The organism is Streptomyces sp. NPDC043952 (assembly GCF_056435325.1).
Map to the genome: position 1 here is coordinate 1 of NZ_JBWKES010000008.1, position 57,671 is coordinate 57,671.

At 70.5% G+C, this 57,671-nt stretch carries 40 protein-coding genes and 3 pseudogenes; 19 read left to right on the forward strand and 24 right to left on the reverse strand.

All coding sequences use genetic code 11. The annotated features are described in order from the left end of the window. The 3 genes from AC069R_RS11590 to AC069R_RS11600 form a co-directional block, all read right to left on the reverse strand. The coding region (locus tag AC069R_RS11590) for a DUF397 domain-containing protein (protein WP_478766574.1) at positions 1-215 on the reverse strand (215 nt) is incomplete at its 3' end. A 198-nt stretch (positions 216-413) separates the two neighbouring features. Then, a complete protein-coding gene (locus tag AC069R_RS11595) occupies positions 414-671 on the reverse strand; it encodes a DUF397 domain-containing protein (RefSeq protein WP_478766576.1) in 258 nt (85 codons plus the stop codon). Then, positions 668-1,507: a helix-turn-helix domain-containing protein gene (locus AC069R_RS11600; protein WP_478766870.1), complete on the reverse strand. Its 840-nt coding sequence runs from the start codon at positions 1,505-1,507 to the stop codon at positions 668-670. The genes AC069R_RS11595 and AC069R_RS11600 overlap by 4 nt, the downstream gene beginning before the upstream one ends. Before the next feature lie 169 nt (positions 1,508-1,676). Between AC069R_RS11600 and AC069R_RS11605 the strand changes: the two are divergent. After that, positions 1,677-1,931: pseudogene (locus tag AC069R_RS11605) on the forward strand (ATP-binding protein); the annotation flags it as partial. Between the two features lie 153 nt (positions 1,932-2,084). Here the strand turns inward: AC069R_RS11605 and ispG are convergent. The 3 genes from ispG to dxr all read right to left on the reverse strand — a co-directional run bounded on the left by ispG (position 2,085) and on the right by dxr (position 6,010). After that, entirely contained in the window at positions 2,085-3,242 is a 1,158-nt protein-coding gene (gene ispG / locus AC069R_RS11610; protein WP_478766577.1) for a flavodoxin-dependent (E)-4-hydroxy-3-methylbut-2-enyl-diphosphate synthase, read from the reverse strand. A gap of 195 nt (positions 3,243-3,437) precedes the next feature. Beyond that, positions 3,438-4,742, reverse strand: a complete 1,305-nt coding sequence (locus AC069R_RS11615; protein ID WP_397983749.1) for a M50 family metallopeptidase — start codon at positions 4,740-4,742, stop codon at positions 3,438-3,440. Next, positions 4,739-6,010, reverse strand: a complete 1,272-nt coding sequence (gene dxr, locus AC069R_RS11620) for a 1-deoxy-D-xylulose-5-phosphate reductoisomerase (protein ID WP_478766579.1) — start codon at positions 6,008-6,010, stop codon at positions 4,739-4,741. Before dxr ends, AC069R_RS11615 begins: the two co-directional genes overlap by 4 nt. Before the next feature lie 158 nt (positions 6,011-6,168). Between dxr and AC069R_RS11625 the strand changes: the two genes are divergently transcribed. Beyond that, entirely contained in the window at positions 6,169-6,627 is a 459-nt protein-coding gene (locus AC069R_RS11625; protein ID WP_478766581.1) for a lamin tail domain-containing protein, read from the forward strand. Positions 6,628-6,655: 28 nt separating this feature from the next. Here AC069R_RS11625 and AC069R_RS11630 read toward each other — a convergent pair whose 3' ends face one another. From AC069R_RS11630 to AC069R_RS11640, 3 genes are all read right to left on the reverse strand, one after another. Continuing rightward, positions 6,656-8,593, reverse strand: a complete 1,938-nt coding sequence (locus tag AC069R_RS11630; RefSeq protein ID WP_478766583.1) for an acyl-CoA dehydrogenase family protein — start codon at positions 8,591-8,593, stop codon at positions 6,656-6,658. Positions 8,594-8,764: 171 nt separating this feature from the next. Beyond that, on the reverse strand, positions 8,765-8,962 hold the full coding sequence (locus AC069R_RS11635; protein WP_478766585.1) for a hypothetical protein: 198 nt from the start codon (positions 8,960-8,962) through the stop codon (positions 8,765-8,767). A gap of 131 nt (positions 8,963-9,093) precedes the next feature. Next, positions 9,094-15,600, reverse strand: coding sequence for an RHS repeat domain-containing protein (locus tag AC069R_RS11640; RefSeq protein ID WP_478766587.1), 6,507 nt, complete (start codon positions 15,598-15,600; stop codon positions 9,094-9,096). Positions 15,601-16,295: 695 nt separating this feature from the next. On the opposite strand from AC069R_RS11640, the gene AC069R_RS11645 reads away from it, so the two are divergent. Together AC069R_RS11645 and AC069R_RS11650 are read left to right on the forward strand one after the other, a co-directional pair. Next, positions 16,296-22,448 carry a LamG-like jellyroll fold domain-containing protein gene (locus AC069R_RS11645; protein ID WP_478766589.1) on the forward strand — a complete coding sequence of 2,051 codons (6,153 nt, stop codon included), beginning with the start codon at positions 16,296-16,298 and terminating at the stop codon, positions 22,446-22,448. Positions 22,449-22,695: 247 nt separating this feature from the next. Beyond that, a complete protein-coding gene (locus AC069R_RS11650; RefSeq protein WP_478766591.1) occupies positions 22,696-22,953 on the forward strand; it encodes a hypothetical protein in 258 nt (85 codons plus the stop codon). A 100-nt stretch (positions 22,954-23,053) separates the two neighbouring features. Here the strand turns inward: AC069R_RS11650 and AC069R_RS11655 are convergent, their stop codons facing one another. The 3 genes from AC069R_RS11655 to AC069R_RS11665 form a co-directional block, all read right to left on the reverse strand. After that, on the reverse strand, positions 23,054-24,499 hold the full coding sequence (locus tag AC069R_RS11655) for an aldehyde dehydrogenase family protein (RefSeq protein WP_478766593.1): 1,446 nt from the start codon (positions 24,497-24,499) through the stop codon (positions 23,054-23,056). Positions 24,500-24,628: 129 nt separating this feature from the next. Further along, entirely contained in the window at positions 24,629-26,218 is a 1,590-nt protein-coding gene (locus AC069R_RS11660) for a PucR family transcriptional regulator (RefSeq protein WP_478766595.1), read from the reverse strand. 118 nt (positions 26,219-26,336) lie between these two features. After that, the gene (locus AC069R_RS11665; protein WP_478766871.1) at positions 26,337-28,379 is read right to left on the reverse strand and encodes an ATP-binding protein; all 2,043 of its coding nucleotides are present in this window, start codon (positions 28,377-28,379) and stop codon (positions 26,337-26,339) included. A 331-nt stretch (positions 28,380-28,710) separates the two neighbouring features. Here AC069R_RS11665 and gabT point away from each other — a divergent pair, with 331 nt between their 5' ends. The 3 genes and pseudogenes from gabT to AC069R_RS11680 all read left to right on the forward strand — a co-directional run bounded on the left by gabT (position 28,711) and on the right by AC069R_RS11680 (position 31,174). Beyond that, complete coding sequence (gene gabT, locus AC069R_RS11670) at positions 28,711-30,045, forward strand: 4-aminobutyrate--2-oxoglutarate transaminase (RefSeq protein WP_478766597.1); 1,335 nt, start codon at positions 28,711-28,713, stop codon at positions 30,043-30,045. A gap of 109 nt (positions 30,046-30,154) precedes the next feature. Next, positions 30,155-30,368, forward strand: a pseudogene (locus AC069R_RS11675) (phosphatase PAP2 family protein); the annotation flags it as partial. A gap of 122 nt (positions 30,369-30,490) precedes the next feature. Further along, positions 30,491-31,174 (forward strand): phosphatase PAP2 family protein, encoded by a 684-nt coding sequence (locus tag AC069R_RS11680; protein ID WP_478766598.1) that lies wholly within the window; start codon positions 30,491-30,493, stop codon positions 31,172-31,174. On the opposite strand, the gene AC069R_RS11685 is transcribed toward AC069R_RS11680, so the two are convergent. From AC069R_RS11685 to AC069R_RS11720, 8 genes are all read right to left on the reverse strand, one after another. Then, on the reverse strand, positions 31,113-32,927 hold the full coding sequence (locus tag AC069R_RS11685; RefSeq protein ID WP_478766600.1) for a chitinase: 1,815 nt from the start codon (positions 32,925-32,927) through the stop codon (positions 31,113-31,115). The genes AC069R_RS11680 and AC069R_RS11685 overlap by 62 nt on opposite strands. A gap of 85 nt (positions 32,928-33,012) precedes the next feature. Continuing rightward, positions 33,013-33,471, reverse strand: coding sequence for a hypothetical protein (locus AC069R_RS11690; protein WP_397983758.1), 459 nt, complete (start codon positions 33,469-33,471; stop codon positions 33,013-33,015). A 125-nt stretch (positions 33,472-33,596) separates the two neighbouring features. Further along, positions 33,597-35,027 carry an NAD(P)/FAD-dependent oxidoreductase gene (locus AC069R_RS11695; protein ID WP_478766602.1) on the reverse strand — a complete coding sequence of 477 codons (1,431 nt, stop codon included), beginning with the start codon at positions 35,025-35,027 and terminating at the stop codon, positions 33,597-33,599. 55 nt (positions 35,028-35,082) lie between these two features. Next, positions 35,083-35,883 carry an ABC transporter permease gene (locus tag AC069R_RS11700; protein ID WP_478766604.1) on the reverse strand — a complete coding sequence of 267 codons (801 nt, stop codon included), beginning with the start codon at positions 35,881-35,883 and terminating at the stop codon, positions 35,083-35,085. Beyond that, a complete protein-coding gene (locus AC069R_RS11705) occupies positions 35,884-36,813 on the reverse strand; it encodes an ABC transporter permease (protein WP_397983761.1) in 930 nt (309 codons plus the stop codon). It abuts the gene before it with no gap. After that, positions 36,813-37,958 carry an ABC transporter ATP-binding protein gene (locus AC069R_RS11710; RefSeq protein WP_478766872.1) on the reverse strand — a complete coding sequence of 382 codons (1,146 nt, stop codon included), beginning with the start codon at positions 37,956-37,958 and terminating at the stop codon, positions 36,813-36,815. The genes AC069R_RS11705 and AC069R_RS11710 overlap by 1 nt, the downstream gene beginning before the upstream one ends. A gap of 8 nt (positions 37,959-37,966) precedes the next feature. Beyond that, complete coding sequence (locus tag AC069R_RS11715; RefSeq protein WP_478766606.1) at positions 37,967-39,214, reverse strand: ABC transporter substrate-binding protein; 1,248 nt, start codon at positions 39,212-39,214, stop codon at positions 37,967-37,969. A gap of 106 nt (positions 39,215-39,320) precedes the next feature. Further along, positions 39,321-40,856 carry a gamma-aminobutyraldehyde dehydrogenase gene (locus AC069R_RS11720; RefSeq protein WP_478766608.1) on the reverse strand — a complete coding sequence of 512 codons (1,536 nt, stop codon included), beginning with the start codon at positions 40,854-40,856 and terminating at the stop codon, positions 39,321-39,323. A gap of 209 nt (positions 40,857-41,065) precedes the next feature. On the opposite strand from AC069R_RS11720, the gene AC069R_RS11725 reads away from it, so the two are divergent. Next, positions 41,066-41,623: an NADAR family protein gene (locus tag AC069R_RS11725; protein WP_478766610.1), complete on the forward strand. Its 558-nt coding sequence runs from the start codon at positions 41,066-41,068 to the stop codon at positions 41,621-41,623. A gap of 346 nt (positions 41,624-41,969) precedes the next feature. Here the strand turns inward: AC069R_RS11725 and AC069R_RS11730 are convergent, their stop codons facing one another. After that, entirely contained in the window at positions 41,970-42,701 is a 732-nt protein-coding gene (locus AC069R_RS11730) for a DUF4190 domain-containing protein (protein WP_478766611.1), read from the reverse strand. 323 nt (positions 42,702-43,024) lie between these two features. Here AC069R_RS11730 and AC069R_RS11735 point away from each other — a divergent pair. Both AC069R_RS11735 and AC069R_RS11740 read left to right on the forward strand, forming a co-directional pair. After that, positions 43,025-44,169: pseudogene (locus AC069R_RS11735) on the forward strand (adenosine deaminase). A gap of 20 nt (positions 44,170-44,189) precedes the next feature. After that, positions 44,190-44,873, forward strand: coding sequence for a glycerophosphodiester phosphodiesterase (locus AC069R_RS11740; protein ID WP_478766612.1), 684 nt, complete (start codon positions 44,190-44,192; stop codon positions 44,871-44,873). Between the two features lie 52 nt (positions 44,874-44,925). Here the strand turns inward: AC069R_RS11740 and AC069R_RS11745 are convergent, their stop codons facing one another. Then, the gene (locus AC069R_RS11745) at positions 44,926-45,450 is read right to left on the reverse strand and encodes a hypothetical protein (protein ID WP_478766614.1); all 525 of its coding nucleotides are present in this window, start codon (positions 45,448-45,450) and stop codon (positions 44,926-44,928) included. Between the two features lie 321 nt (positions 45,451-45,771). Here AC069R_RS11745 and AC069R_RS11750 point away from each other — a divergent pair, with 321 nt between their 5' ends. From AC069R_RS11750 to AC069R_RS11770, 5 genes are read left to right on the forward strand one after another with little or no spacing between them, the layout of a single operon-like run. Continuing rightward, a complete protein-coding gene (locus AC069R_RS11750; protein ID WP_478766873.1) occupies positions 45,772-46,095 on the forward strand; it encodes a hypothetical protein in 324 nt (107 codons plus the stop codon). A 30-nt stretch (positions 46,096-46,125) separates the two neighbouring features. Continuing rightward, positions 46,126-47,103 carry a GNAT family N-acetyltransferase gene (locus AC069R_RS11755; RefSeq protein WP_478766616.1) on the forward strand — a complete coding sequence of 326 codons (978 nt, stop codon included), beginning with the start codon at positions 46,126-46,128 and terminating at the stop codon, positions 47,101-47,103. Beyond that, complete coding sequence (locus AC069R_RS11760) at positions 47,100-48,416, forward strand: ABC transporter substrate-binding protein (protein ID WP_478766618.1); 1,317 nt, start codon at positions 47,100-47,102, stop codon at positions 48,414-48,416. The genes AC069R_RS11755 and AC069R_RS11760 overlap by 4 nt, the downstream gene beginning before the upstream one ends. Further along, complete coding sequence (locus tag AC069R_RS11765; protein ID WP_478766619.1) at positions 48,413-49,366, forward strand: carbohydrate ABC transporter permease; 954 nt, start codon at positions 48,413-48,415, stop codon at positions 49,364-49,366. Before AC069R_RS11760 ends, AC069R_RS11765 begins: the two co-directional genes overlap by 4 nt. A 38-nt stretch (positions 49,367-49,404) precedes the next feature. Continuing rightward, positions 49,405-50,232, forward strand: a complete 828-nt coding sequence (locus AC069R_RS11770; RefSeq protein ID WP_478766620.1) for a carbohydrate ABC transporter permease — start codon at positions 49,405-49,407, stop codon at positions 50,230-50,232. Positions 50,233-50,442: 210 nt separating this feature from the next. Here AC069R_RS11770 and AC069R_RS11775 read toward each other — a convergent pair whose 3' ends face one another. Then, complete coding sequence (locus AC069R_RS11775) at positions 50,443-51,630, reverse strand: polyamine ABC transporter substrate-binding protein (RefSeq protein ID WP_478766621.1); 1,188 nt, start codon at positions 51,628-51,630, stop codon at positions 50,443-50,445. 162 nt (positions 51,631-51,792) lie between these two features. Beyond that, positions 51,793-53,229 carry a gamma-aminobutyraldehyde dehydrogenase gene (locus AC069R_RS11780; RefSeq protein ID WP_478766622.1) on the reverse strand — a complete coding sequence of 479 codons (1,437 nt, stop codon included), beginning with the start codon at positions 53,227-53,229 and terminating at the stop codon, positions 51,793-51,795. A gap of 205 nt (positions 53,230-53,434) precedes the next feature. Between AC069R_RS11780 and AC069R_RS11785 the strand changes: the two genes are divergently transcribed. From AC069R_RS11785 to AC069R_RS11800, 4 genes are all read left to right on the forward strand, one after another. Next, a complete protein-coding gene (locus AC069R_RS11785; protein WP_145485556.1) occupies positions 53,435-53,953 on the forward strand; it encodes an Lrp/AsnC family transcriptional regulator in 519 nt (172 codons plus the stop codon). After that, positions 53,938-55,320, forward strand: coding sequence for an aspartate aminotransferase family protein (locus tag AC069R_RS11790; RefSeq protein WP_478766625.1), 1,383 nt, complete (start codon positions 53,938-53,940; stop codon positions 55,318-55,320). Before AC069R_RS11785 ends, AC069R_RS11790 begins: the two co-directional genes overlap by 16 nt. A 192-nt stretch (positions 55,321-55,512) precedes the next feature. Then, the gene (locus AC069R_RS11795) at positions 55,513-56,253 is read left to right on the forward strand and encodes an ABC transporter ATP-binding protein (RefSeq protein WP_478766627.1); all 741 of its coding nucleotides are present in this window, start codon (positions 55,513-55,515) and stop codon (positions 56,251-56,253) included. Next, a complete protein-coding gene (locus AC069R_RS11800) occupies positions 56,235-57,557 on the forward strand; it encodes a hypothetical protein (protein ID WP_478766629.1) in 1,323 nt (440 codons plus the stop codon). The genes AC069R_RS11795 and AC069R_RS11800 overlap by 19 nt, the downstream gene beginning before the upstream one ends. Positions 57,558-57,671: the final 114 nt, after the last annotated feature.

The window sequence follows — 57,671 nt, forward strand, 5'->3', positions numbered from 1 at the left end:
GGGACGGAGAGGGTGGGGGCGGTGGTGGGGTTCTGCTTGGAGTCGCGGATGTGGATGGTGGTGGGGCAGGTGGCGATCTCGACGCACTCGCCGCCGTCGCCGCTGCTGTAGCTCGACTTGTGCCACGAGAGGGCGGCTTCGAGGCATTCCCCGCCACCGCCACTGCTGTAGCTGCTCTTGAACCACATCAGGTTCGACAGCTTTTCGACGTTCATGTCTCTCCCAGCAACTTGTCCACGAATGCCAGCGATTCGCGTGGGGGCAGGGCCTGGGCACGCAGGATCCCGTTGCACGGTATCCATCGCGGTTTCACCGTCCAGTTCTCCGGAACGAGTGGTGCGGGCATCAGGTACGCGGCGAAGGCGATCTGGCACAGGACCTGCAACACCAGCGGCTGGGGATAATTCGCCGGCTCAGCCCTGAACCAAGCCCAGGAACGCCTGCCACGCGGTGGTCGGGACGGAGAGGGTGGGGGCGGTGGTGGGGGTCTGCTTGGAGTCGCGGATGTGGATGGTGGTGGGGCAGGTGGCGATCTCGACGCACTCGCCGCCCTGGCCAGTGCTGTAGCTCGACTTGTGCCAAGAGAGGGCGACTTCGAGGCATTCCCCGCCACCGCCACTGCTGTAGCTGCTCTTGAACCACGCCAGGTCTGACGGCTTTTCGACCTTCATGCCTCTCCCAACAACTTCTCTACGAGTGCCAGCGAATCTCGTGGCGCGAGGGCCTGGGCACGCAGGAGGCTGTACTGCTCCTCCGCCTTCCTGACTGCCGCGCGGTCGGTGAAGAGACGGCTGGCCCTGTCTGCCGGTACGTAAGCGATCCTGCGCCCTTTCGTCGTCTCGATCAAGTTGAACTGACCGTCGAGCGCGGCATGTTCCTCCCGGTCGTACGGCATGATCTGGATTTCCACGTTACGCCGCTGACTGACAAGCAGAATGTGCTCCAACTGGCCCCGCCAGACGGCCAGTCCACCCAGTTTTCTGCGCACCACAGCCTCCTCCATCACGAAGGTCAACGTGGGCGCTGGCTTGCGCGCGAAGATCTCCTGCCGAGCCATTCGCGCCGCCACCCGCTGTTCGATGGTGTCCTCGTCCAGCATCGGCCGCCACATCCTGAACACGGCCCGCGCGTACTCTTCCGTCTGTAACAGACCCGGCACCGCCTGGACGGCGAAGACGTGCAGCGCGACAGCCTGCCTCTCCAGCGCCGCCGCATCCTGGAAGAACGCTGGATACTGCGCCCTCTCCATGTCCTCGATGAAGTCGGTCAGCATCCCGTCCGCGCTCAACACCTCGTCCGCCTGCCGGATGAACTTCGCGTTCGGGATGCGCCTTCCCACCTCGTACGACGTGATCGTCGCGGCCGAGTAACCGGTGCGGCCTCCCAACTCCCCGCGGTCCATGCCCGCTCGGAGCCGCACCCGCTTCAGCACCCGTCCGAAGACGAGCGGAATGCCCGAGCCCGGTGCTTCCTGGCCATCCAGGTCTTCCTGTGCTTCCTCGCTCATGTACACCCCCAATGCCCTCGCGCCGCCCCCGGTCACGGTTGCGCGCGTGTACAGCGGCACCCCGCCCGTGTACAACGCCTGGTGGTCGGGGTGCGGCCGCTGTTCAACGCTACTGAGCGTGCGGGACCGTAACGGCGTGAAATCAGAAATCTCCACCCACGAATTCGCCATGCGCTTCACCTCGACCCCGCGCGGCGCGCGGCTCGCCCGGCGGCTGGTCTCGCTGCGGCTGGACGAGTGGGGGCATCCGTACGACGGCCGGGTCAACGAGGCCGTCACGCTGATCGCGGCGGAGTTCGCCGCCAACGCCGTACGGCACGGGCACGTACCCGGCCGGGACTTCCAGCTGCGGCTCGCGGCGCAGGACGGGGTCGTACGGCTGGAGGTCTCCGACACCCGGAGCGAGCGGCTGCCCGAGCCCCGGCAGCCGTGCGGGGAGTCCGGGCGGGGGCTGGTCCTGGTGGAGGCGCTCGCGGACAAGTGGGGGGGGCGCCGCGGCAGCCCGGCAAGACGGTCTGGGCGGAGGTACGGCCGAGTCCCGCCACCGGGCGGTGACGGGACTCGTGAGGTCGTACGGTCAGCCCGCGACCGAGACGGAGGGCTCGCCGGACTCGACGCCGTCGTCCTGCATCTTCTCGGCCAGCTTCATGGCCTCCTCGATCAGGGTCTCGACGATCTTGGACTCGGGGACGGTCTTGATGACCTCGCCCTTGACGAAGATCTGGCCCTTGCCGTTGCCGGAGGCGACACCGAGGTCGGCCTCGCGGGCCTCGCCGGGGCCGTTGACGACGCAGCCCATGACGGCGACGCGGAGCGGGACGTCCATACCGGTGAGGCCCGCGGTGACCTCTTCGGCGAGCTTGTAGACGTCGACCTGGGCGCGGCCGCAGGAGGGGCAGGAGACGATCTCCAGGCCGCGCCGGCGCAGGTTCAGGGACTCCAGGATCTGGATGCCGACCTTGATCTCCTCGACCGGCGGGGCCGAGAGGGAGACGCGGATCGTGTCGCCGATGCCCTCGGAGAGCAGCGCGCCGAAGGCGACGGCCGACTTGATGGTGCCCTGGAAGGCGGGACCGGCCTCGGTGACGCCGAGGTGGAGGGGGTAGTCGCACTGGGCGGCGAGCTGGCGGTACGCCTCGATCATCACGACCGGGTCGTTGTGCTTGACCGAGATCTTGATGTCGCGGAAGTCGTGCTCCTCGAAGAGGGAGGCTTCCCACAGGGCGCTCTCGACCAGCGCCTCCGGGGTGGCCTTGCCGTACTTCTGGAGCAGGCGGCGGTCCAGGGAGCCCGCGTTCACGCCGATGCGGATCGGGGTGCCGTGCTCCTTGGCGGCCTGGGCGATCTCCTTGACCTGGTCGTCGAACTTCTTGATGTTGCCGGGGTTCACCCGGACCGCGGCGCAGCCCGCCTCGATGGCGGCGAAGACGTACTTGGGCTGGAAGTGGATGTCCGCGATGACGGGGATCTGCGACTTCTTGGCGATGGTGGCCAGCGCGTCGGCGTCGTCCTGGGTGGGGCAGGCCACGCGGACGATCTGGCAGCCGGACGCGGTCAGCTCGGCGATCTGCTGGAGGGTGGCGCCGATGTCGGACGTGCGGGTGGTGGTCATGGACTGGACCGAGACGGGCGCGTCTCCGCCGACCGGCACGCTACCGACCTGGATCTGCCGGCTCTTGCGGCGCTCGGCGAGCTTGGTCGGAACGGACGGCATGCCGAGAGAAATCGCAGTCATCTGCTGTGCAACCCCAAGTCGTGGATCAAGATCCGGCCCCGTGCTACGGCGGGCTCCGGCATCCGAGATTACGGCACCGGCGTCTGCGCGGGCACATCCCACCCTGAGAAACCCCCTCTTTGGGGGGGGCGGCCGGGCGCGGCACGCAAGCGGCCCGGAACCCCAGGGTTCCGGGCCGCGGTGAACGCCGTACGGCTAGGAGATTTTGACCGGGTTGACGACGTCCGCGATGAGCACCAGGACGGTGAAGCAGACGAAGATCCCGGCCACCACGTAGGCCACCGGCATCAGCTTGGCCACGTCGAACGGGCCGGGGTCCGGGCGGCGCAGCACGCGGGCCAGGTTGCGCCGCAGCGCCTCCCACAGGGCGCCGGCGATGTGGCCGCCGTCGAGCGGGAGCAGCGGGAGCATGTTGAACAGGAAGAGCGAGAGGTTGAACCCGGCGAGCAGCATCACGAACATCGCCACCTGCTGGGAGGCGGGGATGTCCAGGGTGGCGATGTCGCCGGTGATGCGGGCCGCGCCGACGATGCCCATCGGGGAGTCCGGCTGGCGCGGGGCGTTGTCGAACGCGGCGTCCCACAGGGCCGGGATCTTGCCGGGCAGGGCGGCGAGGGAGTCGACGGCGTCGCCGACCCGGTCGGTCATCCAGGTCACGGAGTCGCCGAAGCCCTGCTTCTGGACGCCGGTGGCGGAGCTGAAGCCGAGGAAGCCGGCCTTCACGTACTTGCCCTGCTCGTAGGTGCCGCTGGAGTCCTTCTTGGCGACCAGGTTGGTGGCGATCTTCGCGTGCAGGGTGAGCTGCCGGCCGTCGCGCTCGACGACGATCGGCACCTGTTTGCCCGCGCTGTCGCGGATCAGGTCGGAGAGGGTGTTCCAGTCCTTGGTGGGCTTGCCGGCGAAGGAGACGATCTTGTCGCGCTTCTGGATGCCGGCGGCCGCGGCCGGGGAGGCGGGGTCGGACTTCTTGCAGGTGTCGCGGTTCTCGCTCTGCGCGATGACGCAGGGCGAGACGGAGGCGACGGTGGTGGTCTGCTGCTGGATGCCGAAGCCCATGAGCACCGTGAAGAACAGGGCGATCGCGAGGATCAGGTTCATGAACGGGCCCGCGAACATGACGATGACGCGCTTCCACGGCTTGCGCGTGTAGAACATCCGCGTCTCGTCGCCGGGCTGGAGCTCCTCGTAGGCCGCCGAGCGGGCGTCCTCGATCATGCCGCGCCAGGGCGAGGTGGAACGGGCGGAGATCCGGCCCGCGTTGTCCGGCGGGAACATGCCGATCATGCGGATGTAGCCGCCGAGCGGGATCGCCTTGATGCCGTACTCGGTGTCGCCCTTCTTGCGCGACCAGACGGTGGGGCCGAAGCCGACCATGTACTGCGGGACGCGGATGCCGAAGAGTTTGGCCGTCGACAGATGTCCCAGCTCGTGCCACGCGATCGAGACGAGCAGACCGAACGCGAAGACCAGTATGCCGAGGATGAACATCAAGGTCGTCATGCACGCGCCTCCGCGGTCGCCGTCTTGGCTGTGATCTCACGGGCCCGGGTCCGCGCCCAGGTCTCCGCTTCGAGGACGTCCGACACGGTGAGTGAAGTTCCCGTTCCCGGTGTGCCGTGTTCCTCGACCACGCGGGTGACGGTCTCCATGATCCCGTTGAAGGGCAGCACGCCGTCCAGGAAGGCCGCGACGCACTCCTCGTTGGCGGCATTGAACACCGCCGGAGCCGTCCCCGCGAGCCGTCCGACGTGCCGGGCGAGATCCACCGAGGGGAAGGCCTCGTTGTCCAGCGGGAAGAACTCCCAGGTGGAAGCCTTGCTCCAGTCGAAGGCGGGGGCGGCGTCCGGAACCCGTTCGGGCCAGCCGAGGCCGATGGCGATCGGGCCCCGCATGTCGGGTGGCGTGGCCTGGGCGAGGGTCGAGCCGTCGGTGAACTCGACCATCGAGTGGACGTACGACTGCGGGTGCACGACCACCTCGATGCGGTCGAACGGGATGTCGTACAGCAGGTGCGCCTCGATGACCTCCAGGCCCTTGTTGACCAGGGTCGCGGAGTTGACCGTGATCACCGGGCCCATCGCCCAGGTGGGGTGGGCGAGGGCGTCCTGGACGGTGACGTGTGCGAGGTCCGCCTTCGTACGGCCGCGGAAGGGGCCGCCGGAGGCGGTGACGACCAGCTTGCGCACATCGGCGCGGGTGCCGGCGGCGAGCGCCTGGAAGAGGGCGGCGTGCTCGGAGTCGACCGGGATGATCTGGCCGGGCTTGGCCAGCGCGGAGACCAGCGGGCCGCCGACGATCAGCGACTCCTTGTTGGCGAGCGCGAGGGTACGGCCCGCCTCCAGGGCGGCGAGGGTAGGCGCGAGGCCGATGGACCCGGTGATGCCGTTCAGCACGGTGTGGCAGTCGGAGGCGGCCACCTCGGTGGCCGCCCGCGGTCCGGCGAGGATCTCGGGCAGCGGCTCACCGGGTCCGTACGCGGCGGCCAGCGCCTCGCGCAGGGCCGGTACGGCGTCCTCGCGGGCGACCGCGACGGTGCGCACCCGCAGCCGGTGCGCCTGCTCGGCGAGAAGCGCGACCCGGCCGCCGTTGGCGGACAGCGCGGTGACGCGGAAGCGGCCGGGGTTGCGCAGCACGAGGTCGATGGCCTGGGTGCCGATGGATCCGGTGGAGCCGAGGACCACCACGTCCTTGGGGCCGTCGCCCGCGAGGGGGTCGTAGACGAGGTGGGGGTCGGCAAGGGGTGCCGGACGGGCAGGGCTGTCGGTCATCCCCCCATTGTGGCCGCACGCGGTGACGGTCTGGACAGGGTGTCCCCTCAGGGAGTACGTCCGAACGCGGGGCGAGGGTGAAGATCCTGTGATTATCTTCATCCCTGCGCTTCGGCGCTCACGCATTTCACGGACGACGTCCTTGGGGGGATCTCTCGATGCGGACCATACGGCTGCGCGCCGCCCTGCCCGCCCTCGCCGGTGCGGCCCTGCTCACCGGCACCCTGCTGAACACTCCGGCCCAGGCCGCCGGGGGCGTGAAGATCTACCACGTCTGGTTCGACAGCCCCGGCTCGGACAACCGCTCGAACACGAGCCTGAACGGCGAGTGGGTGCAGCTCAAGAACACCGGCGGCTCGGCGGTCTCGCTCAAGGGGTGGGTGCTCAAGGACGCCTCGAACCACCGGTACGTCTTCCCGAACGTCACGATCGGCGCCGGGAAGTACATGAAGATCCACACCGGGTCCGGCCGGGACACCACGACGGACAAGTACCAGAACCGCCGCGCCTACGTCTGGAACAACGACAAGGACACGGCCACGCTCACCAAGGCGAGCGGCGCCAAGGTCTGGTCGTGCTCCTGGACGACGCGGGACCCGAGCGACAAGTACTGCTGAGCGTGCTGCTGGTCGGGGGCGGTCGCCGCTAACCGCCGTACGGGCGGCGGGCGTTGGCCTGAGTGGAGGGTCCGGGGGTCGCGTCGGCGATCCACGGGCCGTCCTCCGAGGGGTCCACGATCCCCTCCTCCAGCCAGGTGTAGGCGCCGCCGAGGACGCCCTTGACGACCGTGCGGTCGAGGTCGTCGGTGTTGGTCCACAGCCGGCCGAACAGCTCCTCGACGCGGACGCGGGCCTGGCGGCAGAAGGCGTCGGCGAGCTGGTACGCCTCCCGGCCGTGCTCGTCGCGGGTGCGCAGCCGCTCGGCCCGTACGCAGGCCGCGCTCATCGCGAACAGCTCGGCGCCGATGTCCACGATCCGGCCGAGGAAGCCCTGCTTGGTCTCCATCCGGCCCTGCCAGCGGGACATGCCGTAGAAGGTGGCGCGGGCCAGCCTGCGGGCCGTGCGCTCGATGTAGCGCAGGTGGCAGGACAGGTCGACGCCGTGCCGGAACTCGCTGTACGAGGTGGGCAGTTGGCCGGGTCCCGCGACCAGCTTCGGCAGCCACCTGGCGTAGAAGACACCGGCCTGCGCGCCCGCTTTCGCCTTCTCCGGCAGGGACTTGGCCGGATCGATGAGGTCGCCGGCGACGGAGAGGTGCGCGTCCACGGCCTCGCGGGCGATCAGCAGGTGCATGATCTCCGTGGAGCCCTCGAAGATCCGGTTGATGCGCAGATCGCGCAGCATCTGCTCGGCCGGGACGGCCCGTTCGCCGCGCGCCTTGAGGGACTCGGCCGTCTCGTAGCCGCGCCCGCCGCGGATCTGGACCAGCTCGTCGGCCATCTTCCAGGCCATCTCGGAGCCGTAGAGCTTGGCGAGGGCGGCCTCGATGCGGATGTCGTTGCGGTCCTCGTCGGCCATCTGGGAGGAGAGGTCGAGCACCGCCTCCAGGGCGAAGGTGGTCGCCGCGATGAAGCTGATCTTGGCGCCGACGGCTTCGTGCAGCGCGACGGGCTTGCCCCACTGCTCGCGCTCCGCCGACCATTCACGGGCGATTTTCAGACACCATTTGCCAGCGCCCGCGCACATCGCGGGCAGCGAGAGACGGCCGGTGTTGAGGGTGGTGAGCGCGATCTTCAGACCGGCGCCCTCGGGGCCGATGCGGTGCGCGGCCGGCACCCGCACCCGGTGGAAGCGGGTCACGCCGTTCTCGATGCCGCGCAGCCCCATGAAGGCGTTGCGGTGCTCGACGGTGACGCCCTCGGAGGCGGCCTCCACGACGAACGCGGTGATGCCGCCCTTGTGCCCCTCGGACTTCGGCACCCGCGCCATGACGACGAGGAGATCGGCGACGACGCCGTTGGTGGTCCACAGCTTGACTCCGTCGAGGACGTACTCGTCCCCGTCCGGCACGGCGGTGGTCGCGAGCCGCGCCGGGTCCGAGCCGACGTCGGGCTCGGTGAGCAGGAAGGCGGAGATGTCGGTACGGGCGCAGCGCGGCAGGAAGGTCTGCTTCTGCTCCCGCGTGCCGAACATCTTCAGCGGCTGGGGCACGCCGATCGACTGGTGCGCGGAGAGCAGGGCACCGACGGCGGGGCTCACGGAGCCGACCAGGGCGAGGGCCTTGTTGTAGTAGAGCTGGGTGAGGCCGAGACCGCCGTACTCCGGGTCGATCTTCATCCCGAGGGCGCCGAGTTCCTTCAGGCCCGCGACGACCTCGTCGGGGATACGGGCCTCGCGCTCGATCCGTGCCGGGTCGATCTCCGTCTCGCAGAAGGCGCGCAGCTTGGCCAGGAACTCCTCACCGCGCCGCACGGACTCCTCCGCGGGCATCGGGTGCGGGTGCACGAGGTCGAGCCGGAAGCGCCCGAGGAACAGCTCCTTGGCGAAGCTGGGCTTGTGCCAGTCCCGCTCCCGCGCGGCCTCCGCGACCTCGCGGGCCTCGCGCTCGGTGACGGTGCTGCGGTGCTCGGTGGGGGCGGACATGGGATCACCTCGCCGCGAGGAGGAACCGACCGGGGCGGTGCGCCGCCGGGCGGTGCTACTGGCTCGTTGGTACCCAAAACGGGACGGCCCCGCCACCCCTGTGGAGGACTGGCGGGGCCGTTCGGGTCGTCTTTGCCGGGGCGGGTCGTCCAGCGGGGGGGCGGCAGCAGGTCAGACTCCCGCGACCAACGCGAAGCCACTGACCAGGACGAAGATCAGAACTATGACCGCAACGATGAACAAGACCTCTACGGATTGCCTGGGCTTTGACTTCGAGAGCGCTTTGGCGAACTTTCCGGCACCCCAGGTGATCCAGATCGGCGACGAAAGGAGGAGACCGAAGGAGAGCACCAATACGAGATCGAGCACGCGAGACCCTTTCACCCTGCATATTCGACGGCTGCACGCATCATACCGGGATCAAGTCATACGCCTGCCTCACCCGACGGAACGGGAAGTGAGGCAGGCGCATGACGTACGGGTCAGCTATCCGCGACAGGTTACTGGAACTGATCCCAGTTGCCTCCGATCAAGTCCATCCAGGTATTCGGCGACGTCCAGTCGGTCGATTGGATCGGATGACTCGGCCGGACCCCCAGGGCGCCACGCAGGTTATGGGCCATCAAATTCCAGGTCATCTTCGTGTAACCGGCTTTTGTGCCCAGATAAGCCATAGTGCCCGAATCGTGTGCGATTGCGTGTTGACTCAGATACAGCTCTCCCTTGCGGGACTTGAGACTGAATTCAATGGTGGACTGCGGCGCATCGAAGTATTCGTCCGACACAACCGTGAATTTGAAACTCGTCGCCGCGGTCGCGACTCTCACCTTTCCGATGCCATGCGCGAATTTAGGGCCGGCATGCAGTGTGCAATAGCCCCCGTCAGTGAAGTGCTGACAGCCGGTGACCGGGAACGGGAAGATCGCTTGCGGAGTCTCCTGGAACCCCTCCATCACCTTCTCCGGAGATCCTGTACTGGAGACCGGGCCGATGTCTTCCGTGAACGTGTACCCGTAACCGTTCTCCGTGCCGTAGTGGGGGGCCATGGGGACGACGACCAGCGGCTTGGTCGAGAGCGGCGAGGTCGGGGATTTGGAGACGTGGTCGTACAACGTGTCACTGGGCACGGAACACCTGTGCGTGTCGCAGTAGTTGCTGGACCCTCCGTACTTCGGCGACTGGGGGTCGTTCTCCTCGTGGTAGGTGCCGTACGTGCCGTTGCTGCCGGAGCAGTAGGCGTACGGGTAGCACGATTCGAGACCGGTCGGATCACTGTCGGTGATGGGGTTGTCGGCAGCGTAGGTGTACCCGCCGAGCTCCTGGGGGTTGGTGGCTTCGAACATGGGGTCGACGCTGATGAAGCGGCCGAGGGCGGGGTCGTACTTGCGGGCTCCGACGTCCGTGTAGCCGGTGGTGGCGTCTTGCGGTTTACCCAGGTAGGAGTGGGTGGGGTCGGGCCAGGCGGTGGTGTCCGAGGAGGAGCGAGGCTGTCCGTAGGGGGTGTACTGCTGGCGCGCGACCTGCTGGGTGGTGACGTCCATCGAGAGGGTCGCGGTGCCGTGGGGGTCGCTGAAGAGGTACTTGCGGCCCCCGCCCGTGAGGCTGGACCAAACCGCGACCGGCGTTCCGGTGCCTCCGTGTGTGTAGGTACGGACGGCGCCGAGGAGGACGTTGGGGGTGACGCCGGTGTTGACGACGATCTCGGTGTCGCCGGCGAAGAGGGTGGTCTGGCCGGGGTCGCGGCGGATGAGCTGGTTGCCGTCGGCGTCGTAGAGGTACTTGGTCGCCGTAGGACTGGACCCGGCGGTGTCCACCTCGGCGAGGTGGCCCTCGTGGTCCCAGGTGAGGGTCTGGCCCGGACCGGTGGCGGGTGTGCGGGTGTGCAGGTTGCCGTCTTCGTCGTAGCCGAAGGTGGTCGGGTTGGTGCCGCCGGTGGTGGAGGCCAGGGTGTGGGGCTGTGTGCCGGTGGAGTTGCAGTCTTTGGCGCAGCTGTCGTTGTAGGTGGTGGTGGTCGTTGTGCCCGTGCTGCCGATGGCGTGGTCGATGCTCTGGTGGCGGTTGCCGATGGCGTCGTAGTCGAAGGTCTGCCAGTACGAGCCGGGTGTGGTGCTGAGGGTGCCGGTGGTGGGCGGGTTGGCGGCGCAGTTGTCGTTCGCGGTCCACGCGTCGGCGAGCCGGTCCAGCGCGTCGTAGCTGTAGCACTGCTGGTCGGCGACGGTGTTGCCGGTCTCCGACTGCTGATCGGTCGTGGACGTGGGGTTGCCGGAGGCGTCGTAGGTGTACTTGGTGTCGTCGACCGTGGGGCCGGGGGCCTGGGTGCGGCTGATCACTCGCTCGGTGGGCCGCAGGGTCTGGTCGTCGTAGCCGTAGGTGGCCGTGGCCGGGTTGGTGGAAGCGCCGTAGGTGACCTGCGACGGCGTTGCCCAGTCCGTGTACGTGGTGCCGGTGACGTAGGCGAAGCCGCTGCTGCCCGAGGTGGTGGGATTGCCGAGCGTGTCGTGGCCGTAGTTGATGGTCTCGCTCGTCAGGCCCTGAGTGCGTGGGTCGGACTGGGAGCGCAGCAGCTGGTCGTTGATCGAGTAGGTGAAGGTCGTCGTGTAGGTCGTGGGCAGCGGTTTCTCGGAGTCCGGCAGGGTGATCGTCGTGCCGGTGGGTTTGCCGAGAGTGGTGTAGCCGGTCGTGGCGACCGTGTAACCGCCGCTGGTGCCCTGGACGTAGCGGGTCGAGGAGGTGGGCAGCCCGATGCGCAGGGTGTCGTAGGTCCAGGAGGCGAACTCGAAGTCGGAGGCGGTCTTGTCGCTCGCGGTGAGCTTGCGGCCCAGGAGGTCGTAGGTGTAGTCGAGTTCGGCCTGCTTGGCGTCCGTGGTGGAGGTCAGGTTGCCGGCGTCGTCGTAGTGGTAGTCGGTCTTGCCGGCGTCCGGGTCGTGCTGGGACTTCTTGCGGCCGAGCAGGTCGTAGTCGGTCGTCCACTGGGTCTTGTCAGGACCGGTGACCTGGTTCTGCTGCCCGGCGGCGTTGTAGGCGTAGGCGGTGGGTGAGGTGGTTCCGCCACTCGCGGAGTACCCGTTGGCCGCGGTGCCGGAGAGGGTCGGGGCGGCGGTGTACTGGTCGAGTTCGGTGGTCTGGCCGCGGGCGTTGACGACGGTGGTGGTGGCCACGCCGCCCTTGGGGGGCAGGACAGTGGTCCTGTCACCGCTGTAGGCCGTGGTCGTGACCCACGTCTTGGCGTAGTTGTGCTCCTCGGTGACCAGGTCGGCGCGGCCCATGCCGTCGTGGTCGGTGACGGTGGTGTCGGACATGGTCACCTTGGAGGGGCTGGCCAGGACGGTGCTGGGACTGGCCGGGATGCTGTAGGCGTTGTTGGTGAGGACCGTCCAGCCGTGCGAGTCGTACTGGGTGTCACTGACGGTGGTGGTCGAGTTCTCGGCGGTCTCCTGCGTCTGGAGCGGGCGCAGCATGGCGTCGTACAGCGTTTCGCTGGTCTTGTAGCTGCCGTCGTCGAGCAGCGTGTTGGTGGCGACGACCGGAGGCTGCTGGGCCACCTTGTAGGTGTAGGTCATGTTGGCCGGCGCGCCGGCGGCTTTGTTCTCGTTGGGCAGCCACACCGCTGTGCTGCGGCCGAGCGCGTCGTAGGTGAGCGAGGTGAGCAGGCCGGCCGCGTCGGTCTTGGCGGTGGGTACGGCTCGGGCCGGATCCTGGGTGGTGCTGGTGAGCTGGCAGCTCTTGGACGAGGTGGTGACCGTCGAGCAGTCCACGCCGGGGGTGACCTGAGTGACGACGGTGGTGCCGGTGGGCAGGGCGCCGCCGGCCGGGGTGTACGTGGTGTACACGCTCTGGGCGAGGCTTTTGCCGTCCGGAGACGTGGAGTCGGGGGTGCGGACCGCCTTGGTCACGCGGCCGTAGGAGTCGTAGGTGGTGGCGGCCTCATCGACGAACGAGGTGGCGGTCGCCCCGCTGGCGGCGGACGCCTGCTGGACGAGGGTGGCATCGCCGGTCTTGGGGAGGGCCGGGTTCTGCTGGCCGTCTCCGTCGTAGACGAAGCCGTTGTGGTCGTAGGAGGTGCGGTTGTCGGAAAGCAGCGTGCCGCCGGGTGTCGCCCCCGCGCCGGAGCAGTCCTGCGCTGTGGTGATGGTTTCGGCGGGCAGGACCAGGGTGTCCGCGCTGCCGGTGACGTAGCGGGTGTAGGTGCACTTGGCGACGTTGTCGCTGTCACCGGTCTCGCCGCGGTCGTCGGCCTGGACGGGCATGCCCGTCGTCGGCTTGCCCTTGGTCGTGTTGTAGAAGGTGTCGGTCTCGGTCTTGCGCCAGCCGTAGGAGACCGCCTGGCGCGTGAGGTTCTTGGCCGTGCGGACCATCTGGGCCGTCAGCGCCGGCAGTCCGGAGCGGGAGCGGCTGGCGGTCGGACCGATGATCGTGGGGACGGTGACGTTCGCCTTGTCGATCGTGCCGCCCGCCGCGGTGTACGTGTCGGTCTCGAACGTCTGGCCCGCCAGGGCGTCGTCGTCGGCGACCGTGGTGGCTCCGTCCTGGCTGGTGAGCGCCGGTGCGGAGCGGGTCTTGCCGCCAGGGAGCGTGTCGCCGTTCATGCCCAGGAAGTAGTAGGTCTTCGTCAGCGTCTTCTGGTCGTGGACCTGGGCGCCGTTCGTCATGTGGAAGACATCGGGATCGCCGGTGGTGACGTCGACTTCCGGGTAGCCGCGGAACTGTCCCCAGGTGCGGTTCTTCGCCTTGACGACCTCGTTGTCGTCGTAGTGCCAGCCCGGATTGCCCTTGTAGGCGTAGTCCGTCTCCAGTTCAGGCTCGGTGCCGTCCTGGTAGGAGTTGTGCGTGTCCGCGGTGACGACCTCGGAGACCTTGTACTTGTAGAACCAGTCCATCCACGGTGACGGCTGCCCGTCGGGTGTCCAGTACACCGGGAAGCAGGACAGCGTGTTGGTCGAGGCGAACGACTTGGCGGCGGCATCGGCCGGGTCGTCAGGGTCGCTGGCGGGGGCTTTGGAGCAGTCGGGGCGGTCGTAGGTGACGGTGGTCTGGGCGCCGGTCTCGCTGGTGACCGTCTGGATGCGGTCGTGGTACATCAGCGGCATCTGCGGGATCGTCCCCACCCGGTTGGGCAGTTGGAGCGGGGGGTCGAAACTCACGGCCGGAGTGGAGGTGCTGCCGGAGGCCCCGCCGAGAGTGTCGAGGCCGGTGTGCTGAATGGAGTCCAGCCACAGCGTCGGGGCGTGGTCGCCGCCGTCGGGGAAGGACTGGGCGAAGGTGTACTTGTCGACCTGCTGGGTCGCGCCGCCCGTCTGGATCTGCGTGGTGATGGAGGTCAGGCGCTTGCGTGACCAGAAGCTCGGGCCATGGTCGGTGCAGCTCGACCCTGAGGTGCAGTTGAGATCGACCGGCACGTCCGGCCAGTAGGAGGCGTTCGCCGGCGTGAACTGGCTGTCGGCACAGGTGTTCCCCGACGGAGTGCCCGAGATGCAGCGCTCGGCGGTGTGGAAGAAGACTTGGTCCGGCGCGGTGCCGGAGTAGACGGCCGAGGAGGTCATGCCGTAGTCGATGCGCGCGAGGGTGCCGCCGCGGGTGTAGGCGACGGCGGTGTCCTTCATGTCCGCGCCGTAGTAGCCGGTCTCAGGGCTGTAGTACCAGGCGGTGGCGTTGCTGTGGGTGTCGACCGCGTAGTCCAGGTTGAAGCGGTAGCCCAGGGTGCAGGACGTGTCGGCGAAGGTCGTGCTGTCCGTGCACGCAGAGACGCCGCTGTGCGCGTGGTAGACAGGCACGGTCCAGGCGGACTTCGTCTCGTCCTTGCCACTGGACCAGCCCGGAAGGCGGTTGAGGCCGAAGAAGTACTGCGTACCGCCCTTGGTCACCTTGAAGTACTCGCCGTTCGCGGTGCCGTTCGTGGCGCCGGTCAGGTCCTCGATCTTGGTGGTGGAGTCGTCGGTGGCGGGGCGGAAGCTCTTGGTGGCGTCGTCGTACACGACGGCGGTGGACGTACCGTTCAGCGACAGGGTCAGGATCTGTCCCGCCCAGCACTCGTCGCCATCGCCCTTGGGAGCACCGGAGGAGGAGTCGTCGTCGCACGACTTGTACGTACGCTCGATGTAGTTGTCCGCCATGGTCCAGCCGTCCCCCAGCCAGGAGGACTGGTTGTTCGTCCCCTCGGTGCGCGCGTCCTGGCTCGAGGAGTCGTACGACAGATTCACGTTCGGCGGTGCTCCGCCGATCGGCGGTGGCACGGTGACCGGATAGCTGTAGGTGAACGCCCCGGTGTTCCCCGAGGCCGACCAGGAGCCGGCCGGCGACAAGCTGGTCGCCGAGTAGTCACCGGCGGAACCCGAGGTACCGGAAGTCGCGGCCATGACAACCGTTGCATCGGACGCGGCCGCCGCGGGGTGTGCCGGCGAAGCGTCGGCCTTCGAAGGGGCCGCGCCCGGAACGGACACCTGGCCGGAGAGCGGCGTACCTGGCGCCGTGCGCACAGGGGTCTGTACCTGGCAGCGTGCCTGCTGCGGCGTGGTCAGCGCACACGCGGGGAGCTGGACCAGGTGCAGGCGAGAGGCGAAGTCGCCGCCGAAGGCGTAGCGGAACGACGAGTCGTCCACCCGCAGGGCGACTTTGCCGCCTCCCGGACTCGTGCGCTGCAATGTGAACATCACACCGTGGACACCGGCGGTACGCGCCGCCTTCTGGTCCAGGATCTTCACTCGCACGCGCTGCGCCCCGGTGACAGCGGTCGGCCGGCGCCGCATGGTCGTCGCGGCGCCGAGCAGCACGGGCGTCTTCCCAGCCCGCACCTGAGTAGACGCGGCGTTCAGGCTCGCCGAAGCCGTGGTGACGGGCAGGGTGACGGTGGCACTGTCCGGGCCGGGCAGCTTCGCGTGCCCGCTGGAGTCGAAATGCTTGAACGGCTTGGAAGACGGTCCTCGTTTGGGCTTTGCCCAGGTGAATGGAATTCGTTTGTTGTGGGGTACGGCAGGGGCGGCGATCCCGGACTTTGCCGACGGGGAAGCCATGGCCGCGTCCAGGGGAAATAGCCCCACGACCAAGGCGCCGACGGCGACCAATGCCGTACGCCGACCACTTTCACCGGTCCAGACCGACCGGCGGCCGCGTCTCCACCAAGTTTCCTGACCCATGCTGCGCGTTCCCCTCCCCTGCGCCTCGCACGCCCGAGCACTGTCAGCTCGAACGGTCCGAGGGCACGCCAAAGCAGGGGCACAGATAGAACACACCCCCCGCAGGGCTCACGCTAAGCGCTCAGACAGAGGCGGAAAGTAAAGGTTATTCCTCGAAGGAGTAAAGGAACCGCGCGGCATAGAACGGAATTGCCCATTCCATGGTCAGGAATAGGTCACACAATGCACCGGCGACGGACGGCCGGGCAGGCAATTGGAAATGGGACCTAAAGCCACAAGCTCATTCCGAACCCTCTGACCCGTTCTGTCCCCTGATTCCTTGCCGCCCGCCCGGAAATTTCCGCGCAATCCCCACCCGAGGCCCCCCGCCCCCGCGCCCTGAGCCGACCCGGCGAAATGTGCGGAATCAACCCTTCCAACGGCCGGGTCGGCATGCGGATGCGTCAAGAATGAGCCAGACGGGTGGGTTCATCGGCCATTTTTCGATGGTTCCGGCTGCTCCCTGCGTTGAGAATGCACAGCGGCGCGGACCCAAGGGGGGGCCGCCTGAGCCCCGCGAAGGACCCAACTCGATGTCAGCCTTTCGCCCGCCCCTGCGGGCGTCCAGACGCCTCAAGTCCAGACCCGTCGCCGTCGCCGTCGTCGCGGCCCTCGCCGCCGGGTCGCTGACCTCGGCGGTGGTGGCCCAGGCGGCGCCGGCCTCCCCCATCAGGTCGCCGCACACGGAGTCCGGCACACCGGGATCTCACCGGGGCCTCAACGCCACCGAGGCGGCGTCCGCCCGTGCGAAGGCCACGGGTAAGCCGGTGACCATCAATCAGCTCACCGACACGGGAACGGTGGTGGTCGCCAACCCGGACGGCACCTTCACCCGCACCGACTCCTCCATGCCGCAGCGCACCCTCCAGGACGGGAAGTGGGTGCCGATCGACACCACGCTGGTGCGGCAGTCCGACGGGACCTGGGCCCCCAAGGCCGCCGTCACCAACGTGGCCTTCTCCGGCGGCGGTTCCGGTGCGCTGGTCACGATGCGCAGCGGCCAGGACAAGCTGGGCTTCTCCTGGCCGGGCACCCTGCCCGCACCGGTGGTCTTTGGCGACACCGCCACGTACCCGGAGGTGCTGCCCCAGGTCGACCTCCAGCTGACCGCGGACGCCTCCGGGTACTCCTCGGTCCTCGTGGTCAAGTCCGCCAAGGCGGCGGCGAATCCACGCCTGCGGCGCCTGGAGCTCGGTACCGCGTCGACCGGGGTCAAACTGGCCACGACGCGTGACGGCGGCGCCCAGGCCACGGACAAGCACACCGGAAAAACGATTTTCCATAGCGATACCGCGCTGATGTGGGACAGCGCCGGCCAGCAGGCCGGCAGCGCCCCCGCGGCGCGCACCAGGACCGTGTCGTCGGCCCGCGCCGAGCACCGCACGGCGGCCGAGGTGGGCAAGCATCGCGCACAAGTCCGGGTCAGCCTCAAGTCCGGCAAGCAGCGGCTGGGGGTGGACGCAGAACTGCTCTCCGCCAAGAGCACCACCTACCCGGTCTACATCGACCCCGAGTGGAGCGGCCGCCCGTCCCAGCTGGACTGGGCGCGGATCTCCGACAACGGGTGGAACGTCTACAACTCGACATCCACCTCGGGCTCCACCAACGCCCGTGAGGGATGGGACAACTCCGCCCCCGGCAACGGTGAGCGAGCACGTACGTACTACCAGATGAACACCAGCGGCATCAAAGGGGCTGTGGTCAGCCATGCCTCGCTGTACGTGAAGCAGCTCTCCGCCGCCTCCTGCTCCGACACCCCGGCAGCCGTCTACGGCACCGGTCGCCCCGCCGGGTGGAGTTCGTCCTCCCTCTACTGGGGCCACGAGCCCGACAAGAGCACCGGCGCGCTCGGCACCAACCCGGTGAGCAAGGAGGCGGGCACCTGCCCGGTGACCAACGGCTCCAACTCCTGGGTCAGCCCGCCCTCGCTGGAGTTCGACGTGACCTCGCGGGCGCAGAGCGCGGCGGCCGGCGGCTGGGCGAGCATGACGCTCATGGTCCAGTCCCCCGACATGAACGACGCCACCCAGTGGAAGCAGCTCGCCTACGGCGGCGGCGCCACCATGTCGGTCACCTACAGCTACCGGCCCAAGCTCAAGAACGGCACCGGCACCCCCGCCATCAAGCCGTCCACGGTGAGCATGGGCAAGACGATGACCACCACGCACACCCCGACGCTGTCCGCGCGCGCCGTCGACCCCGACCTGGCCGGCGGCAGCGAGCTGGTGCGCATGGACTACAACGTCTTCAACTCCTCCGGCACGCTGATACACCAGGGCTTCGGCCCCAGCACGGACTCGAAGAAACGCGCCCGGTACAACACCAACGGCAGTGACTGGACCACACCGAGCCTGCCGGACGGCACCTACACCTGGAAGGCCACCGCACAGAACGCGGCCGGCTACTGGGTCGGCCCCGGCTCCGGCGTCTGGACGAAGACACAGACCTTCACCGTCGACACCACCGCGCCACCGGCGCCGACGGTGACATCCAGCCAGTTCCCCGCCAAGCAGATCGGTGCCGCCTACGGCGACAAGGGCACCTTCACACTGAGCAACAACCACACCAACAACATCACCGGGTACCTGTTCTCCCTTGACGGCACGCTCGGCAACACGGTGTACAGCAGCAGCGTCACCCACTGGACGACGACCACGAAGATCACTCCGGGCAAGGCGTACTACGTCACCTCCGACAACGCCTCCGGCACCGGCACCGCGGTCGTCAACGGCAGTGCCTCACCCGCCTTCGCACCAGGCACGACGGGCCCCCACACGCTTTACGCCAAGGCCGTGGACCAGGCTGGCTCAACGTCTCTCACCCAGACGTCCTACGCCTTCTACGCCGGTACCAGCACCCCGACGTACGCCTACGGCGACAAGATGGTAAGCGGCTGGACTGCGACCAACGCGGACAGCACCACGACCACCGTGCCGGCGGCGACGACCACCACGAAGGGTGGTCAACTGGTCAGCCAGGCCGCGGGCAGCGGCTACGAGTTCGCCGACGGCTACCAGGCGTTCCTCAACAACAAGAGCACCACCTCCAAGGTCGTCTCCGGTGACAGCGTCACCTTCGGCTTCGACATCCCGAAGGACGGCCCCTGGAGTTTCGGCGTCAACCTGACCAAGGCCAGGGACTACGGCATCTACCGGCTGGTGCTGGACGCGGGCAAGCCCACGCAGTCGACGCTGATCAGCGGCTACGACGCCTACAACTCCTACGTCACCACCCAGTTCCTCAGCCTCGGCATGCCCAAAGACTCCAGCGGTCAGCTGCTCACCCTCAAGCAGGGCGTCCACACCCTGACCCTCACCGTGACCGGCAAGAACCCCGGCTCCTCCGGGTTCCAGGCGGGTATCGACGTGCTGCGGCTCGGGCCGGCGCTGACGTGCGCGATCAACACCACCAGCAGCTGCCTGAACAACACCGCCACCAGCACCTTCACCACCACGACCAGCACGGCCGACGCCGACGGTTCCGGCAACAGCATCAACTCCGCCGATCTGACGAGCACTTCGGGCTGGCAGAGCGGCAAGACGGTCACCGTGGACGGCGCCACCGTCACGCTGCCGAAGTTCGGCACCGGCACCTACGACAACATGCTCGCCGCCGGCCAGACCGTCACCCTCCCGAACAGCGGCGTGACGAACACCGGTGACGCGGTGGTCTTTCTCGCCTTCGCCACCGGCGGTGCGGCCAAGGGAGCCGGCGGCACCATCACCTACGCGAAGAACAACTGCCTGGACCCGGACGGCAACCCCGCCGACCAGTCGTACCAGCTGGACACCGTGCCGGACTGGCTCAGCGGCACCGCCGCCGCAGCCTCGCTGACCCTGGTGCACGAGAACCACAAGGACAACACGCAGACCAGCCCGAGCTCCGGCCCGAAGATCTACGCGGTCAGCGTCCCGCTCCAGTGCCCCGGCTCCGTCATCAGCAGCATCTCCCTGCCCCTGTTCGCCAACGGTGTCCAGGCCAGCCAGCCCGCCCTGCACATCCTCGGCCTCGGCCTGCGCTCGACAACCGTCACCGGCAGCGGGTCGACCGCCCGGCACTGGGTCGGCAGCTTCTCCTCCGTCCAGGACACCGCCAAGGTGCAGCAGTCCGACGGCAGCACCGCGACCGTCAACGGGAAGACGCTGCGCATCCCGGCGCACGTCAGCATCGGCACCGACGACGGCAACGGCGTCCGCGTCCATCTGTCCAACGCCCTGGGCACCGCCCCGGTGACCTTCGACGCGGCCTCCGTCGCCCCCCAGAACACCACCGCGGGCGGCGCCACAGCGGCCGCGGCACCAACGCCGCTGACCTTCGGCGGCAGCGCCTCCGTCACCATTCCCGCGGGCGGCGACGTCACCAGCGACCCGGTGACACTGGCCGTGCCCCAGCAGGCGACCCTGCTGGTCAGCGCGCAGGTGCACGGCTCGGTATCCGCCATGCCCGGCCACGCCGCGGCTCAGACACCCGTCTGGGTCAGCGACGCGGCCAACCGCACGGGTGACACCGCGGCCGGCAACTTCACCCAGACGACGTACACCGGACTGCCGTACCTGGCCGGTATCGACGTCACCACACCCGTCGACGCCCCCACCGGCTCGCTGGTCCTCTACGGCGACCAGAGCGTCAACGCCGACACCGGAAAGAACGACGGCCAACACCACCTCAGCGACGCCATCACCAACGCCATCGTCCAGGACACCAATGGGGACGACTCCGTCGACTACGGCATCCTCAACGCGGGCACGAACAGCGGCAGTCTGAACAACAACCAGCTCCCGCAGATCACCAACAGCGACACCCCGGCCAGCGCGCTCAACCCCGTGGACCGCAACGTCCTGGCCCAGGGCAACGTACGCACCATCCTCGTCTCCACCGGCGCCACCGACCTGCTCAACTGCACCGGTGACACCAACACATGCGCGACGAAGGTCGAGAGCGGACTGGCAGCCCTCAACAGCGAACTCACCTCGTACTACACCGACGACGGACAGGCCTACATCAACGGGCAGCCGGTGACCCAGAACGCCAATATCACCGTCTACCTCGCCACCATCCCGCCGTTCACCGCCGCCCACCCCGGCACCGCCACCCAGGAAGCCGCCCGTGAGCAGGTCAACGGGTTCCTGCTCGACAACTACCCCGCGCAGGTCATCGACTTCGCGGCGGCGGTCTCCACGGGCGGCACCGCCTCCTCGTCGACGGTGAAGGCGGCCGACCTCTCCGGCGGCAACCCCTCCGACGCGTACTACGCCGACCTCGCCGGCCTGTACCTGACCGACACGAACACCGGCGTCGTCACCATCGCGCCGAACCTGATCGTCCCGCTCGCCACCGGCAGCGACACTCCCGACAACGAGTGGGAGCTGTCCGCGGACGGCACCGACGCACGCGGGGACAACCCGTTCACCGCGGTCGGTGGTGCGAGCTTCAACGCGGCCGGGCCCGACGCCGTCAACGCCCCCACCGCCGCCACCTCATTCGACGGCAGCACCGGGTTCCTGGAGAGCGACCACACCGCCGTCGACGCCCTCGCCGACTACACCGTCTCCGCCTGGGTGAAACTCGACTCGGCCACCGGTCCCGCCACGGCCATCTGCGAGGGAACCAGCGAGCACCAGGCCTTCTACCTCGGCTACGACCGCGGCAACCAGGGCTGGATGTTCCAGACGACGACCACGAACGACGACAGTTCCGACTTCCCCACCGCGGAGGGAGACGTCGGCACGGGGGCCCTGGGCACCTGGACACATCTCCTGGTCACCTATACCGCCCCCGTCGACGGGGACGACACCACCGGCGTGATGTCGATCTACCAGAACGGCACCCTGATGGGCACCGCCGTCAACTCCACGCCACAGTACGACTCCTCCATGCCCCTGACCATCGGCGGCTGCGTCAACACCCCCGACGCGACCTCCCCGTACAACGCCTTCCCCGGCTCCGTCTCCGACGTCCAGGTCTACCCGTACGCCATGGCGGCGAGCGACGCGAGCGCGGGCAGCGTGATGGTGCCCTCCGGGTGGGACAAGGGCATGCCCGAGGACGAGTGGAAGCTCTCCGCGGACGGCACCGACACCGCGTCCCTCAACGCGCTCACCCCGTCCGGCAGCGTCGGCTTCGGTACCGACGCGCCGAGCGGGCTGTCCGGCAGCACCGCCTTCGACGGCAGCACCGGCTTCCTCAAGAGCAGGCAGAGCGCAGTCGACACACTCGGCGACTACACCGTCTCCGCCTGGGTCAAGATCAACTCCGCGCTCGGCACCACCGCCGTCTGCCAGGGCACCACACAGCACCAGTCCTTCTACCTCTCCTACGACAAACCCAGTGCCGCCTGGATGTTCCAGACCACGACCACCAACGACGAGAACTCCGACTTCCCCACCGCCGAAGGCGACAGCAACAGCGCGCCGGTCGGCACCTGGACCCACCTCGTCGCCACCTTCCGGGCACCGGTCGCCGGCAGCACCACCACCGGCAACATGGCCCTCTACCAGAACGGCACCCTCGTGGGGACCGCCACCAACCTCAGCCCCCAGTACGACTCCTCCATGCCCCTGACCATCGGCGGCTGCGTCAACAGCGCCTCCGCCACGACCCCGTACCTGGCGTTCCCCGGCTCCGTGGCCGACGTCCACGTGTACCCGAGGACGCTGTCGGCGACCGAGGTCGGCGCACTCCACTAGATCCCACACCGCAGCGTGGTCCCCGCCGCTCTCACCGAGGCGGCGGGGACCACGCGCGTCGAGGCGAATACCGAGGTTTGTCATCATGCACAAGGGAAAGCTGATCGCGGGCGGAATCCTCGCCGTGGCAATCGTCGCCGGCGCAGTCGTGAGCCTGGAACACAGCACTCACGCGACGAAAGTCGTGCCCGCCCACGGCCCCGGCTCAGCCACCATGGAGGCCGCACCACCGACATCAGAGGCGAGTATGTTCAGGATCTGGGTCAACCAGGAAGGCCCCCCGCCTGAGAAGGCCGCCGTCAGACACGTCACCCGGCTGTCCGCCCACGCAGAAAGGCAGCGGGTCGTGATCTACACCGACTGGGACAGCCGCTTCGCGGGCGGTCACACTCCGGAGGCCGGACGGATCGCCGCCGCCTACCGGGCCTGGCAGAGCGGCACGGGCCGCGTCCGGGTGACCGTGTACGCCTCGGACGGGCAGGTCGTCATCTCGCGACAGTTCTAGACAACAAGGGAAACGGCCGCAGCCCCCGCACAGTGGGCTGCGGCCGTTCCGGTTTCCGACCTGTCCGTGGCAGGTCAGCTCTGGGTGACCCGTCGGCAGGTCAGAGGGCGAGGCCCGTCAGGACGAGGACGCGCTCGTAGGTGTAGTCCTCCATCGCGGAGCGGACGCCCTCGCGGCCGACGCCGGACTGCTTGGCGCCGCCGTAGGGCATCTGGTCGGCGCGGTAGGACGGGACGTCGCCGATGATGACGCCGCCGACCTCAAGGGCGCGGTGGGCGCGGAAGGCGGCCTGGAGGTCGTGGGTGAACACGCCCGCCTGGAGGCCGTACTTGGAGTCGTTGACCGCGGCGAACGCCTCGGCCTCGCCGTTCACCTTCTGCACGCTGAGGACCGGTCCGAAGACCTCCTCGCGGGCGAGGGTGACGTCCGCGGGCAGGTCGGTGAGGACGGTCGGGGCGTACGAGGCGCCGTCGCGGTCGCCGCCGGTGAGCAGCGTGGCGCCCGCCTCCACGGCCTCCTTGACCCAGGACTCCACGCGCTGGGCGGCGTCCTCGCTGACCAGCGGGCCGACATCGGTCCTGGGGTCGCTCGGGTCGCCGGTGACCTGGGCCTCGACGGCGGCCACGATGCGCGGCAGCAGCCGGTCGTACACCGGGGCGTCCACGATCACGCGCTGCACGGAGATGCAGGACTGGCCGCCCTGGTAGTTGGAGAAGGTCGCGATGCGGTTCGCGGCCCAGTCCAGGTCGGCGTCCGAGGAGAAGTCGCCGAGGACGACGGCCGCGCCGTTGCCGCCCAGCTCCAGCGTGCAGTGCTTGCGCGGCACCGAGTCCATGATCGCGTAGCCGACCTTCTCGGAACCGGTGAAGGAGATGACCGGCAGGCGCTCGTCCTGGACCAGGGCGGGCATCTTCTCGTTGGCGACCGGCAGGATCGACCAGGAGCCGGCCGGCAGGTCGGTCTCGGCGAGCAGTTCGCCGATGACCAGGCCGGACAGCGGGGTGGCCGGGGCCGGCTTGAGGATGATCGGGGCGCCGGCCGCGATCGCCGGGGCGACCTTGTGGGCGCACAGGTTCAGCGGGAAGTTGAACGGCGCGATGCCGAGCACGACGCCCTTCGGGAAGCGCCGGATCAGCGCGAGCCGGCCCTCGCCGCCGCCGTCGGTGTCGAGGCGCTGGGCCTCGCCGCCGTTGAACCGGCGGGCCTCCTCGGCGGCCCAGCGGAACACCGAGGCGGCACGGCCGACCTCACCGCGGGCCCACTTGACGGGCTTGCCGTTCTCGGCGGAGATCAGCCGGCCGATCTCCTCGGTGCGCTCGGTCAGGCGCTTGGCCACGTGGTCGAGGGCGGCGGCCCGTACGTGCGCGGGGGTGGCGGCGAACTCGTCCCGGACGGCGTACGCGGCGGCCACGGCCTCCTCGACCTGGGCGTCGGTCGGCACGCTGACGGTGCCGACGAGCCGGCCGTCCCACGACGAGGTGACGTCGAAGGTGGTGTCGCCGGTGACCTGGCGGCCGGCGAGCCAGAAGGCGTGGGTGGAAGTCATGTGCGATTCCCGGCCTTTCCGCGTTTGGGGGAGTCCTTGGCTTTCGTGCTCCACGGTAGGGCGGCGGGGGCCGGGGGTCGCTTGTCCGTGCCGTAGCAGTAGCCGCCGTGGCCACTACTGATTGGACTACTACTGATCGGTCGCGGTGGCCTTCAGCGCGAGCCACAGCTCCATGCGCACGTCGGGGTCGTCCAGGGAACGCCCGAGGATCTCCTCGACCCGGCGCATCCGGTAGCGCAGGGTGTGCCGGTGCACGCCCAGGTCGGCGGCGGCCGCGTCCCACTGACCGTGCCGGGAGAGCCAGGCGCGCAGGGAGGCGACCAGGTCACCGCGGCCGGTGGCGTCGTGCTCGTACAGCGCGCGCAGCAGCCCGTCGGCGAACGCCTTCACGGCGTCGTCGGCGAGCAGCGGCAGCACGGAGCCGGCGGCCAGCTGCTCGTGCTCGACCAGGACCCGGCCGCGGCGCCGGGCCACCGACAGCGACTGCTCGGCCTGCTTGTAGGCGGCCGCGGCGGCGATGGGGCCGGCCGGCGCGGACAGGCCCACGACGAATTCGTCCTCGTCCGCGGCCGTGTGCTCGGGGCTGGTGCGGGCCGTCTCCAGCTCGGCCGCGCGGGCGGCGCAGGCGGCCACCGCCGCGCCGCCGTCCGCGGCCAGGACGACGAGCCGCTCGCCCTCCGGCACCACCAGCACCGCCTCGCCGGAGCGCGCGGCGGCGGCCTCCAGGGTCTCCGCGAGGGTGCCGAGCCGGTCGCCGCCGGTCCCGCGCGCCGCGGGCACGGACTCGGCGACGATCATCCGGAACGGCGCGTCCAGCAGCCTGCCGTACAGGTCGCCGGCGACGGCGCGGGCGTGGTCGGGTTCCCCGGCGAGCAGCATGCGCAGGACGGCGGTGCCGATGCGCTGCTCGGCGGCGTGCAGGGAGCGGGAGCGCTCGGTGGTGAGGGTGAGCAGGGCGATGGCGGAATGTACGGCGTACCGCTCGGCGGTGCCCGGCGCGGCGGCGGTGCCGACGGCGAGGGCGGCGCGGGTGCGGCGACCGGTGCCCAGGGAGTGCAGCTCGACGCGGTCCTCGTGCTCGGGGCCGCCGACCACGGAGGAGGCGGGGGCGGCCCGCTCCCGGAGCCGTTCCACCTCGCCGGTGAGGCGGGCGGCGCGGCGGCCGGCCCAGTCGGGGGCGGCGGCGACGACGGTGCCGGAGGCGTCGTAGAGCGCGGCCCAGCCGTCGAGCTGGGCGGCGAGGGCGGTGAGCAGGCCCTCAGGGCCGGCGTTCAGGGCCTGTTTGGTCAGCTCGCGCTGGGCGGCGAAGCCGGCGGTGACGGCGCGGTACTGGTCGGCGGCGATGGCGGCGGAGACGGCCTTGCTGATGGCGAGGAAGGGGGTGCGGCGGGGGACTTCGAGGAGCGGCAGGGGTTCGTCCGCGCAGGCGTCGACGAGGGCCTTGGGGATCTCCTCGTAGTTCACCCCGACGGCGAAGCCGAGCCCGACGACGCCGGCGCCGGCGAGGCGGTGCACGTACCGGCGCATGGCCTCCGGGTCCTCGGCGTCCAGCTTGAGCGCGGTGATCAGGAGGAGTTCGCCGCCCTCCATGTACGGCACGGGGTCGGCGAGCTCGCTGACGTGCGCCCAGCGCACGGGCACGTCGAGGCGGTCGGCGCCGGCCCGGACGGTCAGCTTCAGCGCCGAGTGGTGGACGAGTGAGGCGAGCGTCGGGGGCATGGTGCCTTCACGGTGACGGGGATTTGTCTTGGCCGCCGCGTACCAACGACCACCCCCGATTCTGCCTCACCGTACGATCCCCCGCCGCCCCCTTCACCCCCTCGGCTTCCCCATCCGATCAGGCCCTCAGATCCACCAGCAACGGAGGCGCGTGCTCCCCCCGCACACTGGTCAACGACAACACGGCGTGCCCGGCGGGAACCCCGTGCGCCAACTCGGAGGCGGACCAGCGTTCGCGTTCTACTTGGCGGACGGTGACGGCGCGGGCGGTGGGCGCCTTGCCGGTGATGACCCGGCGCACCATGTGGACGGCCTTGCCGGCCGGGGTCTCGGCGATGATCTGCCGGTCGGTGACATCCCGCGTCTCCGTCCACTCCTTTCCCCACACCTCGGCGAAGTCCTGCCCGTCCCAGGGGGTGAGCCCGGACAGCGCCATCCGGCAGCCGACGGTGCCGAGCAGCGGGCCGCGCAACGGTCGGGGCACGTCGTCCAGGGTGCGCAGGGTGAGCACCGCGCCGGCGTTCGCCGACCGCAGCCGCTGGATGCCGCGCACGGCCTCCGGGGTGACGACACCGGTGGCGTCGTCCAGGATCAGGCAGGCGAACAGCGACCGGTCCTCGCGGACCGCCACGGCGGCCGTGAACTGGGCGAGCACCAGCCGCGCCAGGATCCGGGAGGCGTCGGCGTGGCCCCGCTGCGGCAGGTCGATGCGCACCCGGACCGGGTGGTCGAGTGCCTTGAGCGAGAACGGCCGGGTGCTCCCGGAGGTATCGAAGAAGGAGGCGAAGGCGGGCCGGTCGAGCAGAGCGATCCGGTCGGCGAGCACGCTGCCGATGTCGCCGGGGTGGGCCATCTGCCGCTCTCTGGCGTCCAGTTCGCGCAGCAGCGACTCGTGGCTGGTACCCGTCAGCGCCTTCCGCAGGGCGTTCAGCGGGCCGGCCCCGCCGTCGAGGAGCCCGCGCAGCTCGGGCACGGAGGGGAAGCGGCCGTGGACGGCACGGAAGGGTCCGAGCAACTGGGCGAGGATGGTGGTGGAGCGGCGGCTGTCGCTGCCCGGATGCGGGTCGGCCAGGTCGCCGACGAGGGCCTCGGCCAGTATGACGGCGGCTTCGTCGGGGTCGGTCGTGCCACCGTACAGGTCGAGGTCGTAGGCGGAATCCGGCTGGCCGACGCGGATCACGACGTCGTACGACTCCGCCGGGCCGAGTCCCGCGCCGGCCGCGCCGACGACCACGACCGAGGCGCGGCCCGCGAGGGCGTGCAGGCACAGCGACTCGGCGAGCGGCCGGACCAGGGTGCCGGTCTTGCCGGAGCCGGCCGGGCCGACGGCCAGCAGGGAGGTGCCGAGCAGGTCGGGGCCGAGACCGAGGCCGGTGCCGCGGTAGTGGTAGGGGTTGCGGGGGTCGTCGGCGGTGGCGCCGAGCCGGACCTGGCCGGTGAGCAGGTCGTGCCTCGCCTGGCGGACGGGCAGGTCGCGCTGGCCGGAGGGGTGCGCGCAGGCGGCGGAGCCGTCCTTCGCCACGGCTCCGGTGAACGCGGCCAGGCTGTGCCGCCCCGACCGCACCGCCTGCCAGGCCCGGTCGATCCGGGCGTGGTCCACGTCCCGCATCAGCCCGGCCTTCGCCTCCCGCGCCAGCCGCTCGGCAGCCTCCTGCGCCCCGGCGGCACGGAGGTGGGGGAACTCGGCGGGGTCGTGGTCGGGGGCGGGCGGACGCTCGGACACCGGCAGCGCGGGCCGCCAGGCGGGCGGACCGTACCGGCGCCAGACCTCGCCCCAGCGGCCGAGGCGGCCGACGACGACCAGCAGGAGGACGACGACGAGGAGGGAGTAGCCGTCCCACAGGATGGCCTGCGCGACCGCGCTGTCGCTGTTCTGCCAGGAGTCCGGAGCGAGCAGGCGGACCGGCAGCACCCACCAGCTGCCGAGATAGCCGTGCGACAGCAGGGACCACACCAGCCAGGCCACGAGCAAGGCGATCAGCGCGCCGCCGATCAGCTGGTGGCCGGGGGTCCGCTCGGGCTCCTGCCGGGGGCGGCTGCGGTGCCCGAACCGCCAGACTCCGGGCGGCGCCTCGGGGCGGGGTGTACGCAGCCAGGTCAGGAAGGCCGTGCCGTCGGGCCTGGGCGGTGCCCCCGGTGGGGCCGTCGGTCTCGGTGGCAGTGCTGGTGATTCCAAGGGGCGCGCCGGGTGGGGTAGGGGGCCGGGTTGGGTTTTGTGGGTGTTGTGGGTTTCGTCGTTGTGCATCCGCCCTGCCCCCTGACCAGCCGTTCCGTCCACCGTCAGCGAGCAATCTAGTGCCTGCGGAGGGGAGTTAGGGGGTTGCGGGGCCGGGTGGGGCGCCGAGGGGCCCGTACGGTCGTACGCTCGCTATGTCCACCACGGACAACCGCGGCACCGCACAACGCCCACATGGAGCATGCCCCACTGTCCGCACCCGTCTTAGCCTGCGAGAAAAGAAGGCAAGCGTCCGTAATACCCCCAGGAGCCCCGCATGACCGCACTTCCGCAGGAGCGCCGCGTCGTCACCGCCATCCCCGGCCCGAAGTCGCAGGAGCTTCAGGCCCGCCGCACCGCCGTGGTCGCCCAGGGCGTGGGCTCCACGCTGCCGGTCTTCGTCACGCGCGCCGGCGGCGGTGTCATCGAGGACGTGGACGGCAACAGTCTGATCGACTTCGGCTCCGGTATCGCCGTGACCAGCGTCGGCGCCTCCGCCGAGGCCGTCGTACGCCGCGCCTCCGCCCAGCTCGCCGACTTCACCCACACCTGTTTCATGGTCACCCCGTACGAGGGCTACGTGGCCGTCGCCGAGGCGCTGGCCGAGCTGACGCCGGGTGACCACGCCAAGAAGTCCGCGCTGTTCAATTCCGGCGCCGAGGCCGTCGAGAACGCCGTCAAGATCGCGCGCGCGTACACCAAGCGGCAGGCCGTCGTCGTGTTCGACCACGGGTACCACGGGCGCACCAACCTCACCATGGCGCTGACGGCGAAGAACATGCCGTACAAGCACGGCTTCGGCCCGTTCGCGCCCGAGGTGTACCGCGTCCCGGTCGCCTACGGCTACCGCTGGCCGACCGGTGCGGAGAACGCCGGTCCCGAGGCCGCCAAGCAGGCCATCGACCAGATCACCAAGCAGGTCGGCCCGGACAACGTGGCCGCGATCATCATCGAGCCGGTGCTCGGCGAGGGCGGCTTCATCGAGCCGGCCAAGGGCTTCCTGCCCGCGATCCGCCAGTTCGCCGCGGACAACGGGATCGTCTTCGTCGCCGACGAGATCCAGTCCGGGTTCTGCCGGACCGGGCAGTGGTTCGCCTGCGAGGACGAGGGCATCGTCCCGGACCTGATCACCACCGCCAAGGGCATCGCCGGCGGTCTGCCGCTCGCCGCGGTGACCGGCCGCGCGGAGATCATGGACGCGGCGCACGCCGGCGGCCTCGGCGGCACGTACGGCGGCAACCCGGTCGCCTGCGCCGGTGCGCTCGGCGCCATCGAGACCATGAAGGAGCTGGACCTCAACGCGAAGGCCAAGCGCATCGAGGAGGTCATGAAGGGCCGCCTCACCGCCATGGCCGAGAAGTTCGACGTCATCGGCGAGGTCCGCGGCCGCGGCGCGATGATCGCCATCGAGCTGGTCAAGGACCGCGCCACCAAGGAGCCCAACCCGGAGGCCACCGCCGCGCTGGCCAAGGCCTGCCACGCCGAGGGCGTCCTGATCCTGACCTGCGGCACCTACGGCAACGTGGTGCGCTTCCTGCCCCCGCTGGTCATCGGCGAGGACCTGCTGAACGAGGGTCTGGACGTCGTGGAGCAGGCGCTGGCCCGCATCTGAGGCCCCGGAATCCGGCTGCGGCAGGCCGTGTGAAGAAGGTGTGCGGGGTGCATGTCGGGACGGGAATCCGTCTGCCCAAGCGCCCCGGCCTGCCGTAGGTTCTACCCAGATGAGAGATACACCCCGTCCACGGGGGACCGTGGACGACCCCAGGCCGGGGCCTCCCCAGCTTCGACCTGGTCGTGCCTTCGCGCACACAACCGGCGCCTGACGCCGGGATCTCCTCACCGATCGGACGGTCGCCGCCCCAAACCCCCCGGGGCGTGCGACGTTCCGGTCCGGACGGCCGCCCCGTGACCACCCCCCCTGTTCCGGGGCGGCCGGCCTCCTTCTCCGGGCCCCCGAATTCACCGGGCCCCCGAATTCTCCGGGCCCGCCCGCGCACACGACCCCGGTACCGGCCCCGGTGCGGCCCCTCCCCCGCCCGCCTGCCAAGCTGGCCCCCGTGTCGCACCCCGTCCGTCGCGCCCGCCCCGGCCCCCGCGCCCTCCTCCTCGGCATCCCGGCCGTCCTGTTCCTGCTGATCACCTGGCAGGTCGTCGGCCACGGCCCGCTGCTGCGCGCGGACGCCCGGCTCAGCCGGGACCTGGTCCACCCGGACGGATTCGCGCAGTTCCTCTCCGACCTCGGCGACGTCCAGGTCGCCGTCCCGGTCCTCGTCGCCGCCATCGGGTACGCCCTGTGGCGGGGCCGCGCCGCCGGGCACCCGCGCTGGTGGCTGCCGCCCCTCGCCGCCGCCGCCCTGATGGCGCTGCTCCCGGCGCTGGTGGTGCCGCTGAAGGACTGGGCCGCCCGGCCGGGGACCCCCGTAGTGCCCCCGGCCACCGGCTACTACCCCTCCGGGCACACGGCGACCGCCGCCGTGGCCTACGGCTGTGCGACCCTCCTGCTGCTGCCCTGGCTGCGCACCCGCGCCGCCCGCCGCACCGCCCGCGCGCTCTGCGCCGCCCTGGTCCTCGGCACCTCGTACGGCCTGGTCCGCCACGGCTACCACTGGCCACTGGACGTGCTGGCCAGTTGGTGCCTGAGCGCGGTCCTGCTGACCGCGCTCGGCGCGCTGCCGGGGTTCAGCGGAAGTAGCCGTCGAACGTCTTCTGGAACTCCCAGTCCGAGTAGCGGTCCCAGTTGATCGACCAGGTCATCAGGCCGCGCAGATCCGGCCAGGTGCCATGGGTGGTGTACGAGCCGCAGTTCGTCTTCTTCGTCAGGCAGTCCAGGGTCTTGGTGACCTCGGCCGGGGCGACGTAGCCGTTGCCCGCGTTGGTGGAGGCGGGCATGCCGATCGCCACCTGGTCGGGGCGCAGCGGCGGGAAGACGTTGTCGGGGTCGCCGGCCACCGGGAAGCCGGTGAGGAGCATGTCGGTCATGGCGATGTGGAAGTCGGCGCCGCCCATGGAGTGGTACTGGTTGTCCAGGCCCATGATCGGGCCGGAGTTGTAGTCCTGGACGTGCAGCAGGGTGAGGTCGTCGCGCAGGGCGTAGATCACCGGGAGGTAGGCGCCGCAGCGCGGGTCCTGGCCGCCCCACTTGCCGGTGCCGTAGTACTGGTAGCCGTTCTGCACGAAGAAGGTCTCCGGGGCCATGGTGAGCACGAACTTCGCGCCGTACTTCGCCTTCAGCGTCTTCAGTGCCGAGATGAGGTTGACGATCACGGGCGTGGTGGGGTTCTTGAAGTCCGTGTCGCTGGTGTCCAGGGACAGCGAGTGGCCCTCGAAGTCGATGTCGAGGCCGTCGAGCCCGTAGGTGTCGATGATCTTCGAGACGGAGGAGACGAAGGCGTCACGGGCCGCCGTGGTGGTCAGCTGGACCTGGCCGTTCTGGCCGCCGATGGAGATCAGCACCTTCTTGCCGGCCGCCTGCTTGGCCTTGATCGCCGCCTTGAAGTCGGCGTCGCTCTCCGCGTTCGGGCAGTCGGTGACCGGGCAGCGGGTGAACTCGACGTCCCCGGAGGTGGGCGAGGTGGGCTCGGCGAAGGCCAGGTCGATGACGTCCCAGCTGTCGGGGACGTCCGCGAGCCGGGTGTAGCCGGAGCCGTTGGCGAAGCTGGAGTGGAGGTAGCCGACGAGGGCGTGCGCCGGGAGACCTGCGGACCCGCCGCCCGAGCCGCCGCCCGACCCGCCGGTGCTCGTCGTCACGACCACCGCCGCCGACCTCGCGGACTCCCCCGCGTCGTCGACCGCCGTGACCTGGAAGCTGTACGCCGTCGAGGCCGTGAGCCCGGTGACGGTGGCCGAAGTACCGGTGGCGGACTGGACCTTGACGCCGTCGCGGTAGACCGCGTACCCCGTGGCGCCGGGCACCGCGGACCAGGACAGGGCGACGGAGGTCGCGGTGACAAAGGAGGCGGTCAACCCGGCGGGTACGGCGGGTGGTTGGGCGCTGCCGCCGGGGCCGGTGAGCGAGAGGTCGTCGGCGTCGTAGGCGCCGGTGCCGTACCAACCGTGGGTGTACACCGTGACCTTGGTGGTCGAGGGTCCCGTGGTGAAGGTGGTGCTCAGCCGCTGCCAGTCCGGGGCCGACTGGGTCCAGGTGGAGACGTCGGTGGTGCCGGTGCCGCTCGCGCCCAGGTAGACGTACGAGCCCCGGACGTAACCGGCGAGCGTGTACTGCGAGTCGGGCTGGACGCTCACCGTCTGCGCGCACTGGGCGTCGTCGCTGCCCGCCGGGGTGGCCTGGAGCGCGGAACTGCCGCTGTGCACCGGCGAGTCGACCGTCGTACCGGAGGAGGCGGAGCACGTCCAGCCGGAGAGGCCGGACTCGAATCCGCCGTTCTGGAGCACGTCCGCGTCGGCCGCGCGGGCGGCCGACGAGAGCGCGGTGAGGCCGGGCACGGCGAGGGCCGTGGCCGTGAGCAGGGCGAACAGGGGTCTGGAGCGGTCCACAAGAGCCTCCGGGCAGGGGGGAGTTGGAGGGTGGAACGGCACTCAATTTGGTCCAGACCAATCCCGGTGTCAAGACGCACGCGCGCTACTCGTCCTCCTCGGGCCCCAGCACCAGGCGCGCCGCCGCCTCGTGCATCGCCAGTTCCAGCAGCGCCGCGTCGGTCAGCGTGCCCGAGCCGTCCGGCGGCACCAGCCAGCGCACCCCCCGGCTCGCCCGGCCCGGATGCGGTACGACGATCCAGGTGCCGTTCCCCGCGGTGCGCACCCCGGTGCCCAGCCAGCGCTCCGCCGTGCCCGGCGGCACGAAGAACCCGACCCGGTTGTCGCCGAAGTCGGCGAGCACCGGGCCGGGGCGGCCGAGCATCCGGGTCAGCACGTCCAGCGTCGGATGGCCCAGGTGGGCCGGGAGGATCAGCACGTCCCAGGCGCGGCCCGCGGGCAGCAGCGCGACCCCGTGCGGATTGCGCTCCCACTCCCGGCGGCACCCCCGCGGGTCCGGTGCCACGGATGCCAGCCACTCCACCGCCGTCTTCGTCCCGCTCATCGAAAAGGCCTCCCGCTCTCCTTCGCGGGCGACGCGGGCGCGCCGCCTCGGCAGGAGAGAGGGAGGCCGTACCGGAGCATTACGCGGGTTCCGGAGCCCCTAGGGAGTGACCTGGGTCACGCGAACTAGCTGTCGAATCCGAGGCCCAGCTTGTCCATCGTGCGCAGCCACAGGTTGCGGCGGCCGCCGTGCGCGTCCGCGCGGGCCAGCGACCACTTGGTGAGGGCGATGCCGGTCCAGGCGAACGGCTCGGGCGGGAACGGCAGCGGCCGCTTGCGCACCATCTCCAGCTCGGTGCGCTCGGTGCGCTCCCCGTCCAGCAGGTCGAGCATCACGTCCGCGCCGAAGCGGGTCGCGCCGACGCCGAGGCCGGTGAAGCCCGCCGCGTAGGCCACCTTGTCCTGGTGGGCGGTGCCGAAGAAGGCCGAGAAGCGGGAGCAGGTGTCGATCGCGCCGCCCCAGGCGTGGGTGAAGCGGACGCCCTCCAGCTGCGGGAAGCAGGTGAAGAAGTGCCCGGCGAGCTTGGCGTAGGTCTCGGGACGGTCGTCGTACTCCGCCCGGACCCGGCCCCCGTAGTGGTGGATGGCGTCGTAACCGCCCCACAGGATCCGGTTGTCGGCGGACAGCCGGAAGTAGTGGAACTGGTTGGCGCTGTCGCCGAGCCCCTGCCGGCCCTGCCAGCCGATCTCCGCGAGCTGCTCCTTGCTCAGCGGCTCGGTCATCAGCGCGTAGTCGTAGACCGGGACGGTGTACGAGCGCACCCGGCGCAGCAGGCTCGGGAAGATGTTGGTGCCGAGGGCGACCTTGCGGGCGCGCACGGCGCCGTAGGGGGTGCGGACGGCCATCCCGGCGCCGTACTGCTTGAGGGTGAGCGCGGGCGTGTGCTCGTACACCCGCACCCCGAGCCGGAGGCACGCCTGCTTCAGGCCCCAGGCGAGCTTCGCCGGGTGCAGCATGGCCACGCCCCGGCGGTCCCACAGGCCCGCCTTGAAGGTCGGCGAGTTCACCTCGGCGCGTACGGCGTCCTCGTCCAGGAAGTCCATCCCGTCCGCGAGGCCCTGTTCCTCAAGCTCCTTGTGCCAGTCGCGCAGCTCCCAGGCCTGGTAGGTCTCGGTGGCCACGTCGATCTCGCCGGTGCGCTCGAACTCGCAGTCGATGCCGTGCCGGGCGATGGCCGCCTCGATCTCGTCCAGGTTGCGCCGGCCCAGCTCCTCCAGCTTGTGGATCTCGCCTGGCCAGCGGGTCAGCCCGTTGGCCAGGCCGTGGGTGAGGGAGGCGGCGCAGAAGCCGCCGTTGCGGCCGGAGGCGGCCCAGCCCACCTCGCGGCCTTCCAGCAGGACCACGTCCCGCCGCGGGTCGCGCTCCTTGGCGTTGAGCGCGGTCCACAGCCCGCTGTAGCCGCCGCCGACGACCAGCAGGTCGCAGGTCTCGGAGCCGGTGAGGGCGGGCTCGGGTGCCGGCTTGCCGGGGTCTTCCAGCCAGTACGGGACCGGCTGGGCTTCGGAGAGAGAGGCGATCCAGTTGTCTCGGCCACGATTCATGGCGCTTGGGGCCATGATTTCAACTCCCTACAGAGCGTTTACGCGCTTTTCGGCTGCGCGCTTTTCGGTGTTACGCCTTCTGGCTGTTACGGCGATTGTTGATCAGCATCGACACCAGCACCAGCACCACGGCGAGCAGGAACATGGCCGTACCGATCACATTGATCTGAACGGGCGTTCCGCGCTGCGCCGAGCCCCAGACGAACATGGGGAAGGTGACGGTCGATCCCGCGTTGAAATTGGTGATGATGAAATCGTCGAAGGAGAGCGCGAAGGACAGCAGCGCGCCCGCGGCGATTCCGGGTGCCGCGATCGGCAGGGTGACCCGCAGGAAGGTCTGCGCGGGCCCGGCGTACAGGTCCCGTGCGGCCTCCTCCAGACGCGGGTCCATCGACATCACACGCGCCTTGACCGCGGTGACGACGAAGCTCAGACAGAACATGATGTGGGCGATCAGGATCGTCCAGAAGCCCAGCTGGGCGCCCATGTTGAGGAACAGGGTGAGCAGCGAGGCGGCCATGACGACCTCGGGCATCGCCATCGGCAGGAAGATCAGCGAGTTGATGGCGCCGCGGGCGCGGAAGCGGTAGCGGACCAGCGCGAAGGCGATCATCGTGCCGAGGATGGTGGCGCCCAGCGTCGCCCAGACGGCGATCTGGAGGCTGAGCGACAGCGAATCGCACATGTCGGCGACGCCGCACGGCTGTTTCCAGGCGTCCAGCGAGAACTGCTGCCACTGGTAATTGAAGCGCCCCTTCGGTTTGTTGAAGGAGAACACCGTGACGATGACGTTCGGCAGCAGCAGATACGCGAGGGTGAGAAGTCCCGCGATGACGACGAGATGGCGCTTGAGCCAGTTGACGACGGGCATTTAGACCAGGTCCTCCGTCCCGGACCGGCGGATGTAGATCGTCACCATGGCCAGGATCGCGGCCATGAGGATGAAGGAGAGGGCCGCTGCCGTCGGATAGTCCAGGATGCGCAGGAACTGCGTCTGGATCACATTGCCGATCATGCGGGTGTCGGTGGAGCCGAGGAGTTCGGAGTTGACGTAGTCGCCGGCGGCCGGGATGAAGGTCAGCAGGGTGCCGGAGACCACGCCCGGCATCGACAGCGGGAAGGTCACCTTGCGGAAGGTGGTCGACGGCTTGGCGTACAGGTCGCCGGCCGCCTCGTGCAGCCGGCCGTCGATCCGCTCCAGCGAGGTGTACAGCGGCAGGATCATGAACGGCAGGAAGTTGTACGTCAGTCCGCACACCACCGCGAGCGGGGTGGCCAGCACCCGGTCGCCGGCCGTCCAGCCGAGGAAGTTGGTGAGGTCCAGGATGTGCAGCGAGTTCAGCGCGTGCACCACGGGGCCGTTGTCGGCGAGGATCGTCTTCCAGGCCAGGGTGCGGATCAGGAAGCTGGTGAAGAACGGCGCGATCACCAGGATCATGATCAGGTTGCGCCAGCGGCCCGCGCGGAAGGCGATCAGATAGGCCAGCGGGTAGCCGAGTAGCAGGCACAGCACGGTGGCGCCGGCGGCGTAGAAGATGGACCGCAGGAACTGGGGCCAGTACTCGGACAGCGCGTTCCAGTAGGTCGCGAAGTGCCAGGTGACCTTGTAGCCCTCCTCCAGGGAGCCCGTCTGCACGGACGTGGAGGCCTGGTAGACCAGCGGCAGCGCGAAGAAGACGACCAGCCACAGGATGCCGGGCAGCAGCAGCCAGTACGGGGTGAACCGGCCTCGCTTGCGCGGGGGCTTGGCCGCGCCTTCGGCGGGGGCGAGCGGCGGGGGCGCCTCGGTGAGCGTCGACATCAGGCGGCGACCTCTTCCCCGGTGCCCGCGTCGATGGCCTGGTCCGCGTCCAGGCCGAAGGTGTGCGCGGGGCTCCAGTGCAGGACCACGTCGGCGCCGGGGACCAGCCGGGCGTCCCGCTCGACGTTCTGGACGTAGACCGAGAGTTCGGCGCAGGCCGGGCTGTCGATGACGTACTGCGTGGAGACGCCGATGAAGCTGGCGTCGGCGATCGTGCCGGTGAGGCGGTTGCGGCCCTCGGGGATGGCGCCCGCGTCGTCGGCGTGGGCGAGCGCGATCTTCTCGGGGCGGATGCCGACCAGCACCTTGCCGCCGGCCGGGGCGGGGGCGCTACATCGGGCGGCGGGCAGTACCAGCTTGTCACCGGCGGCCTTGAGCACGATGTCGTCGCCGCTCCTGGTGTCGACCTCGGCCTCGATCAGGTTGGAGGTGCCGAGGAAGTTGGCGACGAAGGTCGTCTTCGGGTTCTCGTACAGGTCGGTGGGGGCGCCGAGCTGTTCGACGCGGCCGCCGTTCATCACCGCGACCGTGTCGGCCATGGTCATGGCCTCCTCCTGGTCGTGCGTGACGTGGATGAAGGTGATGCCGACCTCGGTCTGGATGCGCTTGAGCTCCAGCTGCATCTGGCGGCGCAGCTTGAGGTCGAGGGCGCCGAGCGGCTCGTCGAGCAGCAGCACCTTGGGGTGGTTGATCAGCGCGCGGGCGACGGCGACGCGCTGCTGCTGTCCGCCGGAGAGCTGGTGCGGCTTCTTGCGCGCCTGCTCGCCGAGCTGGACCAGGTCCAGCATGTCCTCGACCTGCTTCTTGACGCTCTTGATGCCACGCCGGCGCAGCCCGAAGGCGACGTTCTCGAAGATGTCGAGGTGCGGGAAGAGGGCGTAGGACTGGAAGACCGTGTTCACGGGCCTCTTGTACGGCGGCAGGTGGGTGACGTCCTGGTCGCCGAGGTGCACGGTGCCGCTGGTCGGCTCCTCCAGGCCCGCGATCATGCGCAGGGTGGTGGTCTTGCCGCAGCCGGAGGCGCCGAGCAGGGCGAAGAAGGAGCCCTGGGGCACGGTCAGGTCCAGCGGGTGTACGGCGGTGAAGGCGCCGTAGGTCTTGCCGATACCGGAGAGGCGGACGTCGCCGCTGTTGTCTGTCGTCATCGTGGTCGTCACGCCCCTGTGAGCTTGGAGAACTTCTGCTGGTAGGCGGTCTCTTCCTTCTGCGTCAGGGCGCGGAAGGGATGGGACTTCGCCTGCATGGCCTTGTCGGGCACGATCAGCGGATTGCTCGCGGCCGACTTGTCGATTTTCGCGAGGTAGGGAACGACTCCCGCAACGGGGCTCACGTAATTGACGTAGGCGGCGAGTTCGGCGGCGGGCTCGGGCTGGTAGTAATAGTCGATCAGCCGCTCGGCGTTGGTCTTGTGGCGCGCCTTGTTGGGGACCAGCAGGTTGTCGGTCGACGTCATGTAGCCGCTGTCCGGGATGAGGTAGCCGACGTCCGGGTTGTCGGCCTGGAGCTGGACGATGTCGCCGCCCCAGGCGACACAGGCGGCGATGTCGCCCTTGGCCAGGTCGGAGGTGTAGTCGTTGCCGGTGAAGCGGCGGATCTGGCCCTTGTCGACGGCCTTCTGGAGGCGGGCGATGGCCGCGTCGTAGTCGTCGTCGGTGACCTTCGCCGGGTCCTTGCCGAGGTCGAGCAGGACCATGCCGATGGTGTCGCGCATCTCGGTCAGGAAGCTGACCCGGCCCTTGAGCTTGGGGTTGTCCAGGAGGTCGGAGACCGACTTCACCTCGACGCCGTCGAGCGCCTTCTTGTTGAAGGCGATCACGGTGGAGATGCCCTGCCAGGGATAGGAGTAGGCGCGGCCGGGATCCCAGTCGGGGGCGCGGAACTGGTCCGAGAGGTTGGCGAAGGCGTGCGGCAGGTTGGCTGGGTCCAGTTTCTGGACGTAGCCGAGCCGGATCATGCGGGCGGCCAGCCAGTCGGTCAGGACGATCAGGTCGCGGCCGGTGTCCTGGCCCGCGGCGAGTTCCGGCTGGATCTTGCCGAAGAACTCGTCGTTGTCGTTGATGTCCTCGGTGTACTTGACCTGGATGCCGGTCCGCTTGGCGAACGCGTCGAGCGTGGGGTGGTGCTTGCCCGAGTCGTCCACGTCGATGTACTCGGGCCAGTTGGAGAAGTTGACGACCTTCTCCTTGGCCGAGTGGTCGTCGGCGGACACGCCGCCCTGGTTCTTGCTCGCGGCGGGGATACCGCAGGCGCTCAGCGTCCCGAGACCGCCGATCGCGAGGGCGCCCCCGGCGGAGGCGCGCAGCAGCGAACGGCGGGTCGGCGCGGCCCTGCCGCCGCTGAAACTCCGGCGTACGGCGGCCGATTCGACCGGCGTCGGCCGGTCGGGCTCGTAACTTCCCATGCGCGTGGTGGCCTTTCGGGAGGGGAGGGGGTGCCCGGTGGAGGGGACGGGCGTCGTACCCGGTGGAGCGCACCGCGGGCGGGGGTCCCGCGGCCGGGGGCGGCTCCTACCGGTCCCCGAAGATCGTGCGGTGCCAGTCCTTGCGGACCACCGCCGTGTTGTCGAACATTACGTGCTTGACCTGCGTGTATTCCTCGAAGGAGTACATCGACATGTCCTTGCCGAAGCCGGAGGCCTTGTAGCCGCCGTGCGGCATCTCGCTGATGATCGGGATGTGATCGTTGATCCAGACGCAGCCCGCCTTGATGTCGCGGGTGGCGCGGTTGGCCCGGTAGACGCTGCCGCTCCAGGCGGAGGCGGCGAGGCCGTACGGGGTGTCGTTGGCGAGCCGGATGCCCTCGTCGTCGGTGTCGAAGGGCAGGACGACCAGGACCGGTCCGAAGATCTCGGACTGGACGATCTCGCTGTCCTGGGCGGCGCCGGCGATGAGGGTGGGCCGGTAGTAGGCGCCCTTGGCCAGGTCGCCGCCGGGGGCCTCGCCGCCGGTGACCACGCGGGCGTAGGAGCGGGCGCGGTCCACGAAGCCGGCGACGCGGTCGCGCTGGGCGCCCGAGATGAGCGGCCCGAGGTCGGTGCCGGGGGCGAACGGGTCGCCGAGCCGCACGGTCTCCATCAGGGCGGCGGTGCGCTCCACGAACGCCTCGTACAGCGGGCGCTGGACATAGGCGCGGGTGGCGGCGGTGCAGTCCTGGCCGGTGTTGATGAGCGCGCCGGCCACGGCCCCGTTGACGGCGGCGTCCAGGTCGGCGTCGTCGAACACGACGAACGGGGCCTTGCCGCCCAGCTCCAGGTGGAGCCGCTTGACGGTGGCGGTGGCGACCTCGGCGACGCGCTTGCCGACGCCGGTGGAGCCGGTGAAGGAGGTCATGGCGACATCGGGGTGCCCGACCAGGTGCTCACCGGCCTCCTTGCCGGTGCCGGTGACGATGTTGACCACGCCGTCCGGCAGGCCCGCGGCGGTGGCGGCCTGGGCGAACAGCAGCGAGGTCAGCGGGGTCAGCTCGGCGGGCTTGAGCACGATGGTGTTGCCCGCGGCGATCGCCGGGAGCACCTTCCAGGCGGCCATCTGGAGCGGGTAGTTCCACGGCGCGATGGACCCGACGACACCGATCGGCTCGCGCCGGACGTACGACGTGTGGTCGCCGGAGTACTCACCGGCGGACTGCCCCTGGAGGTGCCGGGCGGCGCCCGCGAAGAAGGCGGTGTTGTCGACGGTGCCGGGCACGTCGAACTCGCGGCTGAGCTTGAGCGGCTTGCCGCACTGGAGCGACTCCGCGCGGGCGAAGTCCTCGGCGCGCCCGGCGAGCACGGCGGCGAAGCGGTGCAGGGCGTCCGAGCGCTCGCCCGGAGTGGCCGAGGCCCAGCCGGGAAAGGCCGCGCGGGCGGCGGCGACGGCCGCGTCCACGTCGTCGGTGCCGGCCAGGTCGTAGGTGTAGACCTCGGTGCCGGTGGCCGGGTCGACCACGGCGTGGCGGCGCCCCGAGGTGCCCTTGGTCAGACGGCCGGCGATGTACTGAGCGCCTTCCGCGAAACGGTCCGCTGCGGGAAATCGTTCCTGGTCGGCGGTGCCCGGATTGTGCATGTCGCTCTCCTCCGCCGATCACCCCCGTCCCAGAGGTGGGTGGCGTAGCTCCAGCTCGATTTGAGTGCCGATCCTGACAGAGCTATTGGCCTCCAACAAGTGATTCCGTTGTTGCCTTTTGGTTACGCGACGGAATCTGTCGACCAGGTGTCGAGTCGGGCGAGGAAAAGCCGGACGGAGTGTCAGTGGTGCGTGCCAGACTCGCGTGCATGGGGAGGATCGACGGGTTCGAAGCCCTGGTCAGCGAGGTCCGGGCGGGGTCCCGGATCAGGTACCTGCACTTCTGGGGCCACCGGCCCCGGCCGGACGGCGGCATCGGCGCGAGCTGTCTGAGCCAGTGGTGGCCCTCACCCTTCGTGGTCGACGGCAGGCGGTACGCGACGGCGGAGCACTGGATGATGGCCGCCAAGGCCCGGCTGTTCGGCGACGCGGAGGCCGAGCGCCATGTCCTCGCCGCGGCGCACCCGGCGCAGGCCAAGAAGGCGGGCCGGCTGGTCCGCGGCTTCGACGAGGCGATATGGGAGCGGGAGCGGTTGCGGATCGTGGTCGAGGGCAGCGTCCACAAGTTCGCCGCCGACCCGGCGCTGCGCGCGTTCCTGCTGGGCACGGGCGAGCGGGTGCTGGTCGAGGCGAGCCCGGTGGACCGCGTGTGGGGCATCGGCCTGACGGCGGACGACGAGGCGGCGGACGACCCTGAGCGCTGGCGGGGCCTGAACCTGCTGGGCTTCGCGCTGATGGAGGCGCGGGCGGAGCTGGCGGGGGGATAGGTACGGGGGCTCGGGCGCGGCGGGGGCGCATGTGCGGGGGCCGGGCGCCGGGGGGCTCGGGGCGGCGGGGCGCAGATGCAGAAGCTTGGGGCGGCGGCGGAGCTTGGGCGCCGGGGGGCTTGAGGCGGCGGAGCTTGGGCGCCGGGGGGCTTAGGGTGGCGGGGCTCGGGTGCCGGGGGGCTCGGGGCGGCGGGGCTCGGGTGCTGGTGGGCTCGGGGCGGCGGGGCTCGGTTTCCGGGTGTCTCGGGTACGGCGATGCCCGCCGGACGGGTCCTGCGGTCCGGCGGGCATCGACCGGAGCGTGCGCTCCGGGACGGGGTCCGCGCTGTGCGGCCCCGTCGTGGGATCAGCGCTGCGCCACCGCCACCGGGACGGAGTGCAGGGAGCCGTAGTACGGATCGGTGTCCCTGCTCTCGTTGAAGGCGGTGACACCGATCACGATCATCAGCACGATCATGCCGATGCCGACGATGATGCCGATGACGCCCATGACCAGACCAGCCTGGGCCTGCCCCTGGTTCGTGGCCTCGCCGCGCTCGACCCGGCGCCGCCCCTTGACGCCGAAGACCACCGCGAGGATGCCCAGCACCACCGAGAGGACTCCGTACAGGCAGAACAGGCAGATCGACAGGATGCCGAGCACCATCGCCGCGGTGCCCATGCCGTTCTGCGGTGCCATCGGCATGCCCGTCCAGCCGTAGCTCCCGGCGGCCGGGTAGCCGGGGTAGCCGTAGCCGCCGGCGGGCGGCGCGGACGCCGGGGGTACACCGGGGCCGGTGGGCGCGATCGGCGGGGGCGGCACCGGCTCACCCGTGCCGGGGGCGCCGAACGCGGGCGGGGTGGGCGCGCCGAAGCCCTGGGCGGGCGGGGCCGGCGGCGCGAAGTCGGGCTGGGCGTACCCACCGGTCGGCAAGTCGGTCACCGTGGCCTGGTCGTGCACGGACGGCGGCTGGACCGGGGGCTGCCCCGCACCCGGCGCGGCGGGCTGGTCCTTGTTCAGCGACAGCCCCTGCTCGGGCGGCGCCCACGGGTCGTGGCCGCCGCCGGCCGCCCCACTCGACTGCGTTCCGTCTGACACGGGTACTTCCCCCTTGGTCGTTCGTCCCGCCATGCTACGGCCTTCCCGCCCCACCCCGACCGGCCGGTCCCACCGCCCCGGCACCGTCGCCGACTGCCCCGACCAGCCGGTCCTCCGCACTGACACCGGGCTTCCTGACGCCGGCGTCCGTCCTGGCCCCGGACCTGCTGACACCGGGCCTCCTGACGCCGGGGTCGCCACGGCCGTACAGTTCCCGCCGCCTTCCCCGTGGCCGAACCGCTCGCGCCGCCTCCTCGGCTCCCGGCCGCCCCCTCGCCCCTCACTCCCCCTCGCCCCTCCCCTCCCCCGCCCGCCCGCCTACGATGGCCTCTGACGATCAGCCGATCACCCGCGCCGCGCCCGTAAGGGCCCGTCGGCGCCCTGCCTCGGGGAGGACCCCTTGTCCGACAGTTCCGTACCGGCCGCCGGGCACGCCGACCGCGATCTGCGCGCGTTCATCGCCGGACTGCCCAAGGCCGAACTGCACGTGCACCACGTGGGCTCCGCCTCCCCCCGCATCGTCTCCGAGCTGGCCGCCCGGCACCGCGACTCCAGGGTCCCCAGCGATCCCGAGGCCCTCGCCGAGTACTTCACCTTCACCGACTTCGCGCACTTCATCGAGGTGTACCTGTCGGTGGTGGACCTGATCCGCACCCCGGAGGACGTCCGGCTGCTCACCTACGAGGTGGCCCGCGACCTGGCCCGCCAGCAGGTGCGCTACGCCGAGCTGACCCTCACCCCGTTCTCCTCCACCCGGCGCGGCATGGACGAGCGCGCCTTCATGGAGGCGATCGAGGACGCCCGCAAGTGCGCGGAGGCCGAGTTCGGCACCGTGCTGCGCTGGTGCTTCGACATCCCCGGCGAGGCCGGACTCCAGTCGGCCGAGGAGACGGTACGGCTCGCCACCGACGACCGGATCCGCCCGGAGGGCCTGGTGTCGTTCGGGCTCGGCGGCCCCGAGATCGGCGTGCCCCGCCCGCAGTTCAAGCCGTTCTTCGACCAGGCCATCGCGGCCGGTCTGCGCTCGGTCCCGCACTCCGGCGAGACCACCGGACCGCAGTCGGTGTGGGACGCGCTGAACGAGCTGGGCGCCGAGCGCATCGGGCACGGCACCAGCTCCGCGCAGGACCCGGCGCTGCTCGCGCACCTCGCCGAGCGGCGCATCCCGCTGGAGGTCTGCCCGACCTCCAACATCGCCACCCGCGCGGTGCGCACCCTGGACGAGCACCCGATCCGGCGGTTCGCCGAGGCCGGGGTGCTGATCACGGTCAACTCCGACGACCCGCCGATGTTCGGCACCGACCTCAACAACGAGTACGCGGTGGCCGCCCGCCTCCTCGACCTGGACGAGCGCGGTGTCGCGGACCTCGCCAAGAACGCGGTCGAGGCGTCCTTCCTGGACGCGGCGGGCAAGGCGCGGCTCACGGCGGAGATCGACACGTACACCGCCGCCCGGCTCGCGGACTGAGGCGCACCACAATGGGGGCCATGCAGACCGTGACCGCCGTGGCCCACCGCGGCGACCCCTACCGCTTCCGTGAGAACACCCTCGACTCGCTGCGCTCCGGTCTCGACCGGGGCGCGGACGCCGTCGAGCTCGATGTCCGGCTCACCCGCGACGGCGTGCCCGTGCTGCTGCACGACGACACGCTCGAACGGCTGTGGGAGGTGGAGCGGCCGCTGAGCACGCTGTCCGCCGAGGAGGTGCGCGGGCTCACCGGCGGCGGGGTGCCGACGCTGGCCGAGGCGCTCGCCGCGACCGGTGACGGCCGGGTGATGGTGGACCTGTGCGGGCGGGTGACGCGGCGGACCATGGAGCGGATCCTGGACGTGGTCCGGCAGAGCGGGGCCGGCGACCGGGTGTACTACAGCGCGGGCGCGGAGACGATGCTCACCGTGCGCGCCGCCGACCCGGCCGCGGAGATCGCGCTGACCTGGACCACGCTGGCCCCGCCCCGCCCCGCGCTGCTCGCCGCGATCAACCCCCGCTGGCTCAACTACCGCTTCTCCCTGGTCGACCGGGAGCTGGTCGCCCGTGTGCACCGGGACGGCCGGCTCGTCTCCGTGTGGACACCGGACACCCGGCGCTCGCTGCGCCGGCTGATGGAGCTGGGCGTCGACTCGATCACCACGAACCGCATCGACGTCCTGCACGACCTGCGCTCCCGCTAACGAGACGTCCCGGCAACTCCCCCGATCTCAGGGTGAGTTGCCGGGCAGTCGCTCAAGCAGCCGCGGTCACGGGGGCGTTGGGGCCCGTCAGCGCTTCGAGGCGCTTGATCTTCCGGCGTACGACGTACAGCGGAAGCACTCCGAAGACGCCGAACGACATGTCGATCAGGCTCCACCAGAACGGAATGCCCCGGACCGGGCCGCAGACGAGGGCCAGCGGGATGATCCCGGCGCAGGCGATCATCCCGAACTCGATCACCCAGATGTTGCGCACCGGGTCGCGGTACGGGCCGTAGAAGGCGACCGCGATGACGAGGTGGGCGAACGCCAGCCAGTCCGTGCCGTAGAGGACGAACGGGTACTTCGCGTCGACGGCGTCGAGCCCGTCCCGCACCCGTCCGATCCAGCCCGCCAGTCCGGGCAGCCACTCCGGCACCCCCACCGCCCGCAACCCGCTCTGGGTCCAGCGCAGTTCGTGCACCAGCGGAAAGGCCGTGGCACCGCTCAGCACCAGGCACACCACGAAGAAGACCAGCCAGCCGCGAATGCCCTTCAGGAGGGCGGCTCTGTCGCTCATGGGCAGAGCCTACGCCTGAGTTGAACGCGTTCAAAACCTGGTGGGGGCGAAGGGGCGGTGCCGTCAATCACGCCGCACTCCCCCACATGCCTGTACATTTCGGACGACCGTTTCGAGAGGTGACCGGCAGACGGGGCGAGGGATGAGCGCGGACGGACGTGGCACGGTGGAGACCGGGCTCGCGCGGCTGTGCGCGGCACCCGGACTCGCCGCGGGCGACCGGGCCGGGGCTGGTCGCCCACCACACCTCGGTCCGACCCGATCTCCGGCCCGCCGCACCCGCGTTGACGACGGCCGGGCCGCGTCCGACCGCCCTGCGAGATCGTCGGCGCCCCCTTCCCCGACGCCTGCCTCACACCCGCGCTCACCGAACTCGCCCTGCCCGGAGAGCACTTCCGTGAACTGCGCCAGATCCCGACCTTCCGCAAGCACGCCGGACGGCCCCTGCGCGGGGTGCGGCTCCATGTCGCCGACCGGGCCACGTTCCGGCCCGTGCACACCGCCGCCGCCATGCTCGCCACCCTCCGCCACCGCCACCCGGACGACTTCGCCTGGCACCGCGCGGACGGCGCGTATCTCATCGGCCTGCTCCCGCCCACACCACCGGCCGACCGGGCGGGCGACGGCGTACTGCTGTACCCCTGAGCCGCGCCGTCGGGAAGGACGGACCCGTCGATGACAGCAACTCCGGTGACCGGTACGGAGATCCGGGGGGTCCGGCCAGGTGACGGCCCCTCGCTGGTGGCCGCCTGGTGCCGCGGCGCCCCGGCGGATCCGATCACCCCCGACCGCTTCCGCACCCTCGTCCTGCTCGACGCCAACTTCGACCCCGAGGGGCTGCGGGTCGCCCTGGCCGGCGGCCGGGTCGTCGGCGCCGCCTACGCGGTGCGCCGGCTGACCCCGGTGCACGGCACCGACCTGGAGCCGGAGCAGGGCTGGATCCCGTTCTTCTTCGTCGACCCGGCCGCCCGCGGGCAGGGCCTCGGCCGCCGGCTGCTGACCGACGCCCTCGACTGGCTGGGCGCGCACGGCCGTACCACCGTGGACTTCTCCTCGTACACCCCGAACTACCTGCTCCCCGGCCTGGACGCCGAGACCTATCCGGAGGCGGCGAAGCTCCTCGACTCGCTCGGGTTCCGGACGCTGTACGAGGCCGCGGCGATGGACCGCTCGCTCATCGGCCACCGGATGCCGGACGCCGTCGCCCGCCGCCGGGACGAACTGGCCTCGCTGGGTTACCGGTTCGGTACTCCGGCCGACGACGACCTGGTGGAGCTGATCGCGCTCGCCGGGAGCCGCTTCAGCCGGGACTGGGCGCGGGCGATCCGGGACTGCCTGGCGGGCGGGGCCCCGCCGGAGCGGATCGTCGTCGTCCGGGAGCCCGGAGGGCGGCTGGTGGGCTGGGCGATGCACGGGGCGTACGAGTCGGCGCTGGAGCGGTTCGGCCCGTTCGGGGTGCTGGCGGAGATGCGCGGCACCGGGCTCGGCAAGGTCCTGCTCCATCTGGTCCTGGCCCGGATGCGGGCGCACGGCGCGCACGGGGCGTGGTTCCTGTGGACCGGCGAGCGGTCGCCGGCGGGCCACCTCTACCGCGCCGCCGGTTTCAGCACGACCCGGAGGTTCCGGGTACTGCGCCGGGAGGCCGCCCGGTGACGCGGCCCCGACCCGGCCTGAACCGGCGGCACTTCGCCCTCGCGCTGCCCTCCGCCCTGCTCACCGCGGGCTGTGCCGCACGCCGCCAGGGCACCGGCCGCCCCGGCGACCCGATCGTCCTCACCCTGCTCACGCACTACTCCAGCGGGGTCCTGAAGACGGCACTCCAGGAGCCGGTGGACGAGTGGAACGCCACGCACGACCGGGTCAAGGTGCGGGCGCAAGCGGTGGAGTTCACCGATCTGCTGACCACGGTCATGGTCCGGCAGGCGGCTGGCCAGGGCGCCGACATCATCCAGCCGTACTGCCTGTGGACCGGCCAGCTCGTCCGGGCCGGTGTGCTGCGGCCCGCCCCGCCCGAGCACGCGGCTCGGATCCGGCGCGGCTACAGCCCGGCCGCGGTCGGCGCCGCGTCGTACCGTGGCCGCGTCTACGGCTATCCCACCGAGGCGCAGACGTACGCCCTCTATTACAACGCCCGGCTGCTGCGCGCCGCCGGAATCGACCGACCACCGCGCACCTGGCCCGAGTTGACCGAGACCGCCAAGCGCACCACACGCCGGGACCGGTACGGCAACACGCTGGTGCAGGGGTTCGGCCTCTCGCTGTACGACGACTCCACCACCGTCGGCCAGACCCTCGCCCTGCTGAGCGCGGCCGGGGGCACGTTCGTCGCCGCGGACGGCCGGAGCACCGCGATCGACTCGCCGGCATGGCGGGCGGTGTTCGAGCTGGAGCACCGTCTGGTGCGCCGGGGGGCGAGCGCGCCCGGCGTCAACGTCTACCAGGCGTTCCCCGCCGGGCAGGTGGCCATGGTGATCGGCGCGGGCTGGTGGACCGGCAGCCTGAAACCGCTGATGGGCGCGGCGTACCGGGAGGTCGGCGTCGCCCCCGTGCCCGTCCCCGAGGCCGGCCGGAAGCCCGCCACGCTCGGCACCGGGTTCCTGCTCGGGGTCAACGCGGCCAGCCGGTTCCCGCGCGAGGCATGGGAGTTCCTGCGCTGGCTCAACGCGGAGCGGACGGGCGCGCGGGGCGTGACCCGCATGAGCGCCCTCCAGGTCTCGGTGGGCTCGCTCACCGGCCGGGCCGACGACATGCGGGCGCTGCTCGGCAGGGGCGGGGACCGGAATCTGCGGCCGTTCCTGGACGCGCTGGCGTACGCGGTGCCGGAGCCGAACATGCCGGGCGCGCAGCAGGCCAAGTCGCTGCTGCGCGCGAACATCGAGGCGCTGTGGACCGGTCAGCAGTCGGTCGGGGAGGCGCTGCGCAGCACGCGCCGGCAGGTCGATCGGGAGGTGTCGCGCCTGTGGTGAACACGCTCGCGCCGGAGCGGGCCCGACCTCCCGCCGCCCGCGCCCTGCCGCCGGGGGCCGGCCTCGCGGCCCGCGCCCGGCGCCGCCAGACAGTGGTCGGCTATCTCTTCCTCGCCCCGGTCCTGCTGTTCTTCGCGGTCTTCCTCGTCCTGCCGCTCGCCTTCGCCCTGCTGCTGTCGGTGTCGCGCTGGTCCGGCTTCGACCTCGGGGACATCCGGCCGGTCGGCCTGGCCAACTTCACGGGGCTGTTCGCGGCCGGCTCGACGTTCCTGACGCCGGTCCTCACCAACACGGTGCTGTTCGCGCTGGGCACGGTGGTCATCGCGCTCGCGGGCTCGGTGCTCGTCGCCACCTGTATCGACCGGCTGCGGTTCCAGGGGCTGTGGCGGACGCTGTACTTCCTGCCGATGGTGACGACCGTGGTCGCCGTCGGCAATGTGTGGAAGTACATGTACGAGCCGGGCGGTCTCGTCGACGGCGTCCTCAACGCCCTCGGGTTCGGCTCGGTCGCCTTCCTCCAGGACCCGCGCACGGCGCTGCCCGCGGTGGTCGTCGTACAGGCGTGGGCCTCGGCGGGGTCGGCGATCCTCGTCCTGACGGCGGGGCTGAAGTCGATCCCGCGCTCGTACTACGAGGCGGCGGCGCTGGATGGTGCCGGGCCCGGCACGACCTTCCGGAAGATCACGCTGCCGCTGCTGCGGCCGTCGCTGCTGTTCGTGTGCGTCACCCAATTCCTCACCGGGCTCCAGTCGTTCGCGCTGATCACGGTGATGACCAAGGGCGGCCCCGGCGACGCGACGGCGGTGGCGGCGCTGGAGATGTACCGGCAGGCGTTCTCGTACGGCGACTGGGGTACGGCGAGCGCGGCGGCGTTCGTGCTGTTCCTGGTGGTGCTGGTGATCACGCTGGCGCAGTTGTGGCTGTTCCGGCGCAGCGGGGAGGACGCGTGAGGGGCCGCCGCCCGCCGTGGGTGTCGTACCTTCTGGTCGTGACCGGTGCCGTGCTCATGGTGGTGCCGTTCCTCGACATGGTGATGACGTCCTTCAAGGGGCCGGGTGAGTCGGGGAAGCTGCCGTACCGCTTCCTGCCGAAGGGGTTCGGCTTCGGCAACTACCGTGCGGCGCTGGACCAGTTGGACCTGCCCGTGCTGTTCCGCAACAGCGTCGCCGCGACGGCGCTGATCACCGGCTCGGTGCTGCTCACCTCGTCGCTCGCCGGTTACGCGCTGGCCAAACTCCGGTTCCGGGGGCGGGACTTCGTCTTCCGGCTGGTGCTGGCGACGATGATGTTCCCGCCGTTCCTCTTCTTCATCCCGCACTTCCTGATCCTGGTGCGCTGGCCGCTGGCGGGCGGCAACGACCTGCTGGGGCGGGGCGGGGCGGGGCTGACCGTCAGCATCGTGGCGCTCGCGATGCCGTTCCTCGTCAACGGCTTCGGGATCTTCCTGGTGCGCCAGTTCATGCTTTCCATCCCGGACGAGATCCTGGAGGCCGCCCGCCTCGACGGCGCGGGCGAGTTCACCCTCTGGTGGCGCGTCGTCCTGCCCCAGACCAAGCCGGTCCTCGTCACCCTCGCCCTGCTGACCTTCGTGGACGCCTGGAACGAGTACATCTGGGCCCTGCTGATCTCCACCGCGAATCCGGGCGTGATGACCCTGCCGGTGGGCATCCAGCTCCTCCAGGACTACGTCGATCCCACCCGCACCATGCCGGTCGTGATGGCCGGTCTCGTCCTGAGCGTCCTCCCGGTCCTCGCCCTCTTCCTCCTGCTCCAGAAGCACTACATCCGCGGGGTGATGCTCAGCGGCCTCAAGTGAGGTCCCAGCGCGCGTCCAGACCCGCGCAGCGGACGGTGCGCAGCCCCGCCTCGTGCTTCCACCGGTTGGGTGTCCCGGATCACAGGCGCAGTTCCGCACACCGGGCGGCAACTCGTCGCGGATCCTCGGCAGTTCCTCCAGGTACGCCCTGGGGTCCACGAAAAACCCGTGGTCCTGCCAGACTGCGGTGACGTGCTGCATCAGCGTCCGTCACAGGCCCACGATCCGGTTCCAGCGCCGGGCGAACTCCACGCGTTCCGTGGAGGTGATGTCGCGGGCGATGGCGAGGCGGGAGCGCATCGTGGCGTCGGGGAAGATCAGCGGGTTGCCGGCGAGCGCCGCGGTGTCCTTGTCGGAGGAGTCCGCCAGGACCTCCTTGGCGGCCGGGACGGGGCAGACGTAGTTGACCCAGGTGGCCAGCTTCGCGGCGACCTCGGGCTGGTAGTAGTAGTCGATCAGGCGCTCGGCGTTGGCCTTGTGCGCGGCGCGGTCGGGGATCATCAGGGAGTCCGACCACAGCTCGGCGCCCTCCTCGGGCACGACGAAGCGGATGTCGGGGTTGTCCGCCTGGAGCTGGATGACGTCGCCCGAGTACGCCTGGCAGGCCAGCACATCGCCGCTGACCAGGTCCTTGGTGTAGTCGTTGCCGGTGAACCGGCGGATCTGGCCCCGCCGGACCTGCCGTTCCACCTCGTCGCACATGGTGTGGAAGTCGTGCGCGGTCCAGCGGGTGATGTCCACGCCGTTGCCCTGCATCAGCAGCGCGAAGGACTCGTCCAGGCCGGACAGCAGGGTGACCCGGCCCTTGAGATCGTTCGCCCACAGGTCCTTGACCGCGCGGATCTCGCGGCCGAGCTTCTTGCGGTTGTAGGCGATGCCGGTGATGCCGGACTGCCAGGGCACGGTGAACCGGCGGCCCTTGTCGAAGGCGGGCGTGCGCAGCAGCGGGTCGAGGTACTTCGCCACGTTCGGCTGGTGCGCGCGGTCCATCTGCTGCACCCAGCCCAGCCGTACGAACCGCGCGCACATCCAGTCGCTGATGACGATCAGGTCGCGGCCGGTGGACTGGTGGTTCATCAGCGCGGGGCTGATCTTGCCGAAGAACTCGTCGTTGTCGTTGATCTCCTCGACGTACTCCACCCGTATCCCGGTGCGCTTCTCGAACGCCTCCAGGGTGGGCCTGCGGTTCGGGTTCTTGTCGTCGGTGTCGATGTACAGCGGCCAGTTCGCCCAGGTCAGCCGGTGATCGGCGGACTCGTCGCTCACCGAGCGGTCGCCCGGCCGGACGTAGGCGGCGGGCACTCCGCAGCCGGCCAGCGCGCCGAGCGCGGCGCTGCCGCCGAGCGCGCGCAGCAGGGAACGGCGGGAGACGGACGTACGCGAAGAAGTCTGGGGCACCCCGGAAGGATGCCGCCGACGCGTCCGGACGCACAATCGACGCTGCGTCGAGCGGGGAGCGCCCTGTCCGACACCTTGTCGATCAGCACGGTTCACCAAAAGGGCGGCCCCCGCACAGGAGAGTGAACCTGTGCGGGGGCCGCCGGGGACGCTCCGGTGCCGCTAGCCCAGCGACGTCATCACGTGCTTGATCCGGGTGTAGTCCTCGAAGCCGTACGCCGAGAGGTCCTTGCCGTAGCCGGACTTTTTGAAGCCGCCGTGCGGCATCTCCGCGACCAGCGGGATGTGGGTGTTGATCCACACGCAGCCGAAGTCCATCTTCTTGGACATGCGCATCGCGCGGGCATGGTCCTTGGTCCACACCGAGGAGGCCAGGGCGTACTCCACGCCGTTGGCGTGCTCGACGGCCTGGTCCTCGTCCGTGAAGGACTGGACGGTGATGACCGGGCCGAAGACCTCCTTCTGGATGATCTCGTCGTCCTGCTTGACGCCGGAGACCACGGTCGGCGCGAAGAAGTAGCCCTTGTCGCCGACCCGCTTGCCGCCGGCCTCCACGCGCGCGTGCGCGGGCAGCCGCTCGATGAAGCCCTCGACCTGCTTGAGCTGGTTGGGGTTGTTCAGCGGGCCGTAGAGCACGTCCTCGTCGTCCGGCTGGCCGGTCTTCGTCTCCTCGGCGGCCTTGGCCAGCGCGGCGACGAACTCGTCGTGGATCGACTCGTGGACGAGGACGCGGCAGGCGGCCGTACAGTCCTGGCCGGCGTTGAAGAAGCCCGCCATCGCGATGTCCTCGACGGCCTTGGCGATGTCGGTGTCCTCGAAGACGACGACCGGCGCCTTGCCGCCCAGCTCCAGGTGGACCCGCTTGAGGTCCTTGGACGCGGACTCGGCGACCGACATGCCGGCGCGCACGGAGCCGGTGATGGAGGCCATGGCCGGGGTCTCGTGCTCGACCATCAGGCGGCCGGTGTCGCGGTCGCCGCAGATGACGTTGAAAACGCCCTTGGGCAGCACCGAGCCGATGATCTCCGCGATCAGCACCGAGGAGGCGGGGGTGGTGTCGGAGGGCTTGAGGACGACCGTGTTGCCCGCGGCGAGCGCCGGGGCGAACTTCCATACGGCCATCATCATCGGGTAGTTCCACGGCGCGACCTGGGCGCAGACGCCGATCGGCTCGCGGCGGACGATCGAGGTCAGCCCCTCCATGTACTCGCCGGCCGAGCGGCCCTCCAGCATCCGCGCCGCACCGGCGAAGAAGCGGATCTGGTCGACCATCGGCGGGATCTCCTCGGAGCGGGTGAGCCCGATGGGCTTGCCCGTGTTCTCCACCTCGGCCGCGATCAGCTCCTCGGCCCGCTCCTCGAACGCGTCGGCGATCTTCAGCAGGGCCCGCTGGCGCTCGGCCGGCGTGGCGTCGCGCCAGGCCGGGAAGGCGCGGGCGGCGGCCTCCATGGCGGCGTCCACGTCCGCCGGTCCGGACAGCGGCGCGGTCGCGTACGCCTCGCCGGTCGCGGGGTTGACCACCTCGGTGGTCCGTCCGTCGGCGGCGTCCCGGAACTCACCGTCGATGTAGTTGCGCAGACGACGCAGCTCGGTGCTCACTGCCGGCCTCCTGATCTGGTTCGAGGGTTCGAGCGGTCCAGTGCGGACGGCCGGTGCGGCTGTCCGATCACTGAGACACCCCACCCTAGTCGGCACTTCCACGTTTTCAACACCCCCGGCGGCGCCACTTCTGCGAAATCCGCAAGGTTTGATCGTCCAGACAACGAATTTCATCGATTGGGGCTTGCGAAACTGACGAGACCTCGTGCACAGTGAGCGCGTGGCCAGTCGAAGCGCAGACCAGAGGGACTCGTCCCGCGAGTCCAGGAACGGCACCCCGCAGTTGGATGCCGTCTCCCTCGCCATCATCCAGCAGCTCCAGGAGGACGGCCGCCGGCCGTACGCCGCGATCGGCAAGGCCGTCGGCCTGTCGGAGGCGGCCGTGCGCCAGCGCGTCCAGAAGCTGCTGGACCAGGGCGTGATGCAGATCGTCGCCGTCACGGACCCGCTCACCGTGGGCTTCCGCCGGCAGGCGATGGTGGGCATCCACGTCGAGGGCGATGTCGAGTCGATCGCTGACGTGCTGACTGACATGTCGGAAGTCGAGTACGTGGTGATGACCGCGGGCTCGTTCGACATCCTCGCCGAGATCGTCTGCGAGGACGACGACCACCTGCTGGACGTCATCAACAAACGCATCCGGGCACTGCCCGGAGTGCGCTCCACCGAAAGCTTCGTCTACATGAAGCTGAAGAAGCAGACCTACATGTGGGGAACCCGATAACCGTGACCCAGAAGGACCTCAGCCGCACCGCGTACGACCACCTGTGGATGCACTTCACCCGCATGTCCTCGTACGAGAACTCTCCCGTCCCGACGATCGTCCGGGGCGAGGGCACCTACGTCTACGACGACAAGGGCAAGCGCTACCTCGACGGTCTCGCGGGCCTGTTCGTGGTCCAGGCCGGGCACGGCCGCACGGAGCTCGCCGAGACCGCGTTCAAGCAGGCCCAGGAGCTGGCCTTCTTCCCGGTGTGGTCCTACGCCCACCCGAAGGCCGTCGAGCTCGCCGAGCGCCTCGCCGACTACGCCCCCGGTGACCTGAACAAGGTCTTCTTCACCACCGGCGGCGGCGAGGCCGTCGAGACCGCCTGGAAGCTGGCCAAGCAGTACTTCAAGCTGACCGGCAAGCCCACCAAGTACAAGGTCATCTCCCGCGCGGTCGCCTACCACGGCACCCCGCAGGGCGCCCTGTCCATCACCGGCCTGCCGGGCCTGAAGGCCCCCTTCGAGCCGCTGGTGCCGGGCGCGCACAAGGTGCCCAACACCAACATCTACCGCGCGCCGCTCTTCGGCGACGACCCGGAGGCCTTCGGCCGCTGGGCCGCCGACCAGATCGAGCAGGAGATCCTGTTCGAGGGCCCGGACACCGTCGCCGCGGTCTTCCTGGAGCCGGTGCAGAACGCCGGCGGCTGCTTCCCGCCGCCGCCCGGCTACTTCCAGCGCGTGCGCGAGATCTGCGACAAGTACGACGTGCTGCTCGTCTCCGACGAGGTCATCTGCGCCTTCGGCCGCCTCGGCACGATGTTCGCCTGCGACAAGTTCGGCTACGTCCCGGACATGATCACCTGCGCCAAGGGCATGACCTCGGGCTACTCCCCGATCGGCGCCTGCATCGTCTCCGACCGCCTGGCCGAGCCGTTCTACCAGGGTGACAACACCTTCCTGCACGGCTACACCTTCGGCGGCCACCCGGTCTCCGCGGCCGTGGGCCTCGCCAACCTCGACCTGTTCGAGCGCGAGAACCTCAACCAGCACGTGCTGGACAACGAGGGCAACTTCCTCCAGACGCTGCAGAAGCTGCACGACCTGCCGATCGTCGGCGACGTCCGCGGCAACGGCTTCTTCTACGGCATCGAGCTGGTGAAGGACAAGGCCACCAAGGAGTCCTTCAGCGACGAGGAGACCGAGCGCGTCCTGTACGGCTTCCTCTCCAAGGCGCTGTTCGACAACGGCCTGTACTGCCGTGCCGACGACCGCGGCGACCCGGTCATCCAGCTCGCCCCGCCGCTGATCTCCAACCAGGAGACGTTCGACGAGATCGAGCAGATCCTGCGCGCCACCCTCACGGAGGCGTGGACCAAGCTGTAATCAGCTGACGGTGTGACCGCGACCGGCCCCGGAGCCGCCCGTTCGAGTGAGAACGGCGGTCCGGGGCCGTGTGCTGTCCGGCCACCGTCCGGCGGCTGCCTAGCGTGCCAGTGACCGATCGGCCCTGCCTTCGTTCCCCCATATGGAGGAACGGGGCACGGGAAAACGGATCAGGAACCGAGGTGTACGCCCATGGAGGCTCCGCCGGACAACGACGTGCTGTGGGCACGGTCCCTGCACTTCACGCACCCCGACGGCTCCCCCGGACTCGCCGGGGTCTCGCTCGGCGTCCGGGAGGGCGAGATCCTCGCCCTCAGCGGCCCCCGCGGCAGCGGCAAGACGACCCTGCTGCGCTGCCTGTCCGGCCTGGAGCCGGTGCGGGAGGGCGAGGTCTGGTTCAACAGCACGCCCGTGCACACCCTCGGCCCGGCGCAGCGCGAGCGGCTGCGCCGCGACCGCTTCTGCTGGATCGGCCCCGAGCCGGCCCTGGTCCCCGAGCTGAACGCCTGGGAGAACACCGCGCTGCCGCTGATGCTGCGCGGCACCAGCCGCCGCCGGGCCAAGACCACCGCGCTGGAGTGGCTGGAGCGCCTCGACGTCGGGGAGCTGGCCCGCAAGCGCCCGCACCGGCTGCGCCAGTCCGAGCGCCAGCGGATCTCCATCGCCCGCGCGCTGGCCCCGGCGCCCACCGTGCTGTTCGCCGACGAGCCGAGCGCCCCGCTGCACCGCGCCGACCGCGGCCATGTGCTGCGCACCCTCACCAGCGCCGCCCGCTCGCACGGCATCACCGTGCTGCTGGCCACCCACGACCCGGAGACCGCGGCCTTCGCCGACCGCACGGTGAACCTGCTGGACGGCAGGCCGGTGCGGACCGTACACCTGCCGGAGGTCCCCGACGCGGAAGGCCGGGCCGCGTGCTCGATCTCCGTCTGACCCGCGCGGCCCGGCCCGCCGTCCAGCTGCGCCGCCTGCTGGTGGCGGCGGCCTCGGCGGGCACCGGGTTCCTGCTGCTGTCCTGCCTCGGCTACGCCCTGAAACACCCCGAGTCCGCGAGCGCGGGCGCGCTGCGGCTGGCCTGGTGCGTGGTGCCGGCCGCCGCGACGGTGTACCTCGCGCTCGCCGTGGCCCGCACCGATCCCGGCACCCGCCCGCGCCCCGGACTGTCCGCGCTCGGCCTCGGACCGGCCCGGCTGATGGCCGTCTCCGCCCTGGTCACGGCCCTGTCCACCACCCTGGGCTCGCTCCTCGCGCTCTCCCTCTTCCTGCATCTGCGCGGCGACCTGACGGGGCTGCCGTTCGACGGCGCGGCGGCGTCCTTCCTGGCCGCCGGCAAGCACCTGCCCCGCGCGGCGACCCTGACCCTGCTGGCGGTGGTGCCGGGGGTGACGACGGTCGCGGTGGCGGTGGCGCTGCGCCCGCGGGACCCCCGGCCGCCGGCCCGGCCGCAGCGGAGGTATCTGCCGTTCGTACGGCAGGCCGGTGCCCCGGACGCGTCCGGCCGGGCCACCGAGGCGGCACCGGCGGGCGCCGGGGGCACCCCCTCCGGGGACGGCACCGGGCGGGCGCCGAGCGGGGTGATCGACCCCCGGTTCACGCCCCCGCCGGTCGCGAAGCCCGCCGACGACGACAAGGGGCCCGGCGACACCCCCGCCGGTCTCCCCTGGGCGGTCGCCCTCCTCGCCGCCGGCCTCACCGCCCAGGCGTACGCGGGCCGCACGCCCCCCGCCCCCACCTTCACCACCTTCCCCGCCAGCACCGGCCTCTTCCTCCTCGGCTGGCTCCTCACCGCGCTCGGCCTGGTCTTCGCCGCCCCCGGCCTCACCCATCTGTGCGGCCGTCTCCTCCAGTGCGCCCGCCCCGGCGCGCTCCGCCTCCTCGCGGGCCGCGGCCTGATGGCGGAGGCCACCAGGATCGGCCGCCCCCTCGGCATCCTGTGCGCGGTCACCGCCGCGGGGTACGCCATGACCACCCTGTACCGCGCCCCCGCCCGCGCCCTCGGCCCGCTGAGCGCCCTCGGCGCGCTGGTCGTCACCGGCTGCGCCTTCGCCACGCTGCTGACCGTGGCCGTCGAGACCCGCCAGCGCCGCGCCGAGACCACCACCGCCCTGCTGCGCCTCGGCGCCCCCACGGGGGTGCTGCGCGGCGCCGCCGCCCTGCGCGCGCTCGTCCTGCTGGCCTTCTTCACGCCGCTCACCCTGGCGATCGCCGCGCTGGCCGCGTTTCCGCTGACCCGCTGAACGCCCGGCCGCCCGCTCCGCCGGGCCTCCCCGCGCCCCGGATGCAGGCCACTCCAAGGGGCGCGGGGAACCGCGCGATCAACCGGCGAGCGGCCGCACCCGGCACTCGGGACG

Excerpts from the sequence above, each read along its gene's own strand:
- AC069R_RS11595 (WP_478766576.1), bottom strand. The coding sequence starts at position 671 with ATGAAGGTCGAAAAGCCGTCAGACCTGGCGTGGTTCAAGAGCAGCTAC.
- AC069R_RS11600 (WP_478766870.1), bottom strand. The coding sequence starts at position 1,507 with ATGAGCGAGGAAGCACAGGAAGACCTGGATGGCCAGGAAGCACCGGGC.
- ispG (WP_478766577.1), bottom strand. The coding sequence starts at position 3,242 with ATGACTGCGATTTCTCTCGGCATGCCGTCCGTTCCGACCAAGCTCGCC.
- AC069R_RS11615 (WP_397983749.1), bottom strand. The coding sequence starts at position 4,742 with ATGACGACCTTGATGTTCATCCTCGGCATACTGGTCTTCGCGTTCGGT.
- dxr (WP_478766579.1), bottom strand. The coding sequence starts at position 6,010 with ATGACCGACAGCCCTGCCCGTCCGGCACCCCTTGCCGACCCCCACCTC.
- AC069R_RS11625 (WP_478766581.1), top strand. The coding sequence starts at position 6,169 with ATGCGGACCATACGGCTGCGCGCCGCCCTGCCCGCCCTCGCCGGTGCG.
- AC069R_RS11630 (WP_478766583.1), bottom strand. The coding sequence starts at position 8,593 with ATGTCCGCCCCCACCGAGCACCGCAGCACCGTCACCGAGCGCGAGGCC.
- AC069R_RS11640 (WP_478766587.1), bottom strand. The coding sequence starts at position 15,600 with ATGGCTTCCCCGTCGGCAAAGTCCGGGATCGCCGCCCCTGCCGTACCC.
- AC069R_RS11645 (WP_478766589.1), top strand. The coding sequence starts at position 16,296 with ATGTCAGCCTTTCGCCCGCCCCTGCGGGCGTCCAGACGCCTCAAGTCC.
- AC069R_RS11650 (WP_478766591.1), top strand. The coding sequence starts at position 22,696 with ATGTTCAGGATCTGGGTCAACCAGGAAGGCCCCCCGCCTGAGAAGGCC.
- AC069R_RS11655 (WP_478766593.1), bottom strand. The coding sequence starts at position 24,499 with ATGACTTCCACCCACGCCTTCTGGCTCGCCGGCCGCCAGGTCACCGGC.
- AC069R_RS11660 (WP_478766595.1), bottom strand. The coding sequence starts at position 26,218 with ATGCCCCCGACGCTCGCCTCACTCGTCCACCACTCGGCGCTGAAGCTG.
- gabT (WP_478766597.1), top strand. The coding sequence starts at position 28,711 with ATGACCGCACTTCCGCAGGAGCGCCGCGTCGTCACCGCCATCCCCGGC.
- AC069R_RS11690 (WP_397983758.1), bottom strand. The coding sequence starts at position 33,471 with ATGAGCGGGACGAAGACGGCGGTGGAGTGGCTGGCATCCGTGGCACCG.
- AC069R_RS11695 (WP_478766602.1), bottom strand. The coding sequence starts at position 35,027 with ATGGCCCCAAGCGCCATGAATCGTGGCCGAGACAACTGGATCGCCTCT.
- AC069R_RS11700 (WP_478766604.1), bottom strand. The coding sequence starts at position 35,883 with ATGCCCGTCGTCAACTGGCTCAAGCGCCATCTCGTCGTCATCGCGGGA.
- AC069R_RS11705 (WP_397983761.1), bottom strand. The coding sequence starts at position 36,813 with ATGTCGACGCTCACCGAGGCGCCCCCGCCGCTCGCCCCCGCCGAAGGC.
- AC069R_RS11710 (WP_478766872.1), bottom strand. The coding sequence starts at position 37,958 with ATGACGACAGACAACAGCGGCGACGTCCGCCTCTCCGGTATCGGCAAG.
- AC069R_RS11715 (WP_478766606.1), bottom strand. The coding sequence starts at position 39,214 with ATGGGAAGTTACGAGCCCGACCGGCCGACGCCGGTCGAATCGGCCGCC.
- AC069R_RS11720 (WP_478766608.1), bottom strand. The coding sequence starts at position 40,856 with ATGCACAATCCGGGCACCGCCGACCAGGAACGATTTCCCGCAGCGGAC.
- AC069R_RS11725 (WP_478766610.1), top strand. The coding sequence starts at position 41,066 with ATGGGGAGGATCGACGGGTTCGAAGCCCTGGTCAGCGAGGTCCGGGCG.
- AC069R_RS11740 (WP_478766612.1), top strand. The coding sequence starts at position 44,190 with ATGCAGACCGTGACCGCCGTGGCCCACCGCGGCGACCCCTACCGCTTC.
- AC069R_RS11745 (WP_478766614.1), bottom strand. The coding sequence starts at position 45,450 with ATGAGCGACAGAGCCGCCCTCCTGAAGGGCATTCGCGGCTGGCTGGTC.
- AC069R_RS11755 (WP_478766616.1), top strand. The coding sequence starts at position 46,126 with ATGACAGCAACTCCGGTGACCGGTACGGAGATCCGGGGGGTCCGGCCA.
- AC069R_RS11795 (WP_478766627.1), top strand. The coding sequence starts at position 55,513 with ATGGAGGCTCCGCCGGACAACGACGTGCTGTGGGCACGGTCCCTGCAC.